Below are 51477 nucleotides of genomic sequence, written 5' to 3'. Positions count from 1 at the left end.
CTGAACGGAAATGCCCCCTACGACGTGGAAGACGGGATGATTGTTGGTACATCGGTTATTAAATCTCCCAACACATTCCTGGCAACCAAGAAAGAGTACACCAATTTCATTCTTGAGTATGAAATGAAAATGGATGAAGGATTGAACTCAGGTGTTCAAATTCGCAGCCATAGTAAAAACGATTATAACAACGGTCGGGTGCACGGATTGCAGGTAGAGTGCGAAGACTCAAAGCGAGGCTGGACCGGTGGTATCTATGATGAGGCCCGGAAAGGCTGGCGATATCCATTGGACTACAACCCCGCTGCCAAAGATGCATTCAAAAAAGGTGAGTGGAACACCTTCAAAGTGGTGGCCTTCGGTCATCATATCATGACATGGGTCAATGGCGTTCCGGCATCTAATTTAGTTGAAGAAGAAATTGAAACCGGTTTTATAGCTCTCCAGGTGCATGCCATTGGCAATAACAAAGAGCTGGAAGGCAAAAAAATAAGATGGAAAAACATCCAACTAAATGAAATCACCGAAAGTGACTTCCGGAAATACAGAAACGTGGAAGCTCCGGAAGTAAGCTATCTGAAGAATCAGCTTACAGAACGCGAAAAAGCCGATGGCTGGAAACTTTTGTGGGATGGAGAAACCACCAGCGGCTGGCGGGGCGCCAAACTCGATCATTTCCCCGAAAAGGGTTGGAGCATCAATGATGGCATCCTGAAAGTTCACGCCTCAGGAGGCGATGAATCGACCAATGGTGGAGACATAGTCACCCAAAAGCAATACGCAGATTTTATCCTGATAGTTGATTTCAGCATCACAAAAGGGGCCAACAGCGGCATCAAGTATTTTGTGGATACTGAGCTAAACAAAGGAGAAGGCTCTTCCATTGGTTGCGAATTTCAGATTCTTGATGACGAGCATCATCCCGATGCAAAACTGGGAGTCGAAGGCAATCGAACCATGGCGTCCCTTTATGATCTCATCAGAGCCAACGGTTATGAATATAATCCCCATTTACCCCGAGAGAAATATGTCAATGGTTATGACAACTGGAACCGTGCGATGATTGTGGTAAATGGTAAAAAAGTTCAGCATTTCCTTAATGGCATCAAAGTAGTGGAATACGAACGTAACACCCAGATGTGGCGTGCACTGGTAGCTTACAGCAAATACAGCAAGTGGCCTAACTTTGGTGAATATGAAAAAGGAAACATCCTGCTCCAGGATCATGGCGATGAGGTGGAGTTCAGGAACATAAAGATAAAAGAGATTCGTCAGCAGTTTAAAGTCAGCAGTAATTAATCAGTACTAATTAGTTGAAATTCGGACTACTGACACACCTAGCAAACTAGCTGATACTAAGAATCTCTATTCAAACCGATTCTCATCATCTAAATAAAACCAGCACCATGAAAAAAAATAAAAACTCAAGAAGAGAATTCATCAAAAAATCGGCCTTAGGAGCGGCAGGACTTACTATTGCCGGCATGGGAATGAGCTCAAAAAGCTATGCGAGAATTATGGGCGCCAACGATCGCCTGAATGTGGCCATCATTGGCCTTGGCCGCCGACTTGGTGCCTACATTCCCCCTATCGCTTCCCCAAAAAGCAATGTTAGATTGCTTTACCTTTGCGATGTTATGCAAAGCCAAATGACTAACGCGGCCAGAAGGTTTGCGGAAGTATTGGATTACAACCCCACGCTGGAAGAAGATTTCTTCAAAGTAATAGACGACAAAGATGTGGATGCCGTATTTTTGGCCACACCCGATCACTGGCACGCACCAGGAACCTGGCTGGCAAATGCTGCCGGCAAACATGTTTATGTGGAAAAACCCTGTAGTCATAATCCTTATGAAGGAGAATTACTGGTTAAATCGCGCGACCGCTACGGAAAGGTTATACAAATGGGAAATCAGCAGCGCTCCTCTATAGAAACCAACGAAATCATTAAAGAAATCCACAACGGAGTCATCGGGGAGGTTTACATGGCCAAAGCTTTCTACAGTAACAACCGCGGCCAGGTAATCAATCCCACCAAAGCAGTTCCACCGGAAGGACTAAACTGGGAATTGTGGCAAGGCCCGGCACCCCGGAAGGCTTATGAGCACAACACCTGGGACTATAACTGGCACTGGTATGGCTGGGACTATGGAACAGCTGAAACAGGCAACAATGCCATACATGAGTTAGACGTGGCCCGATGGGCTTTACAGGTCAGTTTTCCGGAGGCCGTGATGGTCAACTCGGGTAAATATCACTGGCCCGATGATGGCTGGACGATGTACGATACCATGGATGCCACATTCCGTTTTCCCGGAAATAAAGTTATTCAGTGGGATGGCAAGAGTCGAAATTCCCACAAAACCTATGGAGCCGGGCGTGGAACCATCATTTATGGTACAGAAGGCAGTGTGTGGGTTGACCGGGGAGGATACAAACTCTTTGACCGGAATGGCAGCCTCATCAGAGAAAAACAATCAGGCAGCAGTGAAGATGGCACGCAACTGGGAGGCGGTGGCGATATGTCAACCCTGCATGCCCAGAATTTCTTCGAAGCCATCAGGGGCAAAGAAGATTTGCGTTCCCCAATCAATGAGGGAGCCACCAGCACACTACTTGGACATTTGGCCAACATCTCCTCACGTACGAGGGAGTCGCTGATTTGCGACCCAAAGAACGGACACATCACCAATAGCTACAAAGCGATGAAATTGTGGGAAAGAACTTATGAAAAAGGCTGGGAACCAAAATTCTTATAACATACACCACAAAAATGCATTCCTGATGAATACCCTGTTGGACTTTGTCCTTTGGGGTATTGACCGGGAGTTGGCTGAAATTGTTTCGGACAAAATAATGAAGCGAATAAAAGATCTACAAAAAGTTCTGGACCGCTTTGATCCAGCTTCTGAAACTTTCCAGGTCAATCAATCGGCCTATTCCGAGGAATTGAATGTAAGCCCTGTTCTTTTTGAAATAATAAAGAGAAGCGTGAAGGACTTTCACCGAACTCAAGGCTATTTCAACATCTTTGCAGGAAAGGCTTATACTGCATTAAGGGAAACGGGAAACTCCACGTCAGGGGTTCTTGCATCCAATTTTCCGGAGGAAATAATTGCCATGAACGAGTCAAAAAGCTCAATCAGGTTCCTCCATCATGAGGTATCCCTCGACTTTGGCGGAATCGGCAAAGGCCTGGCATTGGATGAAGTATCTTCGGTTCTAAACGAAATGGAAATAAAAAATGCCTTCATCTCGTTTGGTGGCAGCTCCATCCTGACCCGGGGACATCATCCACACGGAGATTACTGGCCATTTTCTTTTCAGGATCCAAACATCGGCCAGAAAATATGGCCGCTAACCAACGATGCGCTATCGATAAGCTGTGCCGAACAGGGATCAGAAAAAAAAGCACACATATTGAATCCAAAATCCGGCAGGTCATCAGAAAAAATCACCACAGGCGTTCAGAGTGAAAGTGCGACAGAGGCTGAAATACTATCCACCACATTGGTGGCTGCGCCCCCCGGGAAACATCAGGAAATTACCAGTCATTTCAATGTAAAAAGATGGGCTGTTTTTGATACTATTGTCCGTTAAAAAAATGAACCCAAAGAGGCAGAGGCGTCATTATGAGGGAGTTTCGCATCGCACCATCGTTTGTATTAGCAATTAAAAATCAAATTATCCAAAAGTTTTACGAAGTATTGTGATATTCTTTAAACACAAAATAATAATTACACACTGATTACATCAGGCCGAAAACTTAAAAGATATATGCAAGATAAATTTCAATCCAGAAGAGAATTCATCAAAAAAATTGCACTCACAGGTTCGGTGGCAACACTTGCCGCTTCACCCTGGCTCAATGCATTTGCCCACCCATCTACAGCAGGGAAAAACCCGTCAGACAGGGTGAGGCTGGCTGTCATTGGTACAGGAAGCCGCGGCAGGCAACTCTTGCGACTTTTATTTGAAATAACAAAAAGCAGCAACCTGGAAATTGCGGCCCTTTGTGATGTTTATCCGCCCCACCTCGAAGAGGCCGATAACATGTGCAAAGAGCATAATCTGAAACCGACTCTTTACAGCAATTACGAAGATTTGTTAAACAAAGAGAAAACAGATGGCGTAATAATTGCCACTCCATTGCATCAGCATGCTCATATTGCAATTGATGCAATGCGTGCAGACATTCACGTTTTTTGCGAAAAATCTATGGCTCGCACATTAGATACTACAAAAGCCATGTACGATGCCCACAAAACAACCGGAAAGATTCTTCAAATCGGGCACCAACGGCTTTTCAACCCGGTATATCTGGAGGGTATGCAACGCATACACAATGGCGACCTGGGACAATTGGGGCAAATCCGCGCCTACTGGCATAGAAACAACGACTGGCGGCGCCCGGTTCCTGACAATACCATCGAAATGGAGCGCTTCATCAACTGGCGATTGTATAAGGAATATTCAGCCGGATTACTGACTGAATTAATGTCGCACCAGATTCAGGTGGCCAACTGGGCCCTTCAAAAGACTCCGGTATCGGTAACCGGAACAGGAAGCATTGTGTACTGGAAAGACGGCCGTGAGGTGAACGACAACGTAGCGCTCATCTATTCTTACGAAGATGGCACGCAGTTTATCTATGACTCCATGACCAGCAACAAAAAATACGGTTTGGAAGAACAAATCATGGGAGATAAAGGCACCATTGAATTTGAAATGAACCGCTACTACACTGAAACGCCTCCTCCTGCGCCCGGCATACTTCAGTTGCTCAACGATATGGAATCAGGTTTTTTTGGAAAAGTGATGATTGGTGGTGCCAGTTGGGTCCCCGAAACCGCAATAAAATACAATGGCGAAACCATTATTGAAAATACGGACTTTTTTGATTCTGCTCTGCAACTGGAAGGTTTTGCCAAATTCATCAGAGCCGGGAAAGCCCCTGAAGCACTACTCCGTGAAGGATATAACGCCAGTATCTGGACGCTTTTGGGCGAAATTGCCATTGAATCAGGAGAAAAAGTAACACTTGCAGACAAATACAGGATTTAGTGGAAAGTAAATTAGCCAGTAGTTTTTAGTCAATAGTGGAGATTCCAGCAACTGACATAATCAGGAAACCATCGAAATCACATAAACAAATGACCTTAAAGCAAAAATAATCTTAGTTAGATGAGAGACATAATCATTACACCACGAAAACTGAAAAGAGAGCTTTTTATATGGCTATTTTGTTTGGTCGCTGCCACCGGACTCAACGCCTATTCAATAATCATTTACAACACCAGCTGGAGCGAATTATACACTCACATGGGATACGTTTTTGTAATCAGCATTGGCATCTATCTTATTTTGTGGATCTTTCGCGGATTGTTTTTATTAATTCTTAAACTCAAAAAATAAGGGTGGCGTTGAATATTGATGGGGAATTAGGTAAGCTGTTACCATTTTGAAATCAAAGAGGCAGTTTCAATGGAAATACCAACAGTAAGCCTCCCGCACACCTCGAACTTCTCTATAAGGGAGGTTCTTCAACCCGCAATTCTAATAAATTTAATGATTTCGAATGGTTCAAATACAGCCGGGAGGAAGACTCTACCTGACTGTTTAAGCGGGAATTCTGACAAGTTCCTACGCATCGCTTTTATTTGGTAGTTGAAAACTACAGAGATTTAAACGACGAAGTCACAGGCCTCGCGGAACGGAGAAATCCTTTGTCCATACAAGACCTTAGCACAATAATCGACTTTTGTGTCCTTGGCAAATTTGGCTAAAAGTTCGTCAGGAATTAATCCTAAAACTTTTTGAATGTTAACTTTTTGTCCGGTAAACATATTTTATTGTTATCTGACAAAAAACATGACAAAAGTTAAATTAAAACCCTAATTAACAGAAGGTTACCAGCACTCAGGCAGTTTTATGTTGATACGTAATAGATAATTAGAAATTGACAATAAAAATCTTTCGATCACCTCTAATTGCAAATCCACTCCGACGGGGGCAGCAATTGATACTATCTATCGGGCGATTATTTTTCAATCAAATCACAATTAGGCAATTTTTCTTTAACCAATTGACGGATATTGTCATTTACAATATTTGCATCCACAATCAGATATGCCAATCTTGAAGCATTCAAAATTGTCATTGGAAACTCGTCCAATTCGTTCCCACTTATATCTAAATGCCACAATCTTTTATGCTTTGAAAGATCTATATTAAACTCTCTAATTTCATTGTTTTGTAAATAGACATACTCTATTTCACACAGATAACCAATAAACGCTGGAACTTTCGTTAACTTATTACTACATAAGACAACTGCTTTCAAATTCTTTAGTTTTCTTAATTCAAGTGGAATGTTTTTTAATTCATTTTTACATAATTCTAAGCCCTCAAGATTCTTCAATTCACCAATTTTAGGACTTAATCTATTTATCTTATTGTATGAAGCATTCAAATTCCTTAAAGATGACAATTCTGCAATCTCATCAGGAATCTCAGTTAAATCATTAAAAGACAACTCCAATAATTGAATATCTTTTTTTTGATATACACTTTCCGGAATTTCTTTTAAATTCTCATCAAATAAGTTTAAATCCTCACCACCCTCCTGGCTAAACATCGCAGTAGGAAAAATTACAAACAAAAACAAAACTAGCTTTCTCATATTATAAATCTTTAATTCTTGTACTGGGATGACTACCCTCAATGGCATCTTTATCCTTTCTCATAATGGCATCTCTATTTTTAAATAAAAACTGTGTATAATAAAACACCTTATCATTTTCGAGATTATACCGCTTCTCTTCATGTGACAAAACACTATTAAAAAGTGAAACACCTTCTTTTGACATCAGGAAGACCTCATCTATCAACCCTATTTCCATTGCATTGAACAGCAGTTGAACTGTATTTTCAACATCAGACCACTCTCTAGCATCTAACAATTTAGCCTCTTGTATTGCATTATATTTCATATTTTTTTGAGCTTCCCCAATTATCAGTGCAAAAGCCCCCATTCCTCCGCCTAATCCTTTATCCATTTCCCATGACATTTTAGGCGCTGGAGCCGAACGATTTGATTTATAACTTATAAACTTAGTATTAGAAGTTGGAATGCGTGTTCCATTTTCTACTTTATATCCTTTTGCAGGATATTTTATATCCCAGTCTTTCAATGTTTTTGTCTCTATTGCTTTTGGTGAAATTGAATTCATCTCTTGCCCGGAAAAAAGAATTGATAAAGACAATGAGGTATATTCCTCATGCAAATTTTTCATATTAAATGACACCTTAATCGGAATATCCAATTTTGGTTCATATTCAAACCTCAGACAACTCCTTTGCACAAATTCTAAACCATCTAAATCGATTCCATCTATAACCCTATTCATTGCGAACGGATAAGGTGACCAACTAGGGTAATCTTTAGTCAGCGGATCAACACTCAAAAACCGCCCCAACCCCGGATTATAAATCCTAAAACCATAATCATAGGCGGTCATGCCCCATTCGCCCTGGTCATCCTTTTCTTTGCCATTAAACCCATAACGATACCCCTCACTATTCCCCGACAGACTGCTAATAAGCATCCCAAACGGGTAGTAGGTATTGGTGGCAATCACACGGGGGTTGATATGCTTACCTACCGGGTTGTATTCCAATCCTGCGCTTACCACTGCCCGGACGTTTCCGAGGTGGTCGGTAAGCTCGTATTGCTTGCCATGGATGTGGCGGGCAATGGGTTGATCAAATATAGAGGATTTTTGTCGTATGGACAATTGATAATCGGAAGTTTCTGCGCCGGCTGTGAGGGTGTGCGACCAGGTGCCGGTTGGGGCGGCTTCGCCTTCCCATACCGGGTTGGTGTCGCCTTGCAGAAGTTGGTATTCCAAATTGCCATAGGTGTTGGCATTGTCCGTGAAAAGGGAAAGGGACCAAGTGTCTGCTGTAAGTGCTTTCAGTGAGGCCGAAATGCCCGGTAAGGCTTTGGCGCCGGTTACAAAGGCCCCCTGGTTGCTGATGGTTGCACTCATAAGATTTCCCAGTAGAGTATAGTCACCATCACGAATTACTTCCGGGTCGCCGGTGAGGGGGAAATTAATTCGCTTAACTTCTAAACCATTGCCCAGTCGCATTCCTATTCTGCTGCTGCCATATATGGGCTGCTCCGAAAGGGTGATGACGTGATCGTGACCTGTGGCTCCACCGGTAGCCGATTCCTGCATTCCCTTGTACACGCTCATGACGTTGCCTTGCGCATCGCGAACGTAATAGGTGGTGGTGACGAGGCCGCCGGGGAGGGTTACTGTTTTGGATGTTCGGTTACCCTGGGCATCATAGGTGAAAGCGATGTTGGTGTTGTCGCTTTTCGAAATGGATGCCACTTTTCCCTGCACCGTCCATTCAATAGAATCGATGTTCTCTGCCTCATCAGTGATAAGATTTCCAATGGCATCATATTCATAGTTGCCAGGTTGCTGGTCATCTATATCGTCCTGGAACAAACCATCTTGTACAACATCCCTCACATGGTCGAGTTTGTTGTTTCCGTCCTGGTAATGATATACGAGGTCATCCATGGAGGCAATGCCCTGGTTGGCCGTCCTGTGCAGGTGCGTGATATTTCCATTGGCATCATACTCATAACTGCTGCTGAAATTATCTTCGGCCAGCCAGATCCCGGTAATCAGAGTGTTAAACCGGCTTTCTTTTATCCGGTTTAATTTATCGTAAACAAATTGCTGTCCCATTACATCCCCTTTATACAGACCTCCGGATGGATGGGATTGTGCTGTGGAATGTGTCCATGCAGCAATGTTACCATTGTACAAATCCCTTTTTTCCGATGGATTAATTGCACTATAGGTGGGCGATTCCGGGTCGAAAGTTGAATGTTCATTTTTAAAATCACCCTCATAGTAGGAAAGGATCATTCCAAATGCATCGTTTCCTGCTGTGCTATTAGTGCCATCACCACCTATATCAACAAATGGCGACAGTGACGGATGATTGATGGCCTTTAGCCATCCCTGTATGGTATATACATAGTCAAGCCCCTGCACGTTATCTTCACCCAGTTCCATTCTTTTTAACGGGCCGTGTTTGTAATAGCTATACCTGGCATCACTTTCCCATACAACTCCATCCACCGATGTTTCAGCATCCGTGATTCTGTTGTCTGCATCGTAGAAATAGCGATGGAAAAACTGGTCGGGGCGCCCCTTATTAAATGCCACTTGTGTCACATTCCCGCTTATGAGGTCATACTCATATTCAATAATACTTTTGCCAAGCAAAGGCAGATCTTGTACCATCCATTCCACATTTCCATGCGGATCGTAGCTGAAATAGGTGGTAATGGTTTCGCCATTACTATTGGTATGGGCTGTATGACTTACCCGGTTAAGCAAATATCGCTGTTGGTGTCCCTGATTAAAAATGTCACTTTTCTGACCATACCAGGTAACAGTTTTCTGCCCGAGTGCTGCCTCATCAATGGTTGCCTGCGGAAACCGCTCATCAAGGGAGGCTACCATGTCGGCTTCAAAAATATTGTCGGCATCGTTAATCAGGGCTATCCAACTTCCATACGGAATATCCGTGTGATCAAAGTCTCCCTGCCCCGTTTCACGCACGCGTCCTAATTCGTCGTACTTGGTGTACGAGAAGGTGTTGTCGATGGCCTGCTGAGCGTTTTGTGAAAACCTTAACTGCCCGGCATTATTGTATAGGAATCGTGTTTGACCGCCATCAGGGGTGTTTTGCCAAATGAGTTGCCCCAGGGAGTTGTAACGGTACTCGGTTGCCATCGAGTGTCCTGCCCAGCTGTCACCTTCGGTATATAAATTCACACCCTCGGGAGGAACTGTTTTAATGAGATTCCCGGCACGATCGAAATAATATAAGGTATAGTGGTAACTGCCATTTTCGTATTCCAACGTCATTTGATCACTCAACATCTCAGTAGAAAGACAGATCTCTTCAAAGGTGGCCTCAGCGGCTTTGCCTGCTATGGCAGCACACTTCAGTGCCTGCTCCTTCATATCCTGAGCCATCGATGAGGCGGCGATGGAGGGTCCTGTAGTTTGCCCAATTGCAGGGGGCAGCTCTTCCTCTGCTTCCTGCACGCGGGTTTTCCAGGCAAATACCAGGTTGTATTCTCTTTCTACCTCAATAGGTTCCAGCATAAACGGGGTGCCGGGGGTATGATCGAAAAACAGAGGTGTGTCCTGATCCAATGAGTTGACCTTACAGCCGTTCTCATCACGTATGATAAGGTAATATTCATGCCCGGGCTCAACGTAATAATCGTCAGATATTGAAACAGCGCTGTTACTACCTGCCGGAACTTTTACTTTATCTGTCCAGACCCGTTTTGACAACAAGGTGTAATTTTCCTCCTGGAATAACAGGTTGTCCGCGAATTGAACCAATTTTAAAGGGCTTCTTCGTATCCATTCAAATGTATAGGTCATGCCTTCTTCAACACCAGTAATTTCTGCTTCAACGAAACAATTATCGCTATAACTATCAGGAAGAGTAACCGAGATGTCGCCCCAGGGTTCTTTATCGTTTACTGTATAAGGGCCAAAGGCTTCTTCCATATCACAATCGCGGCTGTCGGTTAATTTAAGGGTATAATCCCCTGGCAAGAGCATGGTAGCCACCGAAGATGTGGAGGCAAGCTCTCCGCCATCATCGTACCAATAATACCTATACGGGGGTACTCCACCGCTTACCCTGGCTTCCAAACGGCCATCATTCCCTCCGGGGCAGGTAACCGTGAATGCCTCGACGGTTACATCAATCATCTCGTTTTCTATTACCTCAATGATTTTCTCCTGTTGCATAGATCCATAATAGGTATCATCAATGGCAAATCGTAAAAGGTAACGACCGGCAGGATGGTTCTCAGAATTGCTCGAAATAGAAATGTTATTCTTATTATCGAATTGATAGCTCACTTCCACCGGCTCAATAAATTCACCGTTTACTTCGCGCAACAACTCAATGGTGGGGCTAAGATTCGCGTCTGTGCAATTATTGAAATTAAGGCTGACATGCCCGCTAATAGTTACGTTTTGGCCCTCAAAGCAGCGATGCACTTCTGTTGGCGCGGTTAAGCGCGGACTTAAATTCTTAAATTTCAGCAGCTTAGATGATTCATCACATTCCGCACCGTTTTCATATATCAGCAAGGTGTAATTCTCCCCATGAATATAAGTAAATGAGGCTGCTGCATTAGTGCCATAGGATTCGGACTTATCCTGTGTAAAGACTTTTTCCCCGGAACTGTTAATTATAATATTATAATCATATTGGGATGATATATAACGCCCGCGATTAACTGTGAAAGAGACTTCCGAGGAAACTTGCTCACCGGGTATTAGATCGATGGGTAGAAGTTGTGTACATACATCCGTGAACCTGGGGCCCCCGTTTTGTATGGTAAAGTTGCGTCTGAAAGCACAGCCATTGGCGGTAGTTCCGCTGAGGAGATATGTCCCTACGCCAAGGGTGTTAAACCCAATCTCTTCGTTTGGCGCTGCATTGGTTACCGATTCTACCTCCTGCCCGCTAAGACTTAAGGTATAATCATACGTTGCATCGGGGCCGGCAATAGTAATGGTGGCTTCACCATCAGCGGAGTTACGGCAGGTTGTGGGTCCCAAGTCATCTATATAAACATTGGGGATATTGTAAAACAGGGAGGAGCTTAACGTGTATGAGTTAACCCCACTACAATTGGTATCGGAATCGATCAATTGAACCCTGTAAGCACCCAATTTTGAATTATTTACATTATCTACAACCAGATAATTTTCGCTGCCCTCTTTTAATAAAGTATTAGACGAGTCGTACCATTCATAAATATAGTGCTCCAGATTCCCTGACTCTTCATAAGCTTCCAGACGAATGCTTTCTCCGGGACAAATAAGTGTGCCTTCATTTTCACGCACAATGGTTACCACAGGTGCCTCACCAACGCAAGGATTAGGAACCACATCAAACGCAACTGTATGAGAAGCAAATTGAGTCCCCTGCAGGCTGGCAAGCACCTCAAACGAATAGGGGCCCGGGGTGTCGGGAGCTGTTCCTGACAAGGTATGCTCCAGTTCCCCATCCTCATTCACGGACGGGTGGACTTCGTATGATAACCAGCCGGGCTTACCGGGAATACTTATATTCACACAACTTTCGGCATTGGTGGTGAATGTATACTCAAACCATTCGCCTACATAGGGATCAACGGGTAGTGCTTTGGGGGTAAAATAGGCTGAGAGCATACGTATCTCCCTTAGGCCCCATGCATCATCCATCGAATATGCCTCATAGCTGGCATCGGGCACATATATGGGAACATCTTCAGCAAATCCAAAGCCGGAAACTGATGGCGGAGTAGGAGCCAATAATATTATTTCAGTCAGTATATTATTATAATCATCAAACAAGCCATAGTAATAAATATCCTGAAGAGATTCTCCCAAAATAACTGTCTGAATAGGGCTCCATCTTAATGCGCCTCCATCCATTGTTTCTACTGAATTGGGAAGGACAAAACAGGAAACAGAAGTTTGTCCAAAAGTCCATTTATCAAGATCTTTAATTTTATTCCCATCAAATGTCACATACTCTAAATTCGAACAATCATCAAAGGCACCACGCTCAATAATTTCAACATTAGAGGGAATGGTAATTTCGGTAAGCTCATAACATTGGTAAAATGCCATTTCAGAAATATGAATAAGCGATTCAGGGAGTGTAATGGCAATTAATTCCCTGCATTTTATAAATGCATATTGTTCAATTTTAGTTATTGTATTGGGCAAATCGACTGACAATAAAGATGAATTAAATTGGAAATAATCGCCAAAAGATTGCGAGCCTATCGTGGTCACCCTATATTCCTGCCCCCCACAATCAACAGTTGGCGGTATTACCACATGGCCACTATACATTTCATCATTGGGTAAAGCGATTACTGTGGCGGTATTGTCGTCGTTTAACTGGTAATGAATGTTATCGATGAGCTGGTTGCCGGTGCAACCGGTGTTATCTATTACTTCAAACTGCATCGTCTTGGATACAAGCTGATGACCACCTTGCGTGGCACTAATTGTAATCTCATATTCCCCGGGTTCTTCAAGGGTTCCCTCTATGATACCGGAAGCCTCATCTGCTGGCAGCCACGATGGAAGTCCTGAAACATTATACTGCATACAACCATTTACAACAGAACCGAATTCATAATTGAACGCATCTCCTATGCCGAATTGCTCTACAGATAAATCATTTATTATATTAGAAAAAGGCTGTAAATTATAATTTCTGCCCCAGGCAGTCTGGTAGGCACCCATACTGGCATCGGGAACATAAATGGGTTTAGACTCCTCTGTCAATGTCCCAGTTCCCGTAATACTTGAAGGTGTTGATGATAAAAAGATCAATTCATTTAAACTACTCATGCTTGTAAATGAATTTTCACCTAAACTTCCTACAGAGGACGGAATAGCAACACAAGTCAATCCAATGCACCCCCTAAAAGCAGCTGTCCCAATAGATGTAACTGAAGCAGGAATATTCAATGCTCCTGTTAAGCCTCGACAATTACTAAAAGCACCATCACCAATAGTTGATACTGAATTACCGATAAGTAATGAACCTGAAAAATTAGCGCATACGTTAAAAGCATAATCACCAATGGTAACAACTGAATTAGGGATGGTTAATGAGTTGCTAAAGCCACCGCAACCTGAGAAAGCCTGACTGCCAATAGCAGTAACTGAATTACCAATAACTAAAGATCCCTTAAAACCAGTACAACCTCCAAAAGCACTATCACCAATGGTTATAACTTCGTCACCTATTGTTAATGAACCCGTGAACCCGTGACAGTTAAAAAAAGCCCTGCTACCAATTGTCGTTACTTTATCAGGGATAGATAATGAACCACCAAGCCTAACACAATGAACAAAAGCCTCATCGCCAATGATTTCTAAAGACTCTGGCAAAGTTAAGGTTGTTAAATTTGTACAAATCCTAAAGGCATTAGTACCTATTGCAAAAAGCGTTTCAGGAAATGATACGGACAATAAGTCTGTGCAACCATCAAAGGAATATGCGCCTACCTCGGTTACCCTGTATTCCTGCCCCCCACACACAACTGTTGGCGGTATTACCACATGGCCACTATACATTTCATCATTGGGCAGAGCTATTACTGTGGCGGTGTTGTCGTCGTTTAACTGGTAATGAATGTTATCGATGAGTTGGTTGCCGGTGCAACCGGTGGCAGCTAAAACTTCAAACTCCACAGTGTGAGACGAAAAGCAAGTTCCCTGCATGCAGGCTAATATATCAAACGAATAGGATTCCGGAGCATTTGGTGCTGTTCCCGCCAAGCGATGCTGCCCATCTTCGTCCTCATAATATTTTAGCCATTCAGGCAAATCTGGAATACTTATATTTACACAACTTTCGGCATTGGTGGTGAATGTATACTCGAACAATTCACCTACATAAGCATCATTTGATAATGATTCAGGAATAATGTAATTTGATAGCTTTTTTAAATTAGTTAAGCGCCAATCGCTATCGATCCGATAAGCCTCAAAACTATCATCAGGAACGTAAATAGGAACAGAACCAGAATACCCTAAAAAAGAAGCATCTGGCGGAATTGGAGCAAGTACAATTACTTCTGTCCGAGGGGGATTGGGGCTATAATTTGGAAAAATAGAAAACCGACCAATCCTTTCTAATGAACGTCCTAATAATAAGGATTTGACAGGGCTATTCCGAAAAACATCCTCATTAATATATTTCAGCGAATTAGGTAGAGACACACAAGAAATAGGGGTGCCAGATTTAAAAGAATAATTCTCTAATCCTAATAGCCCCTCAGGCAATACAACCTCAGATAAATTGGGACAATTAGAAAAGGCATACTCTCCAATTTTCGTTACATCAAAAATTCGACCTCCAAAGTCCACATTTGCAGGAACAGTAATATTTCCTGAATACTTTTCTCCTTGTGGAAGTCCAATAACTGTGGCCGAACGGTTTCCGATTAGTTGAAGTCGATAGTGAATGCCATCTATAGTGCAATCTAGTGTATAATCATCAGCTACAACCTGAAAAGACTCATTTACTTTTGGGACATTATTATGATCATAAACCTCTCCGTTTTTCAATGTATATTGAATACTCACATCAACATTTAAAACCCAATCATCAGGATCTGTTGAAATTTCTAATAAATTACGAAAAATGTCTTCTTTAAATCCATATAAATGTATTGTGTAAATACCATCATCTCCAGAATATACAGATCCAGGTGGTTCCAACACTAGATGTCCTGTCTTTCTATCAAATGAGCGAGGATGCATTGGATGCGCATCTCCTATTGTCGAAGATGATGACTTCAAGTAAGTATTCTCATAATCCGGAACAATATCAGCATCAAACCTAAATCCTTCAGGTAGGTTAATAAATATGTCAATATGGCTTAAATCATCAAAATCAAAATCTTCCTTTTTTTCAAAATAGAGAAAAATTTCTCCTTGAGTGGCTCCATAAAAGATGCTAGGGTTACGTAATTCAAGTAAATTATCATCATACAATGCACAATCCGAAGTAGAAGAAAAGCCATTTTCATTACACCAGTAATTATTTTCATAATAAACACTATAAGAAAAATGTTCATCATTAACTTCAGTTATTGATTGAGAAACAACTACATCAAATGTACTCAAAACAAGTATTATTATAAAAAGAAGCTTTTTCATCACGGCATTTTTAATAGCAAAACTCTTACTAAATTCAATTATTCTCTTTGGTATTTTTTATTCCTCCGGTTCCCCATTCTCATCAAACCCGGGTCCACCGCTGCGTTGCAAAAGCACCGATGGGGACACCACCGGATCGTTAAGTGCCGGACTGTCGGTATCGGGTATCATATTGGGATTAAGCTCATAATTGTCGCGTGGTAAAAAGTGATCATCAGCCTGGGCAGATGGATAATCGGCTTCCTCGTTGGCGAGGTCTTCGCATTTGCCTGGGAGTGTAATTTCAAAATCCCACTCCATCACCTGTTTGTGCGCAGTATATTGGTACCACGAGAGATTGAAATTGTAAGGCTGATTTTTGTAATCGAACAAATAGCGAATGTTATCGCGGGCACCGGTAAAGGGTTGTGCAATGACTGAGTTGTCATCGGCATATCCGGCAGCGCCGGCATTGGGCATGCCCCCCATACCATATTGAAACTTGTATTCGTACCCATTGGGGCCAACCTCGACAAGTGGTGTTTCCAAACGTCGGGTATTTATTTGTTCAACAGAAAAAGTGTTCATATCGCATTGCTCCGAACAATGCAACACCATTGCATTTATCATCATCTCAATATCATCCTCGGGCACCACATCCCAGGTCGATGGGTCATTGGTGCGGCATCCGCCAATGGTATAACAACGCTCCAGCAGCATATCATACAGCTTGCGTCTGAATTCATCGCGCTTTTTCTCACATTCACTCAGACATTGCAATTCAGCATCGTGCATCTCTTTCTCCACGAAAATAAATTGGTTGTCTCCCAGGTTGATGTCGCCATGCGGAATAATTTGATTAAACTCATTCCTAAACTCACTCAGTTCCCATTCATCACCTGGCAAATAGGGATCTGCATCATTGTTATCTGACTGATAAGTGTTGTAATACCAGGTGTTGGTCTCTACAAAATCATTTAAAATGACAGGACTATTTTGCTCGTCATCAAAATTGAGATCATCCGGATCGGGCAATCGGTAATCAGCAATCATCTGGAAAAAAGATAATCTTTGAGCAGAAGACCAGTTTTCGTAGGTATATGGGCATTTTACCCTTCCCACTCCGGCAAACTCGCGAACTACCTGCTTTGATTGTCCCGGACCATAATAATCGGAATCCTCATAACAGAATGATTGGTCTCCCAATGAATCAATGCAACAAGGTGTTGTGACCCGGGTTGTAACACCATTCACATCAACATTGGTCTTGTAAAACTCCTCACCATCAATCATCTCAACCTCATAACAATCGTTGGGATCCACGAAACAGACCGAACTTTCGAGTACCTGGAAATCGGGGTCACCCATCATATCGTAATAAAAGTATTTGAAAGCATAGAAAGGATTGCGAACATTGGGGAACAAAGGTTTATCTGTTTCCGGGTTTGGATGTCCCGGATTCGCCACATCCATTGGGCCCCAATTTTCTATAGGCATAAAAAACTTACTTCGGTCTTCTTTAGTAAACTCAACAGAAGAAAGGTAATCATCAGGAGCATAATTAAAAGCAATAGGGACAGGCGGATTATCAAAATTCTGTCCAGTGTAAGCAAACTCAGAATCCCGATATTCATCATAACTCATTGGCACGGCATCAAAAGGTGTCAGAATTTTGGCGAACTTATACCCAGCACAATCCAAAAAAGCTTTAACCAGATGAAATGGAGGCATTTGATCTCTAGCACCTTCATCATCCGGATTAACGTTTGGATCAACCCTAAGCCTCCGCATTTTTTTAGAAACCTTTCTTTTGGCCAACCAACGGGTAAAGAACCACCCTCCTTTCAGACCAGTATTAAAGTGTTTATCATGGCCTTTTTCGTATATATCTTCATTTCCTTTATGTTCATCTATATAGGCAGTAGAAACAGAACCTCCTTCCTGCATTCCCAGAGAATAATCAAAGTCACTTCCGGGAGCTATCAATAGGTGGAGTTGTGCGACCACAGCAGACCAGCATTCAAAAATCTCCTCACAGTCATACTGAACTTTATGTTCTTCATTGAAAGAACCGGGATATACATCAGTAAGCATGTGATACACCATCTCATTGACCACTCCTGGTAATTGCTCTATCTTTGGGGTTCCATCCTGGGTGAATGATACTACAGGAGTAGTTCCGTATGCTACCCCCCAACCAGAAAGAAAATCCTCATAAAATGCTGCAATCATATCTGCCTCTGTGCTATACTCTCTATCAGAATATCTGTAAATGATGGCATCGTAAAGCACATCAATCATGTAACCCTCAAAATCAGGCACATCCAACAAATCAATATCTCCATCGTTGTTGCGATCAGTCAATGAACAATCAAACGGAGGTTCCCAATTCACCGGGATGTCCATATTCTGACAGCATGGGGTCGACAACTGCATGGCACTAATATTTTCTTGTTCATCATCCAGGTAACTAAGGCCCAAACTAAACAGATCTGTGTATTTCTCGTCTTCATATATATTCCACCATGCACCACTAATCATATTATAGGGAGGCACTGTTCTAAGTGAAGAAAATTCACCGGAATTCAGATACTGCGACACCTCCTTTAGGATTACAAAAAAATCGTCCAATTCTTCACGGGTTTTTACATCATTCAATAGATCAGTAAAAAAGGTAACAAGTGGCATTACCTGACCATTAATAACCGAGGTATTAGCAAAGACGCTCATCTCCAGCCCCTGAGGGATCAGTTTTTTTTCTATCACATAGGTCCCGGCTGCTGGTAAATCAACAATAGTAGAAGCCACCATATAACTGGTTCCATCAATCACGCTCTCGGAAAGCTCCAAATCTGACTGGTCTACTTCGACATCCTCCATTGAATTGTCATCCAAAATTCGGGTAACAGAAACAGAGAGCTCATAATTACAATCGAATTCCTGAGATATACATAACTGCTCAAGTTCATATACCTGCACCCGATAATCAAGTGAGAGAGGTTGTGCATGTGGTACATAAATACGCTTGCTACTGACAAAACCCTCTCCTGTCTTCGTGTTCTGAGTAATTTCATTGCGCACCGGAGTACTCACACCTCCACCTCCATCTAGTTCCTCAAGTGCAGAAGGCTGAAATTCTGAAGAATACGAAAGTCCGGTGGCAATGATTTGCCCGTCTTTGTTAACAAAAGATACGGATGCAACCTGGTTTGGATCTATGATTATTTTTTTATACACACTCTCATAATCCGGAGCTTCATCTCCAAAAAGGGCTTCCAACTCGGTGGCTGTAGCAGCTTCGTATAAATGGCGGGTGGTTCTTTTCAGATTTTCTGGGCCATTATGAATCCGGTGCGTTTTGCCTACACCACTTTGTTCTTTAACCCTGCCGGAGCCGTCGTTGTAAAAAATGGTACGAGTAAAAGGGTAACCTTCCGCAGAGGCGACCGGATCTTCGGTATTATTTTCGTAGTATTTAAAATCCCCGGTGGCAGAAACCGGTGAAGGACTTTGAAAATTATCCTCCTGATCAAAATGTTTGGCACTATACAATTCACCCCCGGGGGTAGTTACAAAGTCGGTTCGGTACCCTAGGTTTTTGCCATCTACAGGCACCGGCAGGGTAACCAGAGCAGGTCGCCCGGTATTATCGAGTACCGTTTGGGTAACCACCGAAACATCTTCGGAAGGCAAATAAGTTGACTTTTGGCGCACCTGGTTAAGCCTGTTGGCATAGGTGACCAGCTCCTTGTTGTTTCCGTGTTCGGTAAACACCCGACTGTAACTGTAGTTTCTTTCGGCCTGCATATCCACAAAATAAAAACAGGCATTGGGCCACGAACCGGCATCATCGAGTGAATAATCAACTGTTTCACCCTCCAATGGGGCCGGAGCCGACGACCATTCGCCGTAATTCAGCGGATTGGCTAATCCGCCTTTAAAAAAGTTACTAACGGGTCGAATTCTCCATAAATAAAAACCCGTTCCCTCAGTTATTGTAAACATCTGATTATACCGTCCGGCATCATCTTCAGATGGATTTTTAAGAATATATGTTCCGGCATCATCCCAATTAACCTCCGCTGCAACACGGCTATCATTATCTGCATATTCAGGCGCTTCATTAAACAACCTAAGCACCTGGAGCTGAAAATAGGATCCGGGAAAATCCTGGTTCATATTCCATTTAAAAACTATCTCATTTAATAATGGATTTTCATTCAACGTTTCAATGAAATCAATGCTAAATTCATTGCAATCCACACCATAACGCTCTTCGTAGTTAAGGCCGAACCGGACGATATTACTTACTGAAGGAAAATTGTCGATATTATTGTCATGAACAATTACTTTTATTTCATTGGGGAAATTATCAGGAGAGACCATTGCATCTAGACTAACCGGAAAATCCCTTATGAAAAATGCCTCAGGCCTGTTGCTTGATATAGTAAGAGAATGTTCAGCTGATCCAAAGAAATCTTCCATTGCCACCCCGTCCTTATAGGCAGCCAAAGAAAAGGATATGTGAATTACATCATCATCGGTGGGAAGAGAACTGGTTGGTACAATCCGCTCACCAAAATCAAATGAAACATATAATGCAGCCCGGGAAACATTCCTGTTTTCCGGCAATTCAGAAAAGATATCCACAGTGGTTTCGCCAGAGAAACTAAGATCCTCACGTAACTTAAATTCTTCAAATATCTGGGCAGAAACAGTGTTTAATCCCGCCACCATAATTACGGTCAATATAAAAAGTACTCTATTCATGGTTGGTATCTCTTAAATCAATTAACTGATAGCCGGAAAAATCCTCTTTGAGCTGTCCACTCCGGTTTAAAACATAATCCGAAGCCGGAGCTTTCATTTTTTCATCCCGGTAATCAAAACTTAAACGATTGTATTTCATCACCTGCAAAGCCAACTGATTATCAGCAGAAAACCTGAGTTTCACCTCATCAATTTGCTCCTGTGTCTCGTTATATATAAACGCCATGGTTTCAACGCCTGAATTTTCAGTCACCTCCGGCAACACCTTGAAATTAATCGTCCATTTTTTGTCCCCATCCTCCAAATGCTCTTCCATAGCTGTAAGCTCAGATGATTTGATTAACTCTTTTTGCAAATTGGCCATTGCAACAATATTGGCAGTCATATCAGAGTCGACCACATTGTTACGGTAAACAGACTTTTCGTCAGGCACCACGAAGAAAACTTCATTACCATCCTGGTAGGTTTGAATAATGCCAGCGTCGTAATGCTGAATATCGTTTGACAAATAGATTTTAATCTTAACTCTTTTCGGATTGGTTAAATCGTTGCGTGGAAAAGAAGCTATCTCGGAATCGATAAAGAACACCTTGTCACCCGAAAGCGATGCCGCTCCGGCAAGTTGTTCGATATGCCCGAGAGCTACCGCCCTTCCGTCAATTTGACCCGTTAATATGTTGACGCCAAAAGTCAACATTAATAATAAACACGCTGTTCTCATCTGTTTACTTTTGGAGTGTTATAGTGCATTTCCTGCAGGGTATGCCGTCCTCTCTCGGTTTCAAGTACTTTTCGCACCAACTTGCCTTCTTTATTGTACTGGAAATAGGTTCCAAAGTGTTGGTCATCGAATTGCGTTATCAATCTGTAGTTGAATGGATTATAAACATATGCAGTGGCCGTTGCATGTAATGGTTGAAAACGTATGTCGTCAATAAACAGACCGGCAGGAGGATTGTCCTCACCGAAAACGAGAAGGGGAACCAATTCCGTTCCGTCAGACAGAGTGCCTAAATGTTCAATCGGTTCAATCACGCCCCGGTAAAGCGTCCAGCCTTCCACACTGGAGACTGCCTCCATTTCCACCGCCGTCTCCACACCTGAGAAAACAAGTTTTAATCCCTCAAGAGATTCATTTAACCAGAACTGAATCAGCCCTCCTTGTTGTTTAAGCAAAGGCGTGGCTATTATACCCGGAAGCAAATTATCAATTCCATCAACGGTTTCTGCATTACGGCCTGAATGCGCCACCTCCGAAGATGCTCCGGGTGCCTCGAAGTCCCGAAAAAGAAGACTGTTATAGTTGGCATTTTCGGCTACCATTACCGGAACATTGTTTCCGTATTGGCTCCCATAAAGAACGGCTGATGGAATTCCCAATACATCAATCTGCTCAAGAGCCTCGCTGTTCGGACTGTATTTTGTTGTTTCGTTGGTTTTAAGCCAGCCTTCGGGTGTGAAAACTTTATTTACGCCCCATATTTTACGCCCTATATTAAAAGTCCCTCTTTTCGAAGCATCACTAGCATTATCCACTTCTTCCTTGTAGGTATAAGATGCTTTGGGCAGCCATTTTTCATTCATGTCCGTCCTTGCATCGTCAAAACCCGGGTACATATCTGTAATACGGCTTTCATCGCTCAAAAAAGTACCCCATTGGTTCGCGTAGGTATTAACAACTGCACTAATCAGGTTTTGAGGTGCATTGAGCCACTCCGCATCGGGTTTTACGTCATGCACCAGGAAGTTGGCCACCTGACTGTTCAGCTGATTCGAATAAGACTCATCTTCAGCCTTTTGCCCCATCTCTTTGTAAACCCAGCTTGCAGGAATGGAAAAGGAGTAGAGGTCACCCTCTCTGTTCTCTCCCGTTAACGGATTATACGACCCGCTATATGAGTCACTGTTTTTTACCATTACCGGGTCCCCGGTAAACTTGTTAAAAGCAATGTTTTCGGACTTTGAAGAAATGCCCTCAACAGTAGTTGTAACACTTTTCAAGATTGAAGGGTAACTGATCAGTTTGGTTGTAGCATGCTGAAACAGTTCATTGTTTGTATAGGTAAACGCTGGCCATACACCAACAAATATTATCAATGGCAATCCTACACTGATATCAATTTCAACGCTAAAATCGAGACTGACATCTTTAACATGTTTGCTTTCGCGTGCAATGTCCACCTCTTTTCCGGGTACCATCGACCCACTCACGAGCTCGCCATTGCTATCCATTTCTAACACCTGAATCTTCTCTCCCGGCTTAAAATATTCAAATTCCTGTCCAGCAACAATGTATGAAGGCATTGTGCCTGCCATCCATTGGTCGTAGTCTCCGCTGTATGTGGCAGTTCGTTTTTGCAACCCGTGGGTATTTACCTGTAAGAATCTAAAACCTTGGGATAAAGCTTGCTTTGAATCAATATAATTAAACAAACCTGTGAGAATTTTCAAATCAGGAGAAGATGATTTTGCCAGAGAGGTACTCGCGTTTGCAGAGCCATCAAAATCGAGGTCCTCATCATTTTGCCCCGGGTAAACCCTGTCGAACGGAAAATCATACACGGTGAAATATTCATCTATGGTAAATCCGTTTCCGGTTTTTCCTTTATGAATGTTCTCGGACACTACCCGTCGGTAGCCAATGGATGCCCCCGGTAATATTGATTCACCAATGGGGCCTTCCAATTGATCAAGCACCTCTCCGCTTACCAGTTGTTTCCACCATTTTTCTCCTTTTCGCGGCATAAAATCCACCAGCGGATTTTCTTCTCTGGCCAAAGCAGGTTCATTAGTGGCCACTCCGCTACTGGTAATGCCGTCTTCCATCACGTACCGGTATTCAGTTCCCAGCACCACCTCATCGCCCGATTCGATACCCGGATCATGAAGAAGCAAACGCTTTACCCGGGCACCACCGCCATATTTATTGTTCAACACGGGTAGTTTCAGAAAAGAATAGTCTTCTGCAATTCGTTGGCCCACTCGTGGGTCTTCCTTCTTGATATTTTGATATCCTTTTGATGACAAACCTTTACCCAAAGCCATATCCGTAAGCAAATCAATTACAGTTCCGGATCCCCGAAGTATATCAACCGGATCACCTCCATTAGCCATATCTGATAATGCATTGTCATATATTGCTTCATAATGTGGTTCAATGCCATTGGCTGAGGCTATCTTGCCCTGACGTTGGTTGGCTACAAACTCCCAGCATGCCATTCGTGGCGTTAAAGATTTGTTACCCCCGCCTTCATCTTCTTCTCTACCCCCAATTTCGACCTCAATTCCAAATTTCGCACAACCGCTTTCCCCATTGCTGTCCAGGCAGACTACGCTCGCTCCGTCAAAATCCGCATAGCCGGTAATATATTCTGACCGATAATTATTAAGTCCGGGTGCATCATCTAAAAGTGAAAAAAGATATTTGAAATAAATCTTACGCGACGGAACATTGTCCTGACCATCTCCCAAAAAATGAGCGTTTATTTTGGCCGCCAAGGCTCTCACTTCCATTTCATTACTCGAATCCACCCCTAAATCTTCAGTATTGATGAAATAAGAATCGGTTTCATAGGAAGGGCCCCTTGCACCCTGAGGTAAAGCCACTCTTGCCATTGCCATTGCCGTGCGATCATGAACATGAGCATAATCCCCGGGTTCATATTGCACGTGTATCGATCCGCCGGAGGGCAACCGGATGGATTTTAACTGATAAGCTGCCGGATCGTATCGCAAAGTCTCATCCACAAACGCACTTTGATCCACCCACGCAACTCCATTGTTTCGTCTTTCCTCACTGTTGGGAGATTGGTTTCCCCATGCATCCAAAGCATATGGGGCATAGGGTGGATTCTGCAAATCATCGGTCAAGGCAGATTCTGCGCTAAAAAACGCTGCCAGTTTGGAATCTTTATCTGCCACCGGGTAATGATAATCAAAAACGTAAGGACTTATATTGGCCGAAACAACTCCTTCATATTCAAACCAAACCCTCCGTAAGGTAAGCTTTCCGTTGTTCTCTTTGCTAACCTTACTTTTTTGATAATAATTAAAATTGCTGTTTATATTATTTGCAACATTCGGGACTAAACTATAATCATATTCAAAACGAACCGTTTTCACCGGCTTTTGATAATCCTCTAAATTATCGTCCCCCCTCTTCGTGAAAAGAACAATTTTCTCGAGATACTCCAATTTCGTGTCGGATTCAAAAACTCCCTCATTGTCACTAAGAGTGGAAGCAGGATCATCATTGGCCAATAATTCTTTAGCTCCGGTTCCGTCATACCTGTCATTGCCACTTCCCCTTAAATAGGGGTTGTCATTCTCAGTTTTATTAGTTACAAAATAGGCAATATGGGTCTTTGTTTCGATGGTATAAAGGTATTTCACCTGTTTCTCGCCGGTATCCACACTGCCGGTATCGTCTTTAGGATCAGAAATAGAGTTTTGCTGATAGTGCAATCCGTTATAAGGCATCCTGTAACGATACCACGGCGTACCATTACCTCCGAATGCTGTTCTGTATGAAAATCTGGTCCACCCACCGAAATCTCCGACAGAAACTCCGGCTTTATCATCAGAATCGATGTAAGAAGACGTTAGAATCTCTGTCAGAAGAAAATTAGATGCATATTCATTGGGATTAATTTGTCCCATTAAAGTCTGGTGCTCTTTAATCCCTGAATCATCAACCCTGTATTGACCATTCCATCTGCTCTGTGATAATGCCAGCGGAGCAAATGCATAAAATCGATTTTCTACAAGCTGTTTATCGGGGTCAATGTTAATGGTGAGTGAGGTTTCATTTCGTACTTTTATGGGTTCATTGTATAATAACCTTATCCCGTCTTTGTTTACAATGTCCATTCCGGTGATGATTCCACCGGTTATGATCTCCTTTATATAAGCAGAATTACCAGAGTTTTCACGCTGAAAAGGCCGGAGGTTATCTGTTGGCGTACCGGAATAATTTGCATTTTCAATTTCAGAAATACCAGCTCTATTTATAGCTGTTTCTCCTTCGCCATAAAAGATCTGCCCGCCCATGTCGTTACTAAATCTGTACATAACATTATTGGCAGAAAATTCATTCTCTTTTTCATGATACCAATCAGATACAGTGGTTTTTTGATAACCGGCTCCAAAGTCCAGCCCGGCACCAATATTTGCCCCTACCATTACTTCAAATCCTCTTTGAATATGGCGGGTTTTACTACTTGATTTACGTGGACTCCAATGCCCGTTTTGAGATAAAAAAGGCCGAAAACTGCCACCTATTCCCTCTCCGCTAACATTATATATATCATAGCTGCTATAGGGTATCCCTATAAAGTAATTTGAAACATGAAAAGGTCTGTCTTTTTCGACAAAATAATCAGACACTTTTTCCTTATCCATATCTGCCCACTGGGTGTGATTATATCCATACGCTTTAGGTGAAGATCTTGCAACATTATACCTGTAAGAAAAAGTTCCCATTTTTCCACCTTCTAATCCTACAGGAGCAGAAGACGGATTTGCCTGGACAGAAGCCGACCAGTTAATAGATATCCCATTGTACTCGGGATAATTAAAAGGCTTTGGAGTAGGTGGCAACAGAGAAACTGAAAAAGTATTGGCGCCAAGATTAAGGCCTCCAATTGAAACGGAAGGGTTAAAGCGATTTTCTCTTCGGGCTTCGTATGTTCTATCCCTGTTTTGTATGGCAGTCCGGTTAGGATCTTTCTGCGTTTTCTTAAAAAATGTGTTAAATAAACCCAAAGGAGAGACATAAGGTCGGTAAGTAACTCCATTTACGTCTTTGGAGACATCTAAACCCACGCACCCGTTAAAGTTAACACCAAACGATTTTACATTTTGGTATCCTGTATAATTGTTTATCCGATGCATATTGCTGGCACTCAGCCCCATGGACAGATCCTTTGAAAATAATTCCATACCAGCTCTGGCAGTGGATGTGGCTGTCCAGTTAGGTCGCATCTTATTTAAATAGGTTATTTCCTTACCATTGTAATCATCCGGCAAACCACGTACAGATCTGTTTATACTGCCAGGGCTCAGATTCCACCCAAATCCTACCCAGGATGCCTCCATCTCTGCAGTATTTCCACTATTATACGAAAGAGAAAGCGAATACCCGCTGTCATGCGGCCCCGGCACCTCAATAACAGGAAGATTATAGGAAAAATCACCTGTGAAAGTGTTTACCATCTCTGTTGATGAAACCGGTGTAAAAGAGGAAAACTCCGGTGAAGCAGGACCTGCTGTCAAGGCATATGCAGTGCCGGGGATAAAGGAAACAGCCAGGATGTTTATTGCCACATAAAGACAAGAGAAACGAAGAAACCTATTATGTCTACTCTTCATGGTTATATTATTTCTTAAGTTTTGGAATTGCCTTTAAATCCTGTTTTTTAAAGGCAAATTGAACGGAAGGAATTTCAAAAAAGGGATCTGAAAAATGTAACTCTAAATCACCTGCTGCAAGATCCATCCCCTGATTTATCTCTTTTTCAGGCACAAAAACCAGTATAAATTTCAGACCTCCTCCGGAAGCAAAGTCTTGTTCAAGGTGACAGAGTTTTGGTGCATATTCTCTGACAACAGTTTTCAAAATAAAACATTGGGCCATGTCATAGTGAAGATCCCTTTGCCTGGCGTCAAATTCTTTTTCATCGGTAACATTAAAGTATCGTAAATCACGCACCCTGCAATTTGGGGTGGGTTTTAGTGTTACCATAAAATAGATGCTATTGGAGTAATTATTTAATAAAGAATCTTTGAAATGTAGCAAATCAAAATCCCGCTCTATATCCTGAATGACGCGCAACTGAGGGGGAATAAACTTTGCCCTGACTGCAATCTCATCACTTCCGAACTGATGAACCAGGCCATTTGTATCGTCATTCACATACGTAAAATATTGCCTGCTTGTATCAAAACCAGCAGGACTACATGCACTAAAAACTATACACAAAAACCCAATTGGTAATAAGACAGGGAAAACTTTAAAAATCAATTTCATTATGGTTGGTTAATTAATCATAATCTTATCCCTTACAGGATATCAAATCATTGATTGTATTATACTTACGTTAGATTTTTAAGAAAAATACTTATGTTTTTTTATCAATATTTAGATACAGAAAAATAAAAACACATTTATAAATAATTACAAGATTAAGCCAAAACAAGTAAACATCTCAAAGACAACACTTAACGCCAAATGCCAACAATAAACAATGCAATATTAAATACAAACCCGGGCCACATAGTGACCCGGGTCCATTTTAATTTAAAAAAAATTCTTTTTTGCTGTTTTTTTTTAAAATCTTGCAGGCAACTTCCCTTCAGCCTGAATAACACCTTCCAAAAATTTGACAATTGTTTTTTGGGTTTCCAGGGTATTCTCGTATGACATAATAACAGCCCCATAATCATCCAATTCGGGCCAATAATCCAGATGATATGGATTCCCCATAAATAAGCCAAAAGAATTCTTCTTTTGGCTTAATAAGGCGAACTTATTTTTAAGCTCTTCATGCAATTCAGAACGCCCCCAGTTAGGAAGTGCTATTATTACAATTAATTTTTGATGTGGCTTGGGATTGTTTATAGCTAATTCAAACAACAAGTTGTTGTGCAATGGCAATTGATAAACCGGAATGCCACGAGATTTTAATTCATCAGTAACTATTTCTGCTTTCCCCAGGGCTAAACAAGTAAATTCTCCGGACGAACCATAGCGTAATTCATCAAAACGCTCATCTTTTAAAATGGTTAAGGCTGCATCATACAGTTGCTGATTCAAATCAGTTGAGTCAGATTTTTCTGAGCTCTCTGAATTTATATCCACGACCGATTCTTCATCCTGGAGAAAAACCTCATTAAAAAGCCAATTTTTAAACAATAGGGAACGACGGCATTTCTCTTCTACGTCACTCATCAATAAATCCCCTGCCTTAACAGCCTGTAAAACAGATTCAATTGAAGTGTTTAAATCCCTTGGCATTACTATTATGTCATTCCCGGCAACAAGCGCTTTCACATCTATTTCACCGGGGCTACCCATGCCGGTGGTGCCAGCCATATTAATTGCATCAATTATAGCCAGTCCTTCGAAATGCAATTGCTCCCTAAGAAGAGATTTTAACGCCTTTGAAGAGAAACTGGCCGGAACACCTTTTTCTAACACAGGAACTTCTATATGTGCCGACATAAGTCCCCAGCCACCGGATGCAATATATTCTTTAAATGGGAAAATATCCCTTTGCATGAAACTTTCAATCGAATGATTATTAACGGGCAATTTATGGTGTGAATCAACATCGGTATTACCATGACCGGGAAAATGTTTTCCTACAGCCATTACCCCACCATCTTGTAATCCCTGCATAAGAGCAACAGACTTACGTGCAACATTTTCGGGGTCGTCTCCAAATGCCCTGTATCCAATAACCGGGATCAGCTCCCGACTGTTTACATCAAGTACGGGGGCAAAGTTCGCATTTACCCCAATAGATCTTAGTTCTTTGGCCATTTCTATCCCGGCACGATAGATCAAACTGTCATCATCAACGGCACCCATCGTAATAGCATAAGGAAATCTTCTCATATCACGAAACCGCATCGCAGCTCCAACTTCTCCATCCATCGAAACAAACAAGGGGACTTTTGCAAGCGACTGCAAATCATCTATCACTTCACGTGCCTTTTCAGACTCCATGGCATATAAGATTATGCCTCCCGGCTGCAGCTGCTCAACTTCTTCTCTTAATCTTAAATATTTGTTCTGTGCATGCGGAATTTCAACTGCAACCCAAAACAACTGTGCTATTTTCTCTTTATCACTTAAAGAGTTCCATACTGAATCACACCACTGACGACCTACTGTAAAAATGTGGCCAGGGTCGATTTTCTGTTCTCGGTTGTCTTGCGAATTTGCGATAATATCGAAGCTTAATAATAAGCAGAACAATACCAATGCTTTGAAGTTGCTCATGGCTGTAGTTTAAAATAGCATTTTTTATAAAGCCCTGGCAAGGGCAACCGTATGGTAATTCGACACTCGGGAAATCAATGACCCAAGCCCCGGAAGGGGCGACAGTATTCCCCAAAATATATAGTGTCAGCAAGAAAACTAGTGCTTTTGAGATGTTCTTGATAAGAAAGCGTCAATTACAAGGCGGGTGAAGCCTGAAAAACAGGAGTTTACTTTTCGTAAATGACTGTTTTTCAGGCAAGCCCAACGCCGCAATTGGCATTTTCTTGCAAGCACTATATATTTATTCACTTTTCATATACTTCACGACATCCCGTAAAGTAGTAATCCATAATTCATCCTCCCGGCTTTTTAAATATTGAAGAAACTGATAATGCTGGTCAACATCCATATTAATTTCATGACCGCCGCCTACTCCATGAAAAACAAAAATCACCAACCTCTCCCGGTCAATAATCCTGTTTGTTAATTTAATAAGCATTTCCAGGGAAGCCCTGCTATTAATCATAAATGCCCCCAGGTCATACAAGTCATGATCGTCAATGCCTTCACTTTGTGCAGTGATTCCCCGGGCGGCAATAAAATCATCTGAAAGAAAACCGGAATAAAGAGTATCTCCAATATATTTCTGGCCACAAGGATAGGCGTAAGTTCTTTCCTCCTGACCATCCAGTTCTTTTAAAGTCTCATTGGCAAGGCAAAGCTCCATCATTATTGTCTCTACAGAGTATTGATTAATATCCGGTAAGCCATCACTCTCATCATCTGGCGAATACATATCCGGACATGGATGATAAACGGAGTGATTGCCAATTTCATGCCCTTTCAAGGCCAACCTTTGCCAATCCTTAATGCGTCGCTGAAAAGCTTCTGAACCTGTAAAAACATAAAAAGTTGCTTTAAACCCCATCTTTTCCAAGGCAGGTAAAACATTATCTAAATGATCGTTTAAACCATCATCATAAGTTAAAACCACCGCTGCCTTTTTTCCATTCCAGGTAAACTCCGGATGATTTTCAACGATCTCACAAGAATCATTATTTGTACCTAACGAAACCACCTCCGCTGTATAAAAAAACATGAGAAACATTATTACAATTGTTTCAAAAATCAGAAGTGAAAACCTCATTATCAAAATGGAATTTTAGTTAATTATTTTGTAAGAATGGAGAAGAAGAGATCGATTTTAATTCTGAATTACATTCAAAAATATAACTGCGCTTATCAAAATCAAATTTAATTGTCACGCCTGCATCACGAAGATCATTTATCATTCTTTTCACACCACTTTCCGACATATTTAACCTTTCTGCAATGTATTGTCGGGAACCGGTTTTTTCTTTTTGACAAAGTTCTATGAAATAGAACATTTTTCTAATAAAAACATAACGTTCCATAGGGAATTAGGGTTTTGGGTTAAAAAATAATTTAATGTTTGAAAATTAAAAAAACTCAGTATTACATAATCACTATATAATATACTTGTGCTAAAAAACAGCCTATCACTCTTTTATTCATGCACTTACCAACAAGCAACAAAATAATATAATAGTCATCTAAAGTAACAGCAGAATGAGACGAATCTGGAATGTAGACATTGTCGTTGTCCATTTTCACAACAAAAGTTTGCAAAAAAAAGAAATGCAATGTTAATATGAAAAATTAATGAAGCACGGGTTGGGGAGCCTAACATAACATATGGGTTTAACGATTAAAATTGACACTGCAAAGATTACTAAAGTTTTTTATTTTAAAAATCCAGAAGAAGAATAAATGACAATAATTTAATTAATTAAGATAAAAACTCAATAATTCAAAATTTTACAATCCATATGTAGTTTAAGAAACCGTGTGTATTTTTTTAAAAGTAAAAATGAGTTGGCACAGATTTCTTTTAGACGAACTAACCAGAAAATTAAGAAATAATGCACATGTGAATAAAGTTTTCATGTCCATTCGTCATACATATTATTTAAAGCTTCACCTATTAAAATTTTCTTGGTTTTTATTCCAAATCACAAACCCATAGATGTAGAAAGCTTAAACATTGGCAGATACATTGCAACCAAAATCAACCCAATAACACCACCCAAAACTAAAATAATCAATGGTTCTAGGTAAGTATTGAGTGCATGTGTTTTAACCTCCACTTCGTCCATATATCTATGATGCAACTTGTCAAAAAACAAATCCAATCGGTTTACTTCCTCACCCACACAGATAATAGCAAGATTCTTTTCGTCAAAAATTCTATGGAGTCTAAAACTATCGTGCAAAGTACTACCTTTAATAATATCTTTCTCGACCATTGACATTGCCAGGTCTAAAGGATAATAACCAATCATCTTTCTAACCAAGGCCAGGGAATCTAAGAGTGGAACCTTTGCGCCTAAAAGCAAACTCATAGAAGAACAAAACCGCGCATAATATATTCCTTTTATTAATCCACCCAAATAGGGAATAAATGTGTTTAACTTCTGAACTCTCTGATATACATAATCTCGTTTGTAAAACTTGCGAAATAGAAGTACCAAGGCACCAAACACAACAAAAACCCATGCCCCATATTCTTTTATCAGTGCGGATGTTTCGATAAAAAAGAGTGTTAGTTTGGGTAAATCACCGTCAAATCGTATGAACATATCGGTAAAAAGTGGTACAATAAAAGTCATCATAAACCCAACAGCCAAAACAGAGGATAATATAATAACAATCGGGTAAGAAATACTTTTGGCTAACTGCTTCTTTAACTTCAGTTTATTACTAAAATAAATTGACATTTCTTTTAATACCATCATCAATTTACCACTCTCTTCCCCTATTTGTACACAATAATACTCATAAGGAGTAAATGCGCGGGAATCCCGCATAGCCTCCCAGAATGCCAATCCATTGATCAACCGTTTTCTAATATCTTCGTAAAACTTTTTCCCCTCATTTTTCTTTTGTTGATCTATTAGAATATCAAGAGCTTTTTTTAGATCCATACCGGCTTCTAACATTGAGTACATTTCCATATAAAAAAACTCTTTGCGCTTATCATTCAGCTTAAAACCGAACTTTTCAAAAAATGCGGAAACATCAATTCCAATATCAGAAGTTCTTGTTCTACCTCTTGATTTTATTATTAATCCTTTTGATTCAATCATAATTAATGACGCCTTTCAAATTGTTTCATCTTCCGGAAATAAAAACTATTATCATAACTCTTCCTATATGAAAGGTTAATAAAATGGCCATTCATAAGTAAATCAATTGTAATACCTGTCAGGTTTTTAGTTTCATAATTTTCAAATTGCAAATAGCTAAAATGAAGTTTCTCAATATTAATTGGAAACTTCTCCTTTCCGGCATAGCCTTCCCGTTCCAGATAATTATTTTCAAATGAGTAAATTACCTCAAGATTGTCACGAGTGTTAAAAACAATCGTATTATCCTCTTCATGACTAACACTTCTGCTATTTTTAATATCATTCCTAAGCAATTGATCTGCTATTATCAATTCCTGGGCAGCAAGACTCCGTTGATAAAAAACAGAGAACTGATAAGAAATAAAACGATATGCAGTCAGAATAATGATAATTAGAATAGAACTAATAACCATTGCCACTACCAATTCGGGTAAAGTATATGCGTCAACCTTCTTCATACAATTAGAATTTCATTCAACAACCTGAACCTGCCCCTTCTGATCTGTCATTTTATTGTTATGAGTTCCTCTCTCTTACTGCCGCTATTACGAAATAAACAACGCGCTAATCCTTTTTCTATGGAGTCCGAATCGAAAACCCTTACCTCGATATAATACAAATCAGCCAATCCGCCATAAGGTTCCAATTGGTATTCAAAAAACACACCTTCCCGATCTACAATCAAGGACTTTGGATCTTTAGATTCTGTTTTTAAACTATGCATAATTCGTTCTGCCATGAATTGATAATGTGTGGATGAAAGTGCATGACTGTAACTAAAAATATTAAATATAATAACAAGAGTAAACAGAATAACTATAGAAGAAATAACCATGGCAACTATTACCTCTATCAGTGAAGATCCTTGTACTTTTCTATTACTAACACTTCTCATAATCACTAAATTCATAAACTATCAAACAGGCATTAATATAAACTTTTTAACTTTTCATATTTTCCCAAATAGTCCTGAAACAAATCAGGATATAAAAAAAAGCGAGACAGACTTCCGTAATTCACCTCACAGTCAACCAAATAATTAATAAATATTTTGTCATTTTTCCCATGTTTTACAAAACCTTCACAAATAACCTGTCCATAAACTTTCCCTTGCAATTCAACATTTCCGCTCGAAACCACCATACCTTTTATTAATGAGTTCCCTATTAATACTTCCCCATTCGACTTCTCTCCAATTAAAAACAGCCCTCCTTCAACATTACAATTATCACCTACCGTAATAGAGCTCTGCTTCGTATTTTCGCAAACAACAAAAGACGGATACATTAATTCCACTTCATCTTCAATCTCGATTCGATTACCGGCTAATAGCTGCAAACTGCCTCTAAAACCTTTTTCGATATGTATTTCAGGAGCAACAATAATAGCATCTTCAATAAATGATGAATTACTAATCGTTACCGGATGACTGGAAACTATATTAATATTGCCCCTAAGAACATTAGTAATATTCATCGGTTCATAAAAATGAAATACACGAGTCGATTTTGTAAAAGATTGACTCACCTCATTCTCCATTTCATCTTCAAAATCTAAGTCAGGTGCAGCCCCAGCCATACTAGAAAAATGTAGCACCTCGCTATTAATTTCGGGGATAGAAGACTGGCTATGCATAATCTCGCCATTAATCAGGGTTTCGCCCATGAAAGAACGATTATTATAATAACCAGGGCTTACTCCCAGTTTTGGAATATAAACATCTCCATTAATAATTGTATTACCTGCCAAAAATAATTCGGAAATCCCTTTATCAGAGAGATAAATTGCACTACCCGGGAACATAGAAGAATTATTCCCAACAAAAAAAGCATCAGATTTTCTAAACCTTCCGGAAAAAGCTTCAACAACAAACAGGCTTAAAACACCCCATCGTTTCCTAACAATTGAAATTGAATCTTCTGAATCATTAAATAAATCAAATTGAACGATATCATCTTTTTCAAAAAAATCAGGTGGATTTGCCAAGACAAAATGGCCAGCTGATTGAATGTTACGCATTAACCTGGCCTCAGTACTATATCTTATGGTGATAAGGTTAAAGTAATAAACAGACAAAAGCATCGCTAAACAGATGGACGTCATGATGAAACTTATCATAACAACAAATGGTAACATCCCGGCTTTGACTGTTTTCGATAATATAAACATCACCTTCTGTTTGATATTACATATTGATTTCTACCATATTTATATATAAGGGAATCAACTGTTAAAGAAATAATAAAAATTTCATCCTCAACACCCCCTTCCGAAAGCAGATGTCTTGCATTATTAATCTCCACCACCCCTACCTTTTTCTCATTGGTGACATTGTTTAGGAGGCCTATATATTTAATTTGGGGGGTAGACTCTAATTCCTCATCACTTTCCTCGCTCAGTTCGTTTTGAGCCACATTCAAGATAGCAGTATCTTCTTGCTCATCAGTGCTTGTCTCCACCGATCTGGAATGACTACCCCCCCCCCATAGTTTGAAAGGATCCTCGTAGTTCAATAATAATTTTATGTCAATTGGATTTTTTTTATCAGATGGCTTTTCTATTAATTTCTCTTCAGGTGTTTTGACTGTTTCCGGTTTACCAAATGAAATAAAACGAAAAACAACACCTCCCCATATTAGAATAACAAATGCAGTTAGAATATAAACTGTGGTATTGCTTTTTCTTTTTTTCATAAAACAGTCCGTTTAAACATTCCATATGATACAGCCTTTTTACCCTATTTTAATGCAACAGCAGTTGTATCAACGGTAAAACTTCCAACTGAAAAATCAGAATCATAATAACCGTTATGTCCACTTACCCGCCATTGATAGCTTCCTTGCGATAATTTAAGTTCCAATTTATTTTTAGAAACAAAGGTATCGGCCACTAAATTCTCTGCAAATTCAAACCCGGGTTTAACAACCTGCAAATTATATTTTTCAGCTCCTTCCATTTCTTCCCACCAAAAAATGACATCTACCTCTTTAATTGTAACTTGATCGCCGGGAGAATTCAAAACAATTTCATCATCTATAATATCTTCTTCCAGAAAAATATCACATGAAAAAAACACAATTAGAATCAAACACAGCAAAATAATATTAAAATAATTTTTCATGTCGTGTAATGCTTTGTAAAATAATTCTTGCTTGTAACTCAATATCTCTTGTATGATTATTCTTTACCAGACTATATCCAACCGATACAATCCTACCATGAGTACTTTTGATTTCAAGCCAATAAACAGATTTAATCAGCTCATGAAACCCTCCACATAATATCACCTCATATGTATCAAAATTAAAATCTCCATCTTTTTGCTCAAACAATAAAGCGATACCATTTACCCTGACTGAATTTCTAACTGATAATTCGCCGGAGGTCTTAAACAAATAATCTCTAAACCCATCCCTGGTCAGATTAACATTCATTCCTTCCTCCCACAAAGCCATTTTCTCACGCAATTCATCAATTTGCAAGGATGCTTGCCTGGCATCTTCAATACTTCTTGTCAATCTAAAACAATTGCGTTTGGCATCAACAGTTCTTCTAAATGGCATTAGCAATATTAACAAAACAACACCTGTTGCAAATAAAAGCAATATTGTGCAACGCTTCTTATCACTATAATGATTCCATCCCATCTTGATTAATTTTTATCCGGAAACTAAATCTTCCTGCATCAATATTTCCATCATAAACATATACATGATCATATATGCTATGAACAAAGGCCAACTTTCCTAATTCTTTGAGCCACACATTCAACTCCGAAGTTGAAAGACAAGTTCCTTCGACTTCAATCAGTCCTTCCTGAAAAAAAACCCGCTTTTGACTTCTTTCACGATCTTCTTCTATAGGATGAAATACCATTGAAGATAAATTAACCTTTTCCCCCAGTAATGCTACCATCCTATCTGCATAAACAGAAAAACAACCATACTTTCCATATAGTTCCTGTCCGGATAAGGTGATATGTTTTTCAAACTGGGTTCTTAAATTCTGAAATTCCTTATGAGTCTTTTGGTAATGAATATATTCTGAATTTAATTCTTTTTGTCTGGAACTATAATATTGCAAGAAAAAGAAATTAACTAATAACAAAAGAAGAGGTAATCCAAGACAAACAGGAACTAATATTTTATAAAGCTTATTATACTTTAAGCTATAACGATCCAATTGATAAGCAGATTTACTTAACCAATTCGCATCTCCATTATTAATAAAAAAATATAATGCATTGCAATAAGGCAATACATACTCCGAAAAAATATAATCATTTCCAATTAACAAACTATTTCCATCATCTGACAACTCCGAATCTCTTGCAAAGTAATGAATTAACTCCTCCTGCACATTTATTGAGTAATTCAAAAACTTATAAGTATTTTCCTCTCCCTCCTTATCCACATAAGGCAAACACGAATTAAAACTAACAGGACCTAAAAAAAATTCAAATATTTGCAATTTTTCATTGAGCCTATCAAATATTTCATCACACAATTTCTTACGGGCAACCAATGCCAAATTAGACTTACTTGTAGCCATTAACTGAACCCTAAAGTCATCCACATTCGGCAAATGCAACTGATCCAGTGGGGTTTGATTGTCGGGATTAGAAGCAAATTCTTTTATAAGTATATTTCGACTATCAAAACTTATACAAACCGGTGTATTATTTATTTCCTCAAAAGGCAATTGATCAAAACCATTCAGGGTAAAACGTTTTCTAATAAATAAAACTCCTTTGCGATTCTCTACCAAAGTTACAAAAACAGAGTATTGATCAACATCCCTTTCCCAAATATGAATTCCCCATATTTTTTTAACAGGAAACACCCGATCAAGTATTTTGCGACTAAGATCCATATTAGTAAACAATCTGAGGTTTAATCAATACAATTAACTCATTATCGGAAGATGATTTATTCCTTGAACTAAAAATCCATTTAAGAATTGGAATTTTTGATAATACCGGGAAACCAGAACCACTTTCTTCTTTTGAAACCTCATCCAATCCACCAAGTAGCACCATCTCCTGGTTCAAAACTCTTATTTGAGATAAAAACTTCCGTGTAGCATTACCTGGTGGTGCATTTGGCACCCTAGGTTCAACAAAATTAGAAAATTCAGCTTCAATATTAAGAGTGATATTTTCATCACCGGATACCATTGGCTTAATTGTAATTGTCATATTCGCATCAACCTTACTATACCTGGGAGTTTGTGTGATTATAGGATTAACACCCCCTGTCACATTCTGAGTTTTCTCCTCATAATACATTGATTCACCAATGGTTAACACCGCTTCGTGCCCATTCAAGGTAGAAAGTTTTGGTGTTGACCGGATTTTTATATTTCCGCTTTGTTCCAGGGCTTTAAGTTTCATATAAAATTTTGAGTTTACACGACCTAAATTAATAGAACTTACTGTTTCAAATTTGTCCAAAACATTATTTACCGCATCACTACCTAGAACAAAATCAAGTCCGGGAGCAACTTTACCTCCACTTTTCACGGTTGAATCAGTTAAAAAAGCACTAATCCCTGTTTCAATTGAAGAAGACTTGCGCACATCAATCACAACCACTTCAATCATTATATTAGGAACAGGCTGATCAATTTGCTTAAGAAAAGTCTCTATTTCTTTCAAATGACTTTCGCCACCACTCAATATCAGAGCATTAAGCTCCTTGAAGGGCAATATCTGAACATCCTTTTTTAAAGTTTCCGGAATAGAATTTTCAATTTCAAAGGCCGTCCGATATTGAAACTTTACTAATTTAGTTCTCCGGAATCCCTCTTCAATTCGATTTCCTATTATAAATATTTCTTCTTCCTTATCATAGGTGTGATCGGTTCCTCTTAATAAAACATCCAATAAATCGTCAAAACTGATATTGTTAACTTTAATGTATGAATTACCCTGTGGCTGGGAAAACAGTACATAGTTATTTAAAGAGGTTACTGCAGCTTCTTTAATAACATCTATTATAGGAACATTATTGGCTTCCACACTTAAACGACGAGACCCTATTCTGGAAACTGATAAATTCTCATTGGCACTAACAGAAGAAGGACTTCCTGAAGATCTGGAAGTTTGTTGCGTTACAGATTGCTGTGCTTTGTCTTCTTCTTTGTTTAATAATTTATAAACCTGTCTGATTGTATCAACTTCTACCCTTAGACCGTTTGAAAACGCAATTAATTCAATTCCATCGGTAAAAGGGGCCTCCGAAGCATAAACTTTCATTAAACGATCTTCAACTCCATGAGCAACAATAACATTTCTTCGTGATTGACGAGAAATCTCTCTAACCACAACTGATAAACTGTCATTTTTGAGATCTACAGATAAGGTACTGTCCTCAAAATTATATTTAATTTCGGGGACACGATTTAAAGAAGGTTTTTTTTCAATGGGAGGATCCTCAAAATTTGTAAATGACATTATATTATTTACAAACTCAACATTTAAATGATATTCCCTGCATAGAAACAGTATAAGATCCTTTACAGTAACATTAGTGAAATTATTTGTAACGTTAACCTGAATAGCCGGTGACACACTTATATTGAGTTGATGGGTTTCAGCTAATCCTCTCAACAAATCATGAATGGTTGCGTCAACTAAAGAAAATTCAGTTTTTTCTAACAAGCCCGGTATTTCTTCCTGAGCCTTCTTTTCCAGAATTTCTTGTATGAAATTCAATCTTTCCTCAAAAGTATTCTGGGCAAATGCTAAGGAAGGAACAATAAACAATAAGCAAATAAAAATACTAAACCAATTAATCCTCATCAATTTAAATTTACATATAAATAACACAAATACTGCGTATTTATGATCAACAAAGCAGTTTATTCATTTTTTGCCTCTGGCAAATTAATTCATCAATAATTATGATCAACATTAACATCCCATTCGGCAAATTCGATTTTTCTAAAATCTTACTGAACTTTGTTTTATTATCTTAATTTTATCTTCTCACTCATAAACATTTTTCCATTGAATTAAAGCATTAAGGAATAAGCTTCTTCAATGGATGTTTCACCCTGTAAAACCATACTAAATGCCTGTTCAGCTAATAATCGGATATTTGATTCTTGAACATATTCGCCAATAAACAAATCAGCACTTTTTATTTTTTCTTTTAACTCTTCATTAAGCAGAATTACCTCATAAATAGCTTTACGCCCTTTATAGCCCGTGTGGAAACAATGTTCGCAACCTTTTGCTAAAAAATGAAATTCCGGTAAAGAACCTGGTTTAAACGACTTGGGTAACATTCGAATATCAAAAGACTCCTTTGCTTTGCACATAGGACATAAAGTCCTTACCAGTCGCTGGGCTACGGCAATATTTAATGTGTCAGCCACCATATAAGGAGGAATGCCCATATCAATAAGTCGGGAAATAATTCCCCACGCAGAATTCGTATGAATGGTAGAAAGAACCAAATGGCCTGTAAGAGCAGCCCTTATTGCCATTTTTGCAGTGTCAACATCTCTTATTTCCCCTACCATAATGATATCAGGATCTTGTCTCAAAAAAGTTCTCATGGCAGACGCAAAGCCCATACCAATATCTTCTCTTAATTGAACTTGATTCACTCCTTCCAAAGTATATTCAACCGGATCTTCAATGGTTAAAATATTTCGTGTATCACTATTTAACTTTTTTAGAGTTGTATATAATGTAGTAGTTTTACCTGAACCGGTAGGACCACTAATTAAAATAATACCATTTGGCTGTTTAATGGCCTCTGAAAAAGATTCAAGGTCAATGCTATCAAAACCCAGTTGAGCCAATGACAGATTAGATATATCACTGTTTAAAATTCTTAAAACTATCTTTTCTCCATATAAAGTAGATAAAATGGACACCCTGATATCGAATTTATGGCTACCACTATTAAATGCAATACGTCCATCCTGGGGCAATCGTTTCTCAGATATATCCAGACGAGCCATAATCTTAATACGATTAATAATCGATGGATATGCAGTTCTATCTATTTGATAACGCTCAACCAACTGCCCGTCTATACGTATTCGCACCCTGCAACCTTCCTCATAAGGCTCAATATGAATATCTGAACTGCCAAGTTCCTTGGATTCTTTGATAATACTTTCCACAAAATCATCAGCACCTACTTTCGCGGTTTGATTCTGGTTCGAACGTGTTTTAGGATAGTTATTAATAAGGAGTCGTTCCATACATTCGGACGACATTAATTCATAATTTATTTTCTTACCGGTTAAGACACCTAATTCTACAACCACCTTCTCAACATCAGCATTTTCATCAAAATAAAAAAATCCTGATTCTTCTCCGGTTTCAATGGGTACTACCTTGTAATGCCATGCCATTTCGGGAGATATAACAGACTTCACAAAACTATCAATAACTAATTCACTGTAATCCATTGTCATACATCTAACACTATCCACATGTCATTCAAAAGAAAATTAATGCTTACCCCCAACAAATCTCCCAGAATTACAATAACCATACATAAAGACTGGTTTCCAGCAAGAGGAATTAAAGTATTATGTTTTCGAAAAAAAAAGATGTAGGTGAGAAGTGAAAAAAATAAGCTTCCTATAAAAAAAAGAATAAAATTAATGGGTGAAAAACAAAAAATCAATATACTCCACATCAGCAAATCCCCCAAACCAAACCATTTATTATTCAACGTTAAAGACTTTCCCTTAATAAAACCATATCCAAAAACTGCCAATAAGTTAATTAAAACAAAGACCATATTGAAAAGCAAAAACTCATAATGAAAAGATCTTTCTATACTTAACAAAACTGCTGTTAAAAAACCAAAAACAAAAAGAAGCAAATGAACTTGTCGTGTTTTAAAATCTTCAAAAGCAATCCTCCCAAAAATTCCTATTAAAAGGATTTCCAAAATTAAATCCAGCATATCTCATTAATCCTTTATGACTTCCTCCAATTCTCCTTCTCCATTTATTGTCCACACATTAAATTCTCCATTCCCGTTAAAATCAACCACAGCAGTAGCTTGAGCAACAAAACTATTGGTTCCAACCTCCACTACTTCAATAATATATTTGGAATTTCCTCCTTCGGTTACAAGAGACTGTTGCTCAAAACCCAGTTTTTGTAAATCATCAGTATATCTTGAATATTCAAAAAAATGAGTCCGCTGTAAAGTATGGAGCATTTTTAAACCTTTCCGGGCTTCAAGGCTATGAGCACGTGATACCAGGGGCATTAATTCAGGAAGTGCCAATAATAAAAGTATTCCAATAATTACAAGAACTACCAACAATTCGGGTAAAGTAAATGCAGAAACTCTCTTTCTTGTAAACTGTTTCATTTTCTATAATTTATACTTCTAATTGCATGAATATTTCATTTATTCTTTGTCTTTTTCTCGTTCTTTTTTCTTAAATAACCCAAACAACCATTTAGTTTTAGATTGCTTATCATTATCTTCATTTTCCAATGATTTATTTTGTTTTTTTCGATTTCGGGATGGATTCTCAGGGCTGGCTGATTTTTTTTCACCTTCTCCAGTTGCCTCATTGGATTTTTTCCTCCATGGTAAAAACGAAAAAAACTTTCTGATCTTCCCTTTTATTCCATCATTATCATCGGATTCATCCTCTCGATTAAGAACCTTCTCTTTCTCAGCAGCTCTTTTTTGCTTTCTTAAAAACCGTTTGGTAAGAACCCAGTTGTTATCTTTCCATCGATATACTCCAACAATTTCACCTACATTGTCAAAAACTTTCTTTCTTCTTATTCCACGACCATTTCGCCAATGCTCAACGAACTTTAATTCACCATCATTGCTCCATCGTCTCCACCTACCATGTTTTAATCCTCCTTTAAAAACACCCTTTTCTATTAATCTACCATCAATGCTTTGTTTTACAAATTGTTCGTCCAATGGAATTCCTGCAAATGCTCCCCGTGTAGAATGTATTTCCTGTAAATTACAATAAAAATATAAACAATTCTTCCTCAATCGTTTACGACCATCCTTGTCACGCATAGTGTTAAAAACAACAGCACTGTCACCATAAGATAAAACTTGTCGACTTCCATTATAATAATCAGGTGAAAAAGCACTTCTACAAGAAGAATAAAAACTAAAAATAGTTACAGCTGCAATTAATAGTATTTTTTTAAAAAATATAAAATAAAATTTGTTCTTCATTAGTCTGTCATTTCCAATTCTTGTATCCTTTTTTCCTGATCTTATGACATTCAATATAAGCTCTTCAATTTATGTTAATAATTAGTTGCTCATTTCCGCCAGACTCACTCTCTACTCAACCATCTGTGAGCCAGGCATAATGAATCTTGTTTAAAAACCGAAACATGTTATTTTTAATTAGTAAATATTCTACATACCTGTAAATCGCAAACATAAGATAGCCCCGGGGTCACCTCATGACCCCGGGGCTATTAATTATATTTCTCCTCGATTTTGTTACGTAATTATAGCCACGGAATGCAAATCTCCTATGAAAAAGATAATATCTGAGTTACACAGGTAACATCTTATATACCCCCATTAGCCATTTATATCAAAAGAACTTCTATCACACAACACCATCAGCGTTAAACATTTACTCACTGCCATTCATCAATAATTCCTCTATCTTCTCCATGCGGACTACCAGATTTCTGTTTTTTTCTTTAAGTTCCTTAACTTCTGTTTTCTGCATCTCCATTGTCGTATTCAATTCTTCCACAAAACTATTTTTTCTGTCCAACTGTGAGTCCTGCTCTATCACGTACAGAGTCAACTCCTCAATCTTTTGTAACAATAATTTATTCATCTCAGCCAAATTAATTCCTGATGCTTCCATTTCTTTTGCACTGGGGATATCGGGGAGGTGCTTGTTGTCTTTGATAAAACTTTCTAATTCCTTCAAATCCTTTAACTCATAATCGTCTTCGAATACAAAATCTGCAGTATTCCCACCGGCTTCAACCTTTACTTCAGCAGCCCTGATTGTGCCGGCTGCTTCAATATCTTTTATCACAAAGAAACTTCCTGCCCCTGTAATATGGGCTAACCGATTTCCATATCCACTACAATATTCAAAAACAACAGCCTCTCCTGATGCCCCCTTCCCATTTTGCCTACCATCAAAAGTCATAATACCCCGTTTTCCAGAATTATCTCCCATATGCTCCGCAGTAAAACACAACGCAGCAGTATTATCTTTTGTATATCCACTAATATTTGGAAGAAAAGTTGTTCCAACATCACCTCCACCATTCCCTAAATACATCCCATATCCCTCAGTTGAACTATTAAATCTAGCAAACTTTTCTCCAGAAACGCCACTTATTCTTCCACTTATCAAGGCACTCATAGTATTTGGATTATTAATACCAATTCGTCCTGTTGCGGAAATTTTAAAAGCATCTTCATTAATAGGGGTTCCAAACGAAAATTCATTAGCAAAACTTGAAAGAACGCCATTTGAAGAAATCCCAAGGTCACTATTTGTTCCAATTCTATTATAACTAATACCAAGCTTTTCACCATATTCTGTTTCCAAAAGAACCATTGAATTTTCAAAGTTTGAAATCTGTTCATTCAAATTTCCTAATGATTTATTCTGATAATCTTGTATTGTTAAATTCGGTTCTGAATCAACACTTCCAACTAACACCTGTCCGGAATCACTAATCCTATTAGCTAATGAAATATCATTCGCAGAAAAACTATTCCAGATAATTCTATATCCCGCATCTGATCCTATGTTATCTCCATTATACGCCCCATCTGTTTCAAAAACAATTACGACTCTCCCGTTTGGGTTTGTCGTCTTAATAATACTCTCATTAGTGCCATGAAAAGCAGCAATTCTATTAATTTTATTAAAACTTTCATCACAATCAAATACATATATATAATCATAATCCAATTCTACATTATAATCCAATACTAATTCTACTAATCCATCCTCTCCTGTAGAAATATTGTACTGTCTAGTCAGATTATTCCCATATTCTGATGATGTTAAAATAATCTCTCCAGAAGGTGAGTTATAGTTAGTTGTTTGACCGAATAGATTAATTGAAATAATCAACAGTCCAAATAAATAGTTTAATCGATACATAATTAAGGCATTTAATTTTTAGAAAAAATAAACATAATAATTAAACATTGAATTACACGATAAATCTATAACATAGAATTAACCTCTGTATAATAGAGAATTGATTGACAATAAATCTTCAGGCATTTTCTTTGCATATAAGGCTAAATTGATTTATGCTAGAAAAAACGCCAATCATTTTTTTGAAATTCATAATAATCGAGTTAAGGTTAATAATCGATTTCTATAAAAAATGAAATAACAACAGCCCGTTAAACTTTTAGTTAAATCATTGCAATTCAGCAAAATAAATATTCTTTTAAACAGTTAGCAATCCGGAAGTAAGCCCCTTGGTTTATTTACCCAAAAATCGAATTAAGAATGATCTTTAAAGGTGATGACACAGTTAAAACATTGAAAAAAAAAAGCTTTAAGCAACAATTTTATTAATCAGTAGCGAAAAGATTTTCTTTCCGAAGTGTTCATACTCTTCCTTTGTACCAAAGGAAGAATCAATTTTGCCCTGTTCGAAAGATACGGGTCTTTTCACTGAACAAAAATATCGTCAACAGTTTGAAAAACCATTTGATTTTATGGAATTCAATACCAACTTAACAACTCAACACGAAAGCGGTCATTATATTATAGCTTTTGACCAAAGATATATCCGTAAGTCAGGTAAGAAAACACCTGGCTTGGGGCGTTATTGATCCGGATGCGCTCAATCCTCAAAATCGGGACTTGAGATTGGTGATAATACCGCTGTTTATGTCGACACCAATTTTGCTTTAAACCTAGATGCTCTACAAACACCTTAATCTATGACATACAATTTAAGTTCTTCAATTCTCATTAACATTTAACTTGCTTATTTCTAATAGATTCTGGCTCACCACCATCTGAGAACCGTATATATCAGGTAAAAAAAGTTGACTTTTGGAATATAAAATTCAAGCATTTCAAGTCTGCTATTGGTAATGGTATTTCGAATGGTAATCGCATTAAGTTCATACTTAAAAAAAATCCTTTTTGCCAAAAGACTTATTTCTTTCTTAAATTCCCTATTACCATTCACTTCTAAATCATAGTCTCTCTGGTTTCAGGCATCTACCAGTCCAAAAAAAATTTCTGGCTTTAAATTTCAAAAAAAATTTGTTAAAAAAAAGAAGTTCAAACCCCATCAATTCAAATTTGTAATTTTTTATTACACCTATAAATGACAAACATAAGAAAGCCCCAGGGTCACCGCATGACCCCGGGGCTAAGATTTATTAATTATCGGCAATTCTTTTACGAAATTGAAGTCTTAATAGAAAAATCTATTGAAATAATAAAATAACACACTTCCAAATTACTATACTTTAATTGAATGCAATTCTATTTTACAAATAATCAACACATCTTTCAGGTAACTTTTACTTTTTAATCGCCCGAGTAGCAAAAAAGGAAGGCAGATATTCATCAATCTCCTTTTCACCATTCCAGTCATCTTCATAAAAATCAGTGATTAAAAAGCCGGCATTCAGTTGTCCACCAATTTCGTCTGTAAGGCTATGTCCAAACTCCATTGTCTCCTGACTTTCAATTAATTTTTCCAGTTTTTGCTTTGGTAATGAGTGCAGGTCGGAATAGGGCTGAGCATAAACCAACTGGAAGGGAGCCTTTTCCTGGCCTAACTGAAAAATAATAGGATTAATTAGCCCTGTCATCAAAATTCCACCGGATTTCGAAACCCGGAAGCATTCCTGCCAGATTGGTTTTAAGTTATCCGCAAATACTACAGAGCAGGGATTGAATATCAAATCAAAGGACTCGTCACGAAAAACGGACAAATCTTTCATATCTCCCTGAATGGTTTTGATATTAAGGTTGAATTCCTCGCTCAACTGTCTGTCCTGATTTAATTGATTTTCGGAATTATCGAAGATGGTCACATCAGCGCCTAAAGCAGCCAAAATAGGTCCTTGTTGTCCGCCTCCGGATGCGAGACCCAGAATTTTAAGGCCTTTCAAGTCCGGAAACCATTTGTGAGGCACCGGCTTTGTGGGAGTCAGAACGATGTCCCAGTTTCCTTGTCTGGCATTTTCAATTTCCTCTTTGGAAACAGGAATTGTCCAGCGAACTTTATTAGCGACATACCGGTCCCAAACGGTTTTATTATACTCCGAAATATTCATTTAAACAGGCAGGTTTAGCTTCTTTAAATGTTAAATATGCACATTAAAAACAAGAAATGAAAAGTCCGGCCATAAATTGAAATCAATTATGAAGCCGGACCATCAATACCATGTAAACCCTGTTTCAATTATTAAACTAATGCAGCTTGCCTACCCAGCATTTTTAACATTCTCGTGTGACCTGCCACCGCTTTAAAGAACGTTTCCTGAGAGTGATAAGGAAGATTATATTCATAAGCAGTTTCTTTAACCAGTTGCGACAATTTTTTATAGTGCACATGGCTGATATTGGGGAACAGATGATGTTCTACCTGATAATTTAAACCACCAATCATCCACGAAAGAACTCTGCTTTTAGGCGAGAAGTCAGAAGTTGTCAGGAGCTGATGAATGGCCCAGTTGTTTTCCAGTTTCCCTTCATTTGATGGGAGGGGATAAGCAGAACTTGGCACCACGTGAGCTGTTTGAAAAATGGTAGTCAGTATCAGGCCGCTGATATAATGCATTATAAAAAAGCCACCAACAATCCAGAACCAGCTAATCGGCATTATCAGAATAGGTAGTACAAGAAGAAATAAGTAATAAAACGATTTAGCAATAATCAGATCAGTGAGATAAGACTTGTATTTTTTATCAAAGGGGGCAACGCCTTCATTTTTGTAATTCTTTATTCGCACAAAATCCTTCATAGTTACCCACGAAAGCGTCATCAAACCATAGAAAAACCAGGCATAAATATGTTGAAAGCGATGCACTTTAAAAAGCTTCCGGTGCGGCGAAAACCTCAAAAACCCAACCGGAGCAATATCTTCGTCATGCCCCTCGATGTTCGTAAAACCATGGTGCATGGTGTTGTGCTGATGCCTCCAGTTTGGCGGAAAGCCCCCAAGAAGATACAGGGACTTACCCAGCCATTTATTAACCGTTTGGTTTCTGGAAAACACGCGATGATTGGCATCATGCATCAATACCATTCCCAAACCGGCCATTCCGCCGCCCATCGCTACCCAGCTCAGCATAACACCCAAAATTGAGGTTACCACACCTGATAACATCAGAACGTAAGGCAAAATATAGAGTAAACCCATAAATACAGACTGAAAAACAATGGTTTTATTTCCATATTTTGAGAGGTTATTTTGCTTAAAATAGCCATCCACCCTCCCTCTCAAATCTTTGATGAAATCAGGATTTTTATCTAAAGGGAAAATAATATTTTGAACTTTCATACCTACAAAATTTATAAATTGAACAAACAAAGCACTTCCTTTACAACCGGCTTACAAGAAGAAACCGGTCTTTATTGAAATTCCTTTCTATACAAAGGTAGCTTCTCCAAGGAGCTACATCAAATGAATGGGGCAAATGGAATACAAAGGATGGCGGAGGAATGTCTTATGGGATAGATGGCAATATTTAAGGGCGAATAACACTCACCCCAATAACTCACACAACCTCTCTAACACTCAGCAAATACTGACGTGAAACAGGAAGTTTTTGGTCGGTTCCCTTTAAAGATATCCAATAATTATTGTAGTTTTTACGCAATTGGTCAATGTAGTGAATGTTAACCAGGCAGGTCCGATGACAACGAATAAAGTTTGAATACGGAGAAAGTAAAAGCTGGAGGTTTTTCAGGGTATTCCTCATTAACTTCTTCTCAAAATGTTCATTTTCTTTGAATACGATCTCGACATAATTATCTGCCGAAACTACATATATGATATTTGAAACAACCACTTTAAATGTATCTCTCCCTCCTTCAGATTCCAATTCTATCGTTCGGCTTAAAAGGTCTTCCTCGTACTTCTCAACCTGGTTTCGCTCCTTCTCTCTGGCAAGAATCAAAACCGCATTGTGTGCCTTCAATTTTTGGATGGTGTCGTGCAGACTTATGGTAACCGGTGGAACCAATGAGATAACCAATATCTTGAAAAGGGTAAAAAAGGACATATCTACCATCCCGACATACCTCAGATAAAATGTAAGAGCTATGCTGCTCAATACCATCAGCATAAATCCCCTGACATACGAAGATAGAACCGATTCCTTTAGGGCAGAACTGGATCGTTTAAAGAAATGGCTAATAATGACGTAAACCAGCATCATCAAAATAAAAAAAATACCGGTAAGGCCCACCAGAAACACCAAACGATTGTTTAAGTCAGGAAGGAATAAAGAAAAAGGTTCAAAAAAAAGCATAAACATGAATATTCCGAGCCCAATGCTCAGAAAAAGACGGAACCGCTCCTTAGAATCTTCTATTATTTGAGAGAGTTGACTGTTCATCATTTTAAAACACAAAACGACCGAAAAGGTTGATTCTATACTTCAAATTCTGTCATACTTCAACTCCTGGCCTCCTCCTTCGCTTTCACATGATTTACAATCAACCTGAGTTCGTCCCACGACACCTCATCACCAAAGCGGTTTTTTACTTCGGTTAGTGATTCTGCTCTATTCCCGTCGAGCCACTCAGCAACGCGATGTACTTTTTCGGCAGGGATAATCTGGAAAATATTGATTTCCCCGGTGCGTACAAAATGACCAATATGATTAAAAATAGTACCGGTGGTCAGGGAACGCTCTTTAGCTATAGCCTCGATGGTTTTTCCTTTTTTGAAATGGTCGAAGGTGACCTGCCTGGTATCTATTTTATCCTTACGGGGCTTCGGAGGAGGAATTTCGAAGGGATTCTCATCGTCATCGGCCCTTTCAAGATTGTTCTCTTTACAGTAATCCAGAATAATCTGCAGCACCTCAGGACCATAGTTCTCCAGTTTAACTTTTCCAAAACCGTGAATTTTCCTGAGTTCTTTCAGCGACTGTGGCAAAGCAGCTGCAATATGCTTCATCGATTTTATCTGAAGTACCATATAAACATCCTGGTCCAATTCTTCAGCTTTATCATCACGCCACTGTTTCAGCCGGCTGTACAAATCGGGATACTGCACCGAAACATCCACCTCCTTTCGACTCTTTTTGGCAGGAGTCACCGCCAATCCATCCAGCAACCCTTTGGCTTTAGCTTCCAGATAAATTTTTACGGTAAAACCTTCTTTACACTTTTCAAATACAGAGGCCCGCATTGAAACCTCATTGCCCAGTCGCTCAAACGCCTGTTTCAGACTTTTTCGAACGGCTTTGTTATCAGTTTCGATACTCAAATTCTCAAAAGGCTCCGTCAGACCTGATTTCACTTTCTCTGCAAACCAATGGCTGGCTTTTCTGATACGTTCCTGCAAGAATTCATTATTATCGGTATCCGGATTTTCCTGCAACAACCGGGATATCTGGCCTATGAACCTATCTGCCACAGGACGCATTTCGCTCGTAACCAAAGCTTTCATTTTTCCCAAAATCACCGGCAACTCATCCTGCACTGCTCCTTTGTTTTCGTAGGCGACCCGCAAGCTATACGCCAATTGCCCTTCAAGGCTGTTTAAATCAAACATCTCTTTCAACAACATGAAACGGTAATCTCGCTTGGCTTGCGTAAGTACCTCTTCATCAGCAGGCTCCTCCTCCACCCTTCGAATAAAACCGGATACTTCCGCATCGGTTTTTAATGCAGAAACATTTAGCGGATTGGTAAGTACAAGCCCTTGGAGCGATTTACAGCGACTCAGGGCTACATAAACCTGTCCGTGGGCAAAAGCTGCATTGGCATCAATAATGGCTTTTTCGAAAGTAAGCCCCTGGCTTTTATGAATAGTAATGGCCCAGGCGGTTTTTAGCGGATATTGAGTAAAAGTACCCTCCACCTCCTCCTTAATCTCACTGGTGTCGTCATCTATCTTGTAACGGGTATTGTCCCAACGATCTGGTTTCACCTCAATGGCTTCTTCATCTCCGGGACATTTAACAAAAATCTTATCGTCCACAATCGCAGTCACCTGCCCAATTTTGCCGTTGTAGTAAGCTTTATCAGGTGACGAGTCGTTTTTCACAAACATCACCTGAGCATGGGTCTTCAAAACCAATTCATCATCGGTAGGAAAATTGCTTTCAGGAAAATTCCCATCCACTTTTGCTTTGAATTGGTGAGATTTACCTGGCAATTGAGAAAGTCTGGCACCATTGATTCTACGTGCCTGATGGTTGTGCGTGGTCAGAGTAATAAACCCTTCCGCATCGCCGTTGATGATTTCCGGCCGGTAGCATTGGTTCAATAAATCCAGGCCGGGTTGATCGAGTTGATTATCCCGGATTTTATTGAGTACAGCGATAAATTTATCATCCTGCTGACGAAATATCTGCTTCAGTTCAATACTTACATAATCCGTTTTCTGCAATGCTCTGCTTCCAAAAAAGAAAGCCGAATCATAATAAGGCCGCAACAAATTCCACTCGTTATCTTTAATGACGGGTGCCAGCTGTTGCAAATCGCCAATCATTAGCAACTGAACACCTCCAAAAGGCAAACTATTGCGCCGAAAACGCCGCAG

32 protein-coding genes are annotated in these 51477 nt (G+C 39.4%); 5 read left to right on the top strand and 27 right to left on the bottom strand.

Annotated elements, in window-relative coordinates:
• The 5 genes from QZZ43_RS05235 to QZZ43_RS05215 form a co-directional block, all read left to right on the top strand.
• Nucleotides 1-1299, top strand: a 1299-nt coding sequence (locus QZZ43_RS05235) for a DUF1080 domain-containing protein (protein WP_291856872.1), incomplete at its 5' end; no start/stop codon positions are given.
• A gap of 107 nt (nucleotides 1300-1406) precedes the next feature.
• Nucleotides 1407-2759, top strand: a complete 1353-nt coding sequence (locus tag QZZ43_RS05230; RefSeq protein WP_291856871.1) for a Gfo/Idh/MocA family oxidoreductase — start codon at nucleotides 1407-1409, stop codon at nucleotides 2757-2759.
• 25 nt (nucleotides 2760-2784) lie between these two features.
• On the top strand, nucleotides 2785-3600 hold the full coding sequence (locus QZZ43_RS05225) for an FAD:protein FMN transferase (RefSeq protein ID WP_291856870.1): 816 nt from the start codon (nucleotides 2785-2787) through the stop codon (nucleotides 3598-3600).
• A gap of 177 nt (nucleotides 3601-3777) precedes the next feature.
• Nucleotides 3778-5064 carry a Gfo/Idh/MocA family oxidoreductase gene (locus QZZ43_RS05220; protein WP_291856869.1) on the top strand — a complete coding sequence of 429 codons (1287 nt, stop codon included), beginning with the start codon at nucleotides 3778-3780 and terminating at the stop codon, nucleotides 5062-5064.
• A gap of 120 nt (nucleotides 5065-5184) precedes the next feature.
• Nucleotides 5185-5415 carry a hypothetical protein gene (locus tag QZZ43_RS05215; protein WP_291856868.1) on the top strand — a complete coding sequence of 77 codons (231 nt, stop codon included), beginning with the start codon at nucleotides 5185-5187 and terminating at the stop codon, nucleotides 5413-5415.
• A gap of 625 nt (nucleotides 5416-6040) precedes the next feature.
• On the opposite strand, the gene QZZ43_RS05210 is transcribed toward QZZ43_RS05215, so the two are convergent.
• The 27 genes from QZZ43_RS05210 to QZZ43_RS05080 all read right to left on the bottom strand — a co-directional run.
• Nucleotides 6041-6682 (bottom strand): leucine-rich repeat domain-containing protein, encoded by a 642-nt coding sequence (locus QZZ43_RS05210; RefSeq protein WP_291856867.1) that lies wholly within the window; start codon nucleotides 6680-6682, stop codon nucleotides 6041-6043.
• A gap of 1 nt (nucleotide 6683) precedes the next feature.
• Nucleotides 6684-15806, bottom strand: a complete 9123-nt coding sequence (locus tag QZZ43_RS05205) for a leucine-rich repeat protein (protein ID WP_291856866.1) — start codon at nucleotides 15804-15806, stop codon at nucleotides 6684-6686.
• Nucleotides 15807-15863: 57 nt separating this feature from the next.
• Entirely contained in the window at nucleotides 15864-20555 is a 4692-nt protein-coding gene (locus QZZ43_RS05200) for a hypothetical protein (protein WP_291856865.1), read from the bottom strand.
• Complete coding sequence (locus tag QZZ43_RS05195) at nucleotides 20548-21276, bottom strand: hypothetical protein (RefSeq protein ID WP_291856864.1); 729 nt, start codon at nucleotides 21274-21276, stop codon at nucleotides 20548-20550. The genes QZZ43_RS05200 and QZZ43_RS05195 overlap by 8 nt, the downstream gene beginning before the upstream one ends.
• The gene (locus QZZ43_RS05190; RefSeq protein ID WP_291856863.1) at nucleotides 21273-26924 is read right to left on the bottom strand and encodes a hypothetical protein; all 5652 of its coding nucleotides are present in this window, start codon (nucleotides 26922-26924) and stop codon (nucleotides 21273-21275) included. The genes QZZ43_RS05195 and QZZ43_RS05190 overlap by 4 nt, the downstream gene beginning before the upstream one ends.
• Before the next feature lie 7 nt (nucleotides 26925-26931).
• On the bottom strand, nucleotides 26932-27468 hold the full coding sequence (locus QZZ43_RS05185) for a hypothetical protein (protein WP_291856862.1): 537 nt from the start codon (nucleotides 27466-27468) through the stop codon (nucleotides 26932-26934).
• A gap of 414 nt (nucleotides 27469-27882) precedes the next feature.
• A complete protein-coding gene (locus tag QZZ43_RS05180) occupies nucleotides 27883-29559 on the bottom strand; it encodes a glycoside hydrolase family 3 N-terminal domain-containing protein (RefSeq protein WP_291856861.1) in 1677 nt (558 codons plus the stop codon).
• Between the two features lie 283 nt (nucleotides 29560-29842).
• Nucleotides 29843-30640 carry a polysaccharide deacetylase family protein gene (locus QZZ43_RS05175; RefSeq protein ID WP_291856860.1) on the bottom strand — a complete coding sequence of 266 codons (798 nt, stop codon included), beginning with the start codon at nucleotides 30638-30640 and terminating at the stop codon, nucleotides 29843-29845.
• Nucleotides 30641-30707: 67 nt separating this feature from the next.
• On the bottom strand, nucleotides 30708-30956 hold the full coding sequence (locus tag QZZ43_RS05170; protein WP_291856859.1) for an HTH domain-containing protein: 249 nt from the start codon (nucleotides 30954-30956) through the stop codon (nucleotides 30708-30710).
• Nucleotides 30957-31574: 618 nt separating this feature from the next.
• On the bottom strand, nucleotides 31575-32708 hold the full coding sequence (locus QZZ43_RS05165; protein ID WP_291856858.1) for a type II secretion system F family protein: 1134 nt from the start codon (nucleotides 32706-32708) through the stop codon (nucleotides 31575-31577).
• 2 nt (nucleotides 32709-32710) lie between these two features.
• Nucleotides 32711-33208, bottom strand: a complete 498-nt coding sequence (locus tag QZZ43_RS05160; protein WP_291856857.1) for a prepilin-type N-terminal cleavage/methylation domain-containing protein — start codon at nucleotides 33206-33208, stop codon at nucleotides 32711-32713.
• A 47-nt stretch (nucleotides 33209-33255) separates the two neighbouring features.
• Nucleotides 33256-33645, bottom strand: coding sequence for a prepilin-type N-terminal cleavage/methylation domain-containing protein (locus QZZ43_RS05155; RefSeq protein WP_291856856.1), 390 nt, complete (start codon nucleotides 33643-33645; stop codon nucleotides 33256-33258).
• 32 nt (nucleotides 33646-33677) lie between these two features.
• Nucleotides 33678-34919: a hypothetical protein gene (locus tag QZZ43_RS05150; RefSeq protein WP_291856855.1), complete on the bottom strand. Its 1242-nt coding sequence runs from the start codon at nucleotides 34917-34919 to the stop codon at nucleotides 33678-33680.
• The gene (locus QZZ43_RS05145) at nucleotides 34919-35443 is read right to left on the bottom strand and encodes a hypothetical protein (RefSeq protein WP_291856854.1); all 525 of its coding nucleotides are present in this window, start codon (nucleotides 35441-35443) and stop codon (nucleotides 34919-34921) included. Before QZZ43_RS05145 ends, QZZ43_RS05150 begins: the two co-directional genes overlap by 1 nt.
• Nucleotides 35444-35487: 44 nt before the next feature.
• On the bottom strand, nucleotides 35488-35871 hold the full coding sequence (locus QZZ43_RS05140) for a hypothetical protein (protein WP_291856853.1): 384 nt from the start codon (nucleotides 35869-35871) through the stop codon (nucleotides 35488-35490).
• Complete coding sequence (locus QZZ43_RS05135) at nucleotides 35855-36397, bottom strand: hypothetical protein (RefSeq protein WP_291856852.1); 543 nt, start codon at nucleotides 36395-36397, stop codon at nucleotides 35855-35857. Before QZZ43_RS05135 ends, QZZ43_RS05140 begins: the two co-directional genes overlap by 17 nt.
• Nucleotides 36378-37622: a hypothetical protein gene (locus QZZ43_RS05130; RefSeq protein ID WP_291856851.1), complete on the bottom strand. Its 1245-nt coding sequence runs from the start codon at nucleotides 37620-37622 to the stop codon at nucleotides 36378-36380. The genes QZZ43_RS05135 and QZZ43_RS05130 overlap by 20 nt, the downstream gene beginning before the upstream one ends.
• A gap of 1 nt (nucleotide 37623) precedes the next feature.
• A complete protein-coding gene (locus QZZ43_RS05125; protein WP_291856850.1) occupies nucleotides 37624-39552 on the bottom strand; it encodes a type II secretion system protein GspD in 1929 nt (642 codons plus the stop codon).
• Nucleotides 39553-39764: 212 nt separating this feature from the next.
• A complete protein-coding gene (locus QZZ43_RS05120; protein ID WP_291856849.1) occupies nucleotides 39765-41180 on the bottom strand; it encodes a GspE/PulE family protein in 1416 nt (471 codons plus the stop codon).
• A 2-nt stretch (nucleotides 41181-41182) separates the two neighbouring features.
• Nucleotides 41183-41686 carry a hypothetical protein gene (locus QZZ43_RS05115; protein WP_291856848.1) on the bottom strand — a complete coding sequence of 168 codons (504 nt, stop codon included), beginning with the start codon at nucleotides 41684-41686 and terminating at the stop codon, nucleotides 41183-41185.
• Between the two features lie 6 nt (nucleotides 41687-41692).
• Nucleotides 41693-42103, bottom strand: a complete 411-nt coding sequence (locus QZZ43_RS05110; RefSeq protein ID WP_291856847.1) for a prepilin-type N-terminal cleavage/methylation domain-containing protein — start codon at nucleotides 42101-42103, stop codon at nucleotides 41693-41695.
• 39 nt (nucleotides 42104-42142) lie between these two features.
• Nucleotides 42143-42949 (bottom strand): hypothetical protein, encoded by an 807-nt coding sequence (locus tag QZZ43_RS05105; RefSeq protein ID WP_291856846.1) that lies wholly within the window; start codon nucleotides 42947-42949, stop codon nucleotides 42143-42145.
• A 415-nt stretch (nucleotides 42950-43364) separates the two neighbouring features.
• Nucleotides 43365-44873, bottom strand: coding sequence for a hypothetical protein (locus QZZ43_RS05100; RefSeq protein ID WP_291856845.1), 1509 nt, complete (start codon nucleotides 44871-44873; stop codon nucleotides 43365-43367).
• A 1394-nt stretch (nucleotides 44874-46267) separates the two neighbouring features.
• A complete protein-coding gene (locus QZZ43_RS05095; protein WP_291856844.1) occupies nucleotides 46268-47029 on the bottom strand; it encodes a class I SAM-dependent methyltransferase in 762 nt (253 codons plus the stop codon).
• Nucleotides 47030-47160: 131 nt separating this feature from the next.
• Nucleotides 47161-48258 carry an acyl-CoA desaturase gene (locus QZZ43_RS05090; protein WP_291856843.1) on the bottom strand — a complete coding sequence of 366 codons (1098 nt, stop codon included), beginning with the start codon at nucleotides 48256-48258 and terminating at the stop codon, nucleotides 47161-47163.
• 217 nt (nucleotides 48259-48475) lie between these two features.
• Nucleotides 48476-49318: a LytTR family transcriptional regulator DNA-binding domain-containing protein gene (locus QZZ43_RS05085; protein ID WP_291856842.1), complete on the bottom strand. Its 843-nt coding sequence runs from the start codon at nucleotides 49316-49318 to the stop codon at nucleotides 48476-48478.
• Between the two features lie 59 nt (nucleotides 49319-49377).
• Nucleotides 49378-51477: helix-turn-helix domain-containing protein (locus QZZ43_RS05080; protein WP_291856841.1), on the bottom strand; the 2100-nt coding region annotated here is incomplete at its 5' end.

Source organism: Marinilabilia sp. (genome assembly GCF_016278715.1).
In the GTDB taxonomy this organism is placed as follows: Bacteria; Bacteroidota; Bacteroidia; order Bacteroidales; family Marinilabiliaceae; genus Marinilabilia.
This window is presented reverse-complemented; position numbering and strand designations above follow the sequence as displayed.

Excerpts from the sequence above, each read along its gene's own strand:
- QZZ43_RS05130 (WP_291856851.1), bottom strand. The coding sequence starts at position 37,622 with ATGGATCTTAGTCGCAAAATACTTGATCGGGTGTTTCCTGTTAAAAAA.
- QZZ43_RS05100 (WP_291856845.1), bottom strand. The coding sequence starts at position 44,873 with ATGTATCGATTAAACTATTTATTTGGACTGTTGATTATTTCAATTAAT.
- QZZ43_RS05210 (WP_291856867.1), bottom strand. The coding sequence starts at position 6,682 with ATGAGAAAGCTAGTTTTGTTTTTGTTTGTAATTTTTCCTACTGCGATG.
- QZZ43_RS05135 (WP_291856852.1), bottom strand. The coding sequence starts at position 36,397 with ATGGGATGGAATCATTATAGTGATAAGAAGCGTTGCACAATATTGCTT.
- QZZ43_RS05145 (WP_291856854.1), bottom strand. The coding sequence starts at position 35,443 with ATGAAAAAAAGAAAAAGCAATACCACAGTTTATATTCTAACTGCATTT.
- QZZ43_RS05175 (WP_291856860.1), bottom strand. The coding sequence starts at position 30,640 with ATGTTTTTTTATACAGCGGAGGTGGTTTCGTTAGGTACAAATAATGAT.
- QZZ43_RS05165 (WP_291856858.1), bottom strand. The coding sequence starts at position 32,708 with ATGATTGAATCAAAAGGATTAATAATAAAATCAAGAGGTAGAACAAGA.
- QZZ43_RS05155 (WP_291856856.1), bottom strand. The coding sequence starts at position 33,645 with ATGAGAAGTGTTAGTAATAGAAAAGTACAAGGATCTTCACTGATAGAG.
- QZZ43_RS05220 (WP_291856869.1), top strand. The coding sequence starts at position 3,778 with ATGCAAGATAAATTTCAATCCAGAAGAGAATTCATCAAAAAAATTGCA.
- QZZ43_RS05225 (WP_291856870.1), top strand. The coding sequence starts at position 2,785 with ATGAATACCCTGTTGGACTTTGTCCTTTGGGGTATTGACCGGGAGTTG.
- QZZ43_RS05180 (WP_291856861.1), bottom strand. The coding sequence starts at position 29,559 with ATGAGCAACTTCAAAGCATTGGTATTGTTCTGCTTATTATTAAGCTTC.
- QZZ43_RS05160 (WP_291856857.1), bottom strand. The coding sequence starts at position 33,208 with ATGAAGAAGGTTGACGCATATACTTTACCCGAATTGGTAGTGGCAATG.
- QZZ43_RS05215 (WP_291856868.1), top strand. The coding sequence starts at position 5,185 with ATGAGAGACATAATCATTACACCACGAAAACTGAAAAGAGAGCTTTTT.
- QZZ43_RS05125 (WP_291856850.1), bottom strand. The coding sequence starts at position 39,552 with ATGAGGATTAATTGGTTTAGTATTTTTATTTGCTTATTGTTTATTGTT.
- QZZ43_RS05140 (WP_291856853.1), bottom strand. The coding sequence starts at position 35,871 with ATGAAAAATTATTTTAATATTATTTTGCTGTGTTTGATTCTAATTGTG.
- QZZ43_RS05205 (WP_291856866.1), bottom strand. The coding sequence starts at position 15,806 with ATGAAAAAGCTTCTTTTTATAATAATACTTGTTTTGAGTACATTTGAT.
- QZZ43_RS05230 (WP_291856871.1), top strand. The coding sequence starts at position 1,407 with ATGAAAAAAAATAAAAACTCAAGAAGAGAATTCATCAAAAAATCGGCC.
- QZZ43_RS05110 (WP_291856847.1), bottom strand. The coding sequence starts at position 42,103 with ATGAAACAGTTTACAAGAAAGAGAGTTTCTGCATTTACTTTACCCGAA.
- QZZ43_RS05090 (WP_291856843.1), bottom strand. The coding sequence starts at position 48,258 with ATGAAAGTTCAAAATATTATTTTCCCTTTAGATAAAAATCCTGATTTC.
- QZZ43_RS05170 (WP_291856859.1), bottom strand. The coding sequence starts at position 30,956 with ATGGAACGTTATGTTTTTATTAGAAAAATGTTCTATTTCATAGAACTT.
- QZZ43_RS05115 (WP_291856848.1), bottom strand. The coding sequence starts at position 41,686 with ATGCTGGATTTAATTTTGGAAATCCTTTTAATAGGAATTTTTGGGAGG.
- QZZ43_RS05200 (WP_291856865.1), bottom strand. The coding sequence starts at position 20,555 with ATGAATAGAGTACTTTTTATATTGACCGTAATTATGGTGGCGGGATTA.
- QZZ43_RS05085 (WP_291856842.1), bottom strand. The coding sequence starts at position 49,318 with ATGAACAGTCAACTCTCTCAAATAATAGAAGATTCTAAGGAGCGGTTC.
- QZZ43_RS05095 (WP_291856844.1), bottom strand. The coding sequence starts at position 47,029 with ATGAATATTTCGGAGTATAATAAAACCGTTTGGGACCGGTATGTCGCT.
- QZZ43_RS05105 (WP_291856846.1), bottom strand. The coding sequence starts at position 42,949 with ATGAAGAACAAATTTTATTTTATATTTTTTAAAAAAATACTATTAATT.
- QZZ43_RS05190 (WP_291856863.1), bottom strand. The coding sequence starts at position 26,924 with ATGAAGAGTAGACATAATAGGTTTCTTCGTTTCTCTTGTCTTTATGTG.
- QZZ43_RS05150 (WP_291856855.1), bottom strand. The coding sequence starts at position 34,919 with ATGTTTATATTATCGAAAACAGTCAAAGCCGGGATGTTACCATTTGTT.
- QZZ43_RS05195 (WP_291856864.1), bottom strand. The coding sequence starts at position 21,276 with ATGAGAACAGCGTGTTTATTATTAATGTTGACTTTTGGCGTCAACATA.
- QZZ43_RS05120 (WP_291856849.1), bottom strand. The coding sequence starts at position 41,180 with ATGGATTACAGTGAATTAGTTATTGATAGTTTTGTGAAGTCTGTTATA.